Source organism: Verrucomicrobiota bacterium JB022, from assembly GCA_030673845.1.
Classification (GTDB): domain Bacteria; phylum Verrucomicrobiota; class Verrucomicrobiia; order Opitutales; family Oceanipulchritudinaceae; genus WOUP01.
The window spans coordinates 1-57,671 of sequence record JAUTCQ010000024.1; the positions used below are offsets into that span (position 1 = coordinate 1).

Sequence of the window (57,671 nt, forward strand, 5' to 3'; positions counted from 1 at the left end):
CGCCTCGTGGTGCGCCCGCCAGTCCCAACGATCTTCCGGGATGTCCGTCACCGCATCGTGGCCCGCCCAGAGGTTGTGCCAGAAATGGCCCAAGGCGCGCTGATTTTCGCGGCCTGGCTCCCCATCCTCCAGCGCCAGCAAGCCACTCGCGCCCGGCCCGGGAAAACGCCCCGCCAGCCCGATAATCGCAACCGCACCAGAAGGCGCGGATCCGGCAGGAGCACGCAGCGATTCGATCAAACGGATCAGCTTTTCGCGTTTTTCGGCGGCGGTCATGAATTACCCTGCGGTTCGAGGTGAGAGAGTTGCGCCAGCAGTGCATCGATCGTTCCCTCGTCGAGCTGCTCTACCCGCCCACGCAGTTCACCGTTGGAGCGAAAGAGCGATTCGAGACTGGGAGGAGGAGGCGGTGTTGCTGGAGGGGTCTTGCGGGAGACGGCGAACTGTTGCGGATAATGCTCCGTCAGATAAGCGGCGAGGCTGGCGAGCGTGGGACACTCAAAAAACAGCGTCGACGGTAGGCCGGGGCAGCGCTGCTGCAGCTCGCGGTTGAGGTTGAGGATGACGAGAGAGTCGACCCCATATTCCTCGACCGGCGTCAGATCGTCGAACTCGTGGGCTGGGATCCGCAGCGCGCGCGACAACATCTCGCGCAAGTAGCGTTGCGCCGAATCTACCGCAGGCGAGTCGGCAGGCGCTCTGGGTGTGGGCGGCAAGGCAGCGGGGGCCTTGCGCGGCTGAGGTATCACAATCCAGCCGTTGGACACGCCAAGAACGAGACGGTGGTCGGCCTGCGCCAGTCCGGCTGCATCCAGTTGGGCCGTGCTGAAGCCGTTTTTCTGCAACAGCTTTTGCCACTGCTGATCTGTGATCAGCGGGCCGCCCGACGCCCGGTGCCAAGGATCGCGAAAGGCCCACCAGCCAGGGGTAAAGCCAAAGGTGTAAGTCGCGAAATCGCGCAGGCGTGTCACCTCCTGTCCGACCATCAGGCCACCGCGCTTCAGCAGCAAGTGCAGGTGGCAGAGCGTCGCCTCGATGGCAGGAGTGGCATGAAGGACGTTGCTGGCCACGACGAGATCGAAGCTGCCGGCATCAAAGCCTTGGGCGACGGGAGAGCGCGTAATATCGCAGATTCGGTAAGCGATACCGCGTCCACCAAAGACCTGGCACCCGTGGTCGAGAAACGCCTCCGATACGTCGGTATAGGTGTAGTCGATCCGGCCGCGCAAGGGCTCCAGCGCCCGCAGAATGGCTTGGGTCGTGCCGCCCGTGCCCGCACCAATCTCAAGGATCCGTACCTGCCCGGAGCATTGGCGGGCAAAGGCCAGCACCGTCTGCGCCACCGCCTCCTGATAGTGGTCGGAGAGCAGATTGCCGCGATACACCGCCTCGACCAGCTCCATCGAGCCGCCAGGGAAGAGCACGTCTACGGCACGTTTTTCGCCGCGCAAGATCGGCAGGGCCTCGCGCAGGCAGGCTTCGAGCAGCCGGCCTTGAGCTTCAAGGGCTTGCGGCCGGTTGACCGGAGCAAAACCGGCAGGTTCGAAGCCGTCCTTGGTCACACGAAGCAAGCCAACCCGGACGAGGCTTTGCACGAGCTCACGGAAATGTGAGCGCGAGGCAGGCACCACCTTCAGGCGGTCGGCTAAAGTCTCGACTCCCACGGGGCCATGCGCCCATGCACCGGAGGCCTTGAGCATATCAAAAAGTTGCTGACGCCCCCAGGCTTCCCAAGCCGCAAAGGCCTCGTCGTAGCGCGCCAGTTCAATTTCGTCCGGCAGAGTCAGGATGCGCTGGTTCAAAACCGCCGATAAAGGCACCGCCACCTCTGCCGATGCACGGCGAACTTCATTTGATACGGGGCATCCCAACTCTGTCAGTATACTCAAATCGGCCTTCAAATACACCGTTTGCGTGCCATGGCCGGCGAGGACACAGCGGAGCGTTTCACGCCCTTCGGCTGGGCTGATCGGCAGGATGCCGGCGGTTGCGAGGCGTTTTTGGTAGCCCGGCCCGGCCACGGAGCCCACGTCGCCCCACAGCCCCCAGTTGACAATCCGCACCGGCAAGCCCGTCTCGGCAGCAAGGGCTTCCGTCAGGGCGTCCTGAAAACGACTGCCAGCAGCGTAGTTGGCCTGGCCAGCGGTGCCGGCAAAGCTCTGGGCGGAGGAATGCACGAGGAACCAGTCCAGTGCCAGCCCGCGCACCGCTTGGGCCAAAGCCGCCGTCCCAGCCAGTTTTGCCTGCAGCGAAGTGAGCAGGCGCGCTTCATCCATGCGTGCCAACGTCTCGTCGGCGAGCACAAAGGCGGCCTGCACTACGCCGTGCAGCGCCCCAAATTCTCGCTGGCAGCGCTCCACGGCCTGAGCGCAGTCGACAGCGCAGGCCACATCACCACTGATATAGATCGCCCGCGCGCCAAGGGCCTCAAGTTCAGCCAGTTGGGCGCGTATAGTAGCATCTTCCGGGCGCCGCCCCAGCAAAACCAGACGTGCGGCGGCCTCTTGTGCCAGCAGGCGAGCGGTTTCGAACCCTACCCCACCCGTGCCGCCGGCAATCAGATAAACGCCTTGGCGACGCAGAGGCCGGGCGGGTGGAACCAGCGGCTGAGCGCTCAACTGGCGCGTCCAGATGCCTGTGCTACGTGTCAGCACCTCCGCCGGCATATCGAGCGCCAGCAGCGGCTGCACCACTCTCGCCGGTTCGTCGAAATTGGCATCGACCGCACGGATCCGCCACTGCGGATATTCGCGGGCAGTCGAACGGATGAACCCCAACAGTGCCGCAGTCGCCGGTCGGGGAGTTTCGCTGGGGAAGAGTGGCTGCGCACGGTCCACGACGAGACGGAGATCGAGCGGACGCTCCGCCCAGCCCGTCGCGAGCAGGCGTTTGATCAAGCGGAAAAGCGCAAGGGTCATCGCCTGCGCTTCGGCCGCACACGCCAGATCGGAGGCAGCCGACTCCCCGCTCGCGACGATCATGAGGCGGGCGGTGTCGGTCGGCAGACTTAGTTGCTCCAGGGAGATGGGCGTCGTCTGCGGGAACAGTTGACGCGCAAAGGCTTCGCCTGCGCCCAGATAGGCTACCGTAGCAGGGCCGATCGACCCTATGGGTTGCGGAAGCCGTTCCAGTGCTTGCCACGTGGGCTTGAAGCCGCACTGCGGCAGTTCGGGGCCAGTAGGCTTGGGCGGGCGCAAGGTCAGCTCGTCGATTTGCAGGCAACAGCCACCTTCGGGGGTATAGAGGGCCAGCGCATAACGGTCTACGCCCAGACGGCGAACATGGGTCGACACTCGCGCTGGCATCGCAGTCAACAATCGGAAGCCACGCGCGGCGAACGGCATCCTTACCGCGCCCGAACCCTCCAGCAGTGCCACGAGCTGGAATGCGCCATCGAGCAGTTCCGGGCGGAAATCACCGGAGGAAGTCGAGGAAGTTTGCAGCTGTCCAAGCACCTCGCCCTGCCCCTTCGTTGCCCCCTGGACAACCTGCAGGCTGGGCCCGAAAACGAGGCCACTCACGGCAAAGTCGCGATAGAGGCTCGCGACCACCAGGGTTTGCAAGCAACGAGACTGGATGGCGCTCAACGCCTCGGGCGACGGATGGGCCGTGTTCTCTGCGCGTCGTAGTTCAAAGAGGGTCTCGTCGTCGCGTCGCAGGGCAAGGACGTCGCCGATTTCCACGCGTTCGAGCGGGACTGGTCCTTTGACCGCCAGCGGGCGCAGCCAGGCTACTTCGGCCCAGGCGGTGGGGCCCTTCACCACCAAGCCCAAAAAGCCGACGCCGGGGAGGATCGGAGTGCCGTCGATTACGTGGTCGCGCACGAGCGGATCGCTGGCGTGAACGATCAGCGGCTCATCCTTGACGGGGACGATCCAGCAGCGTTCGCGGGCAAAGGCGTAGCCCGGCAGACTGACGATGCGGCCCAGCTTCGGCCAAGTGATGGGCGCGCCGTGCACCCACGCCCGAGCCTGCCCTTCAACCGTGTTCGCGGCGGCAGCTGAGCCAGGTTGCACTTGGCCACGGTGGCAGTTCGACGATTGGCCCGCTAGCCACGCATGCAGTTGCTGGCGCAAGGCATCAGGATTGGCGGCCACTACCGCAAGGCGTTCGCGGAAATGCTGGCGCCCGTGCTGGAGCGTATGCACGAGGTCGGCAAACGGCACCTCGTTTATGTCCAGAAAACGGGCCACCTCGCGCACGAAATCGCGCAGGCTCGCCTCAGTGCGGGCGGAGAACAGGCAGGCTTGCGAGCTTTGCACCGAGGCGCTCCGGGAAGCTTTGGGAGCCTCTTCCAGCACAAGGTGGCAATTCGTGCCACTAAAGCCGAAAGAGCTGATTGCCGCCCGGCGTAGCTCGCTACCTTGTGCCCATGGCGTGAGCACCGCTGGCACGTAGAAAGGCGTCTCGGCAAGGGGCGCGTGCGGGTTGTCGCGCTCGTAGTGTAATGAGGGCGGGATCTTCCCATGGTGCAGACAGAGCAGCGCCTTGATGAGGCCGCAGACTCCGGCGGCGGCGCTGGTATGGCCGAGGTTACTCTTGATCGAGCCGAGGGCGCAGAAGCGACGGTCGTGGGTCGCAGGCGAAAAGGCTTCGGTCAATGCCGCCACCTCGATCGGATCGCCGAGAGCGGTGCCGGTGCCGTGGGCCTCGATCAGGCCGATGGAACGCGGCGATATGCCCGCGCGTGTATAGACTTCGCGGAGCAACTCGGCCTGGGACGCTGCGCTGGGGGCTGTGATGCCGTTGGTCTTGCCGTCCTGATTCATGCCGCTCGCACGGATCACGCCGTGGATGCGGTCGCCGTCGGCCAGCGCGTCCTGCAAGCGCTTGAGCACCACCACGCCCACCGCCTCACCCGGTACGATGCCATCTGCCCGGGCATCAAACGGGCGACAGCGTCCACCAGGGGCCAGCATGCCAGCTGCGCTCATGGAAAGGAACGGAACCTCGTCGAGGTAGAGCGTGACGCCGCCGGCCAAAGCCATGCGACTTTCGCCAGTCAACAAGCTGCGGCAGGCGAGGTGGATTGCGACCAGCGATGACGAGCAGGCGGTATCGACCGTGAGCGCCGCCCCTTTCAGGTTAAGGAAATAGGCGATGCGGGCGGCGAGGATAGACTGTGCGACCCCCAACATGCTTTGGTTGCGTCGGTCGTCACCGGCGCGTTCGATCAGGCGCTGATAGTCGTTATTGAGCACCCCTGCAAAAACGCCGCAACGCTCATGAGCCAGGCGCTCTCCTGGCAGGCCCGCATCTTCCAACGCGTGCCACGCAGTCTGCAGAAAAAGTCTCTGCTGCGGGTCCATCACCTCTGCCTCGGCAGGCGAGATGTGGAAGAAAAGCGGGTCGAAATGCTCCACGCCTTCAAGGAAGCCGCCCCATTTACCGATTGTTTTCCCGGGCTGTGGCTGCGGTGAAAAGAAGCGTTGGGCATCCCAGCGACTCGCGGGCACCTCCGTCACGGAGTCGACCCCTGCGCACAGGTTTTCCCACAGGCATGCGACATTGTGAGCACCGGGGAAGCGCCCGGCCATGCCGATCACTGCCACCGCGTCATCCGAGGCTTCCGCCATCGGCGCGGCACGCTCCGCCACGACGGTGGCTGGTTTGACCTGCAGAGGGCCGGCTGGTGCGGGCTTTTGGGAGGCGAATGCGGTCGGGTGCTGTTTGAGCAGATGAGCCGCAAGATCGCGCAGGCTGGAGTGGTCGTAAACGACGCGCATCGGCAGCTTGAGGCCCAGCGCGCGGTTGACCTCTTCGACAAACAGCAGCCCCATCAGCGAATCTACCCCGTAATCTACAAAGCGGGCGTCGGCGTCGATCCGGGCAGGGTCCATCTCGAATGCCTTGGCCGCCAGCGCATGCAGCTGTTCCAACGCGGATCCGGTGTCAACGACCTGCGCCGGGGTGTCATGCACGAACTCGGGATGCTGGGCGATCCACTGCGAATAGGTCAGCGAGCGGGCAAACGCAGCTTGGTTGCGCGCGAAAAGTTCGTTTTCGGTCCCATAGGCGCGGCGCACGGTCAGCAGCGAATAGCGCATCAGACCGCGGTCGAGCAGCAGGCCAAAGCGGTGCCAGCCTCGATGCTCCACTTCCGCGCCGCACATCTCCGGCTGCAGGCGGCTCAGCTCGTCGAGGTTATCCTCAAAGGCCGGGTCGTGCATGAAGTTGCCCAGCTCTTTGCCGGCCTCGACGCAGCAGGCCAGCTCCAGCCCATGACGGGCTAGAATGCGGCTGTATTGCTCCTGCGTATTGGTATATTGGCCGAGGTGCGCGGCGTCGACTTCGGCGGCAGTGTTGCTGATCACGTCGGCCAGTACCATCCAGCCGCCTTCGCTCAGGTGTCGGGCGGCGTTGCCGAAGACTCCGTCCTTATTTGCGATATGGACCGTTACTTCGAAGGCGATGATCAGATCGTAAACCGCTGGCAGTTCGTCTTTCGAGCTGTCGCGGCAGAAGACCTGGAAGCGCTCACCGAGTCCCGCCTTGGCGATCCGCTGGTTCGCCAACTGGGCCTGGCGTGAGGACAAGGTGTAGCCATTGCCAATCGTTTGCGGATGGTGACGACCGATCTGGATGAGGTCGGTCGCGAAGCCGCAACCGAGATCCATCACGCCACCCACTTGGCTAAAATCGACATGGCGGAAGAGCACGCGCCGCATCTCCTTTTGCTTCTCGTGCATCATGGCCACGGCCTCCGGGCAAGTCTCGGGCTGGAAGGAAGCCTTGAGCCAGGCAAAGCCAGGGCGACGCTCCGCAAACGGCGCAAACGTCAGGTAAATCTCCTTGTCGCTGATCGTGCGCTCGGCATCGGTCGCGACAATGTTGTAATAGCTGCCGACGTCACCCTCCTTAGGCTCTACGACCTCAGCCAAAGCGGCTTCGGCGGCGGGCGTTTCATCGGTCCAGCAGCGGATGCGCTCAAAAACGGGTGGGGCCAAGGGCGCGCGAACCTGCTCGGTCGGGCGAGGGTCGATGAAGCGCTCCAGCACCACGGCGGCTTCGCTGCCACCCGCACCAAAGCTGGCGAGCAGCGCGTGGGCGCGGTTCGTCGGCCACGGTTGGACCGCCGAAGCTATTTCGAACGGTCCGTTCGCCAAGTCGAGAGCCGGGTTTGCATCCCGAGCCAAGGCAGTCGGGAAAATTACATTTTCAGCAAACTGAGCGAGGATTTTTGCGACTTGCGCCAGCCCGGAAGCAGCCTCGGCATGGCCAATCCGCGGCTTGAGCGAGCCCAATGTAACGGGCTGATTCACTTCGCCGAAGACCTTGCGCAGCGCCGTCCATTCCGCCTCGTCAGCCAATTCGGAACCGATGGCCTGTGCTTCGATATAGCCAATCGCGTCCGCCTCAAGTCGGGCTTCGGCCAATACTTCGCGTAGCAAGGCGGCCTGCCCCTCCGGTGAGGGCAAAACGAAGGCGTTGCCTCCCCTGCCCTTGTGCGCCGTCGCGGTCGCCCGCACGACGCCCAGCACGCGGTCGCCATCGCGCAGCGCAGCCGAAAGTGGTTTGAGCAGCAGTGCGCCGACGGCCTCCCCTGGCATGAAGCCGGTGCCACCGCGCCCGAAAATACCGTCCGCCGCCGTCGTTGCGATCATGCGGTGCTGGCACATGAGGGCGTATTTGGCGGGGTGCAGGTAAAGATTGGCCGCACCGACCAGTGCCGCAGGGCATTCGCCGCGCTGCAGGCTGCGACAGGCAAGGTCGAGGGCGACGAGGGTCGAAGAGCACGCCGTATCGACGTTCAGGCTCGGCCCCCGCCAGTCCCAGAACCACGAAATACGGTTGGCGAGGCGGTAGGTCGAGGGGTCGGTATGCCCGCCACGCAGTGAATAGGTGTTCGTCGTCTGGCCGGTAAAGACGCCGACCTTTTGGCCGCGCCAATCGTCCGGGCTGTAACCGGCATGGGCGATGGCTTCGGCTGCTTTTTCCAGCAGCAGACGCTCCTCGGGCGGCATGCGGCGCGCCTCGGCGGGCGTCAGCTTGAAGAAATACGGGTCGAACAGCTCGACGCCGTCCACGAAACCACCCTGGCGGCAGTAGACGCTTTCACCCTGTGCGGCAGCGTCCCAACGCAACATGGGAACGTCGCTGATCGCGTGCGTTCCGGCACGAAGATTCGCGGCAAAGGCTTCGAGGTTGACCGCGCCGGGGAACATGCCCGCCATGCCGATGATGGCGACACGGTCGTCTTGGGTGGGCTCTGGCGGCGTGACTGCCGCGGGTGCCGATCCTGGCGGCATCGAAGCGTTGGGCGTCAACAGGGCGAGCAGCTCGCGCGGCGTGGCGGCTTCGAGGAAGGCGCTCTTCGTCAGGCCCTCGAACTGGCCCGTCAATCGGTCTTGCAGCTCGACGAGCATGATCGAATCGAGGCCGAACTCTTCGAACGAGGCATCCAGATCGACCGCCTCTGCTTCCAGATAGGCGACCTCGGCCAAGGCGGCGCAGAGCGCTGCTTCGGCATTGGCAGCGGGGGCGATGGCTGGCTTGGTCTCCACGACCGGCAAAGGCGCGGGCATGGAGGGCGTAGGCGTTGAGCCACTCACCCAGCAGCGAACCTTTTCTAGCGGGTGCCCGGGTAAGGAGATTCGGCGGAAGCTGCCGCGCACAAAGAGGCTATCCCACGCAACCGATCCGCCAGCAGCGAAATGAGCGGCTACCGCACGCGCAGCAACCTCGGCGGAGGCCGTCGTCCGCGCGGCTTTCAACTCGGCCAGGTAGCGTGTGACCTGAGCCTTCGAAAGCGCATCACCTGCGGCAATGCCAGTGCTTTGGCGTAGTTGGGCAACGAGATCAGCCAAATCGCACGCGACGAAAGCGCGGCGATGAGCGAATGGCTGGCGACCGAGCGCAAGCGTGCCCGCTACATCGGCCAACGAAGCAGTCGTCGTTTGCAAGGCTTCGGCCAGCGAGCGGCAAAGCGCCTCCAACGCGGCGGGCGTCTTGGCCGAAACGACAACTGGGTAAACCGCCGACCGGGAAGCTGTCGAGCGCAGCGCAGGTGCCTCGGCCAGCACGACGTGGGCATTCGTGCCACTAAAGCCAAACGAGCTGACCCCGGCCAAGCGCGGCTGGTCTGCGCGCGCCGGCCACGCCCGCAGCTCACGGCTCATAAAGAAGGGGCTGTCGGCAAAGTCGATGTGCGGATTTTCGCGCGCGCAATGCAACGAAGGTGGCAGCTGGCTGTGCTCTAGGGCGAGCAGCACCTTGAGCACGCCCGCGACCCCGGCGGCGGCGCTGGTGTGCCCGATGTTGGTTTTGATCGAGCCGAGCGCGCAAAACTGGCGGTCGCGGGTATCGGCAGCAAAGGCTTGGTTGAGGCCTTCGACCTCGATCGGATCGCCCAGTTCGGTGCCGGTGCCATGCGCCTCGATATAGGAGAGCTGGCGTGCGTCGATCCCGGCTCGTTCGTAGGCCAGCCGTTCGACGGCGGCTTGGGAGCGCGCGCTGGGAGCCGTGATGCCGTTGGTGCGGCCGTCCTGATTGATCGCACTGCCTTTGACGACGCCGTAAATCGTATCCCCAGCGCGACGGGCGTCGGCCAGCGGCTTGAGCACGAGCACGCCTACACCCTCCCCGGGCACAAAGCCAGCGGCATCGGCTCCAAAGGCGCGGCACTCCGGCCCAGCGGCGATCATGCCCGCATTGCTGCAGAGGATGTAGAAATGCTCAGTGGTGCGCACAAACACGCCCCCGGCCAGCGCCATTTCGCAATCGCCCGTGCGCAGGCTCTGACAAGCCTGATGGAGCGCGACGAGCGAGGAAGAGCAGGCTGTGTCGATAGAGACTGCCGGACCCTTCAGGTCGAGGAAATAGGCGATACGCGAGGCCAGGATGCTGTCGTCGTTACCCCAGAAGCTTTGGGCCTCACGCGGAATGCCATGCTGGCGCAGCAACCGCTCGTAATCACCGCCGCAGGTGCCTGCAAACACGCCACAGACAGGCCGCTCGATACCCGCATAGCCCGCATGCTCCAGTGCCTTCCAGCTATGCTCGAGGAAGAGACGCTGCTGGGGGTCGGACAGGCTGGCCTCCTTCATCGAGAGGTTGAAGAACTTCGGGTCGAACTGGTCGATACCGTCGAGGAAGCCGCCCCACTTGCTGTGTGTCTTGTCGAGGCGATGCGGGTCGGGATCGTAGTGCGAGAGATCCCAGCGGCCCGCCGGGACTTCGGTGATCGACGATTTGCCCGCCGCGAGGTTGGCCCAGAATTCCGTCGCATCGGCCGCGCCCGGGAATTGAGCCGAGTAACCGACGATGGCCACCTCGAAGCGCTCGGGCTCCTGCACCGTCACCGACTGCGATGTCACGCGCACAACCGCTTTGCCGATACTCTGGCGCGACTCCAACCAGCGGTAGGCCGAGCGCAGCTCGCTCCAGGCAAAGCTCTTGCCCACCGTCGCCCGCACTTTGCCTCGCTCCAGTGCCGCAACCATCTCGTCGAGGTAGCGCGCGAGCAACTCCGGTTGGCGGGCGATCAGGGTCGCGATATTGATGCTGTGGAACTCCTGGTTTTCGAGCCAGCGTGAGAGGTCAAGGCCCTTCGCCCCTTTCAGCCCCGCGAGCGCGATTTCCAGATAGCGACCGCCCGGGCGCAGGAGGTTGAGCCCCTGCTGGATCGCCCCGCCGCTCAGCGTGTTCAACACCACGTCGACGCCCTCGCCGCCAGTCAATTCGCGTATGCGGGCGGCGAAGTCTTCCGTGCGGTAATTGATGACGTATGGTACGCCTAAACGACGGAGATATTCGAGCTTCTCCGCGCTGCCAGCGGTGGCGAAAATCTCTGCGCCTGCGGCCTGGGCCAATTGCACTGCCAGCAGCCCAACCCCGCCTGCGGCGGTCTGGATCAGCACGCGCTCGCCTGCGCCCAAACGGGCAGCTGAAAAAGCATGATGCGCAGTGAGGAACGCGACCGGCAAGGCAACGGCTTCTTCGGCGGAAATGCCATCAGGCAAAAGGCGCAGCAGGCGAGCCTCCGTCACCACATGGGTTGCGTGGCCGCCGAGGTGGCTGGAAGTGAGTCCAAACACGCGGTCGCCGGGTGAAAAATCGCTGACTGCCGAGCCCACGGCCTCCACCTCGCCCGCGACTTCAAAGCCGGGCGTGAAGGGATAGGCGGGCATGGCGGGGTAAAGACCTTTCGTGGCCAGCAAGTCGCCGAAGTTGAGCGCGCAGGCCGTTACGCGCACCCGCACTTCGTGGTCTGCCGGCGGGTGCAGTTCTAGCGGTTCGAGCGCGAGGCCGTCGACACCACCGGGGCCATGGATTCGCCAAGCCGCCGGACGAGCGCCTGTCAGCAGTATCGGATCGTCGAAAATGGGCGTGGACCGACTCGCGACCACCGGGGTAGCCGGCGCCGCCAATGGCACGGCGACCGCCTGGGGCACGGGGGTTGGCGCTTGCGGTGCACGCGGCGATTTCTCGGCCACGTGGGTTGTCAGTGCGGCCAGGTTGGGATAGTCGAAGAGGACCGTCGTCTTGAGCTTGAGACCGAAGGTATCGTTGAGGCGGTAGACCAGTGACACGCCGCTGATGGAATCCACCCCGTATTCCGAGAATGCCGTTTGCGCGTCGACGGTAGCGGCTTCGGGCCCGAGGAGTTCGGCCAAGGCGGCCCGGATTTCGGCTTCGATCTGGTTCATGGCGTTCTCTTCGGAAAGTTCGGAGGTAGCGGCGACGGTCGGCGACGGCGCAGCAGTCAGAGTGGTCGAGGCGTCGCGCAGGCCATCGGCACGTGCCGCAAAAACGGTCTGCCCATAAGCTTCGCCACCCAAGGAATGGGCCTCGAAACCTCGGGCGGCCAAGAGACGCTGCCAGAGTTGGGAAGAGGCGATGGGCGCATCGGGCAGGCGCCTATCTTCAAAGCGCCACCAGCCGCCGAGCAGCCCAAAGGTGAGTGTGTCGTAGGCATGAGCCTGCGTCAGCTCGTTGAGCAAGAGCCAACCGCCGGAGCGCAACAGGGCGTGCACGTGCTCGAGCGTTTCGTCGAGGCGGCGTGTGGCGTGCAGGACATTGGTCGCCACCACAAGGTCGTAGCGCGCAAGGTGCTCTGGAGGGATCGGCTCCTCAATGTTCAGGCGGCAGCAACGCAACCCAGCGTAATGGCCGAACGTGCGGCGGCCATACTCCAGGAAGGCGGGCGAAAGGTCGGTATAGACATATTCGGCCTCGATGCCCAAGCGCTCCAGCAGCGGAAGGAGCGTATCCGTAGTGCCTCCTGAGCCGGCTCCGACTTCCAGGATACGCAGTGAAGGACGGCCTTTCGGGACGAGCGCAGTCAGGGCAGTCGCGAGGCGATCGTTGCACCAGCGAGCGCGTGGATGCTCGCGATAGATCGCCTCCACGAGATCGAGCTTGCCCTCGGGGAATATGACATCCGTCGCGCGCTCTTCGCCGCGCAGAATGGCCGGCAGGGCCTCGACGCAGCGCTCCAGCAGTCGGGCAGCCGGGCGTAAGGCGGGGTAATCGGCCAGCAGGGCTTTGAGATCACCACCGGCCAGCGTGTCGCCCACCGTCAGACGTGAAAGGGCGGCATGCAGGCGGCGTTGCTCCGGAGCTACCGCGACGAGATCGACATTCCGGATATCAGCTTGTGCGCGAGCCACTCCCCATGTTTCCAGGCGCGAGAAAGCTTGCAGGTAATCCGTCAGTGCACGATCTGCGGAGGCGAGCGGGAAAGCTGCGGAGGCGGGCAAAGTCGCGATGTCGCCCAGCTGGACCAGCTTCCGGTCGGGCAGCACACCAATGGCGGCCCGTGCAGCCTCGTTACCAGCGTAGACAGCCACCGCAGGGAGCCGGGAAGCCAGTACTCGCTCCAGGGCGACCATACCGGCATGGTTGGTGATCGGCTCGACTCCTTGGGCGGTGAGTCGGCGGCGGTAATCGGTGGTCGCCACCGCGCCAGCTTCGCCCCAATAGCCCCAGTGGATCGTCTGCACCGGATAGGCCATCTGCTCGCGGAGGCTGGCGGCAACGGCGTCTTGGGCGCGGCTCGCAGCCACGTAGTTACCCTGCCCCGCACCGCTGGTAAACGACTGCACGGTGGAGAAAAAGGCGAGGAAATCGAGGCCTTGCGCCGGCAGAATCTGGGCCAGTACGCGCGCACCTTGCAGCTTGGGCCGCAGCACGCGGTCGAGTGCTTCAAAAGACAGGTTGCGCATGGCCCCATCTGCCAGCACGAGCGGCGCGTGGAAGACGCCATGCATGGCACCCCAGTCGGCAACTATTTGCCCGTGAATGGCCGTCATCGCTTCGAGGTCGTCGGCTGCCGCCTGGCGATAACGGACTTCGCCTCCGGTGGCGCGAGCCAACTCCCGCCACTCGGCTTGGAGATCGCCCGGCAATTCCTGCTCCGCGCGACGCCCGGTCACCACCACTTGCGCCCGATGGTGCTCCAGCAGGTGGCGGGTGAGAACGCGCCCCAGCCCACCGGCTCCGCCGACAATCCAGTAGATGCCTCGTTCGCGATAAGCAGAGTCCGTAGCAGCCGGCAACTCGGCTTCAATCAGGCGCGCACGCATGCCGCCCTCGGGGGCCAGCAGGCCCGACCTCGTATCGGCCTCTAAGATTTGGGCGGCCAAACCAGCGGCATCTCCATCGGTTGCCAATACCCAGGTGCCGCCGTGCAGGAAGGGATTTTCCGCGACGGCTGCGTCCAGCAACGCACCCCAAATTGCCGAGACAACCGGAGCGGATTCACTGGCCAGCAGGCAGACGTGCGCGGGTTCTTCGCGGGCGATCAACGTCTGTAGGTCGTGCCCCCACCGCTCGGTCAAGGCGTCTGATTCTACGGCTGGCGCAAAGGCAAAGATGTCGCATTCGGGGTGAAGATCTGCCGTCAGCGAGGCAGTTTCGCTCACCGCAATATTCCGCGCTCGCAAGGCCTGGCGCACCGCTTCGGCCATTGCCGGCTGAGCCTCCGGGTATAGCAGGACGGCTTCTGCAGCGAGGCGACGCGGAGCCGTCTCTATCGGATGCGGGCGCGGGACAAAAAAGCGTGGAACAGGGGTCGGTTTTTGCGGGCGCACCGCAACGCCTTCCAACCGTGCGCGGACGTTGCCTTCGCGGTCGGCAATGCGGATCGTGAAGTGCGGCGTCGTGCCTTCGGTCGTCTCGCGTTGCACGTGCACATAGGCTTCGCGCAAAGGTTCACCCGACCACTGGAAGTGCTCGATCGAGAACGGAACCAAGGCACCGCCCTCGGCCGCATGCACGCCTGCAATCGCCTGCAGCGCGCCGTCGAAAATGGCGGGTGGCAAGGTAGCTTCAGCAGCAAACGCGGCGGGCGGCGAAATGAGTTGGGCGAGGCATTCGTCTCGACTGCGCCAGACGCGTCTTACGCTGCGTAAACCAGGCCCATAGTGCATGCCGGCCGAGGAGAGCTGGGCATAGAAGGCCTCGGCTTCGAGCTGCTCGCTCGCACGCACCAGCAGGGGCTCCAAATCGAGGCGCTCCGGCGTGAAAGCAGTGTCGCTGGCCATTGCCCGAACCCCGGTTTCGCGCTCCGCCTCAACCGTAAAACCATCGTCGTGCAGGGCAACGGAGATATCCAGCCCGGTGGCACCGGCAATGAGCGGACGCAGGAAGGCAATCCGACGAAGCGAGTGCACCGGATGCTCGGTCTCGCGCAGGGCTTCGACCGCCAAACCGAGAGAGGCCATACCTGGCAGCAACCGTTGCCCGCCGATCTCGTGGTCGCGCAGAAAGGGGTGATCGCCATGCAAGTGCAGCTGAAAAACATTACCCTGGCGGCTCGCCCCGGCCAGCAGACCGACCGGGCGCGTGGGCGGTGTCGCCTTGGCCTCGGGCAGCCAGAAGCGAGTGGCGTCAAACACATACCCGGGCAGCGCGATCCTTCGCCATGTGCCCTGCTCGTCGGGCCAGTTGCTGAAGCGGCCTTCGGTCCAATCACGCGCGAGCGATTCCAATGTCTCGTGGGTAGGAATCTTCGGCCAATTGGCGGTGCTCTTCGAGGGCTTTGCCACCGTGCCGCGCAGGAGGCCCTGTTGCGTGCGCAGGCGGCGGCTAAAATCGGCAACATCAACGGCGACGAGGGCCGCGCGACACGCGAAAACGTCGCGACCTTGGCGCAAAGTGGCCGCAGCATCCGCGAAAGCGAAACGCTCTTCCAGTGCTTCGAGGTGGTCTGCAAACGCTGCAAGCTGGGCTTCGAGAGCCGTTTCGGTGCGGGCCGACCAGACGAACAGCTCCGGGCCCGCGACAGGCGTTGGCATTGGCTCTGCATCGTAAGATTCCAGCACGACATGCGCGTTGACGCCACCGGCCCCGAAGGAGCTGACACCTGCGCGGCGAGGTTGCTCCAGCCGCGGCCAAGGGGTCGCCTGACGCGGCAGGTAAAACGGGCTGCCCGCGAGCTGGAGGTGCGGGTTTTCGTGCTCCAGATGCAGGTTGGGCGGGATCACTCCGTGCTGCAGGGCCAGGATCGTCTTGATCACACCCGCAATCCCGGCGGCGGCTTCCAAGTGCCCCATGTTGGTCTTGAGTGCGCCCAGCGCACAGTAACCGGCGGGCAGCGGGCCTTGCGCGGACTGGGCAAAGGCCTTTTTCAGGCCGTTGACCTCGATCGGATCGCCCAGCGCCGTCCCGGTGCCGTGGGTTTCGACGTAGCCAATGGTGGCCGGATCTACTTGGGCTCGGCGGTAGGCATCCACAAGCAAATCGCGTTGCGCCTGCGCGTTGGGAGTGGTGAGCGAGGCCGTGTTTCCGCCATGATTGACGGCAGTACCCCGGATCACCGCCAGCACAGGGTCGCCATCGCGCAGCGCCTGGGCCAAGGGCTTGAGCAGCAACACCCCCGCGCCTTCGCCCCGCACAAAACCATCCGCGTGCGCATCGAAAGTCTTGCAGCGGCCATCGGAGGCCAGCATCTGTGCGCTGCCAAAGCTGACGTTGAGGCGCGGGCTCGCAATGACACTTACGCCGCCCGCCAGCGCCATCTCACATTCGCCACGTAGCAAGTTATTAACCGCGCGGTGGATCGCGACCAACGAACTGGAGCAAAGGGTGTCGACCGGTTCGCTCGGGCCCCGCAGGTCGAGCCGGTGCGAGATCCGGTTGGCCAGGAAGGCGTGGCCATTGCCCGTGTCGTAAAGGAACTCCATCCGCTCGCCCAGACGCGTCCGCAACTCGTCGGTGTAGTCGGTATTGGTTACGCCAAGATAGAGGCCGGTGCGGCTGCCCCGCAGGCTCGAAGGGCGGTAACCCGCGTTTTCGATCGCATGCCAGACGCATTCCAGCGCCAGACGCTGTTGCGGATCCATCAACTGGGCTTCACGGGCCGAGATCCCGAAGAAGGCGGCGTCGAAACGGGCGGCATCTGGTAGAAATGCGCCCCAGTGCGAGGCCGCACGGCCCGGCTCGCGCACTGGATCACCATGAATCGAACGCCAGTCCCAACGGTCCGATGGGATATCCGTGATCAGATCGTCGCCATGGAGAAGGTGCTGCCAGAACGCTTCCAGAGAATCGGATTGCGGCAGTCGTGCGGCCATCCCGATCACCGCCACGGCCTGCTCCGGCCACGCGGCGGTAGGAGGCCGCGTTTCCGGCGCGGCATGGTTTGACTGGACCGCAGCGGTTTCCGGAGCGGAGACCGGCGCAAAATGGGCCGCGAGAGCCGCACGATGATCTTGCCAAAGAGCCTCGCCGACGGCTTGCAGCGTTGCGTATTCGAAGAAGAGCACGGGGGTCACTTCCAGCCCAAAACGCTCGTTGAGCCAGTTGGCAAATTCGACGTTGGTGATCGAGTCGAAGCCCAATTCACCCAGGTTGTCTTCCAGCGCGACCTCCGCTTCGTCGATACGTAAAACCTCGGCGGCCTGGCTCTTCAACGCAGCAAAAAAGGCCATTGGCACCGTGGGGGGAGTCGATGGCGTTGGCGTTTCGAGTGCGACGGTTTTCGCCGTAGCTGCCTTGGCTTCAGGCAGGTGCGGATCGGGCCCTTCGAGCACGAGCGCAACGGGCTGCGTGCTGGCCATGAGGGTCTTGAAGGCGCGCAAGCCACCGGTCGTCGTAAGGGGTGCGATGCCCATGGTGGTCGCGAGCAGCTTTTGCTGCGCGGGGGGCAGAGACATGCCGCCTTCGGCCCACAACGGCCATTGCAGCGACCGGGTTTTTCCGGCGCGGCGGCCAGCCTCGACCTGCTCGTTGCGCGCGATGGAGAAAGCATCGAGGAATCCGTTGGCAAAGGCGTAATCGCACTGCCCGGCGGCCCCACGCGCGGAAGATACCGAAGAGAACAGGACGAACGCCTCCAATGGGTCTTTGCGCGTCTGGCGGTCGAGAGCGAGGGCGCCTTGCACCTTCGGACGCAACACCGCAAGGGTCGCTTCCGGCGCCTTGTCGTGCAGCAGGGCATCGTCGATGCGACCGGCCGCGTGTATCACGCCATGGAGGGGCCCGAATTCGGCCCGCGCGGCAGCTAAAGCGGTCGCCAAGGCAGCATCGTCGGCAACATCGGCCACCCTGTAGGCGGCGGCAGCGTGCTCGTCCACAAGAGCTTGCGTGGCGGCCGAAGCGGTGGAACGGCCGAGCAGGCTCACCCGCGCGCTATGGGCCAGCGCCTCGCGGGCAAAGATATGCGCTAGCTTGCCGTTACCGCCGGTGATGAGCCAGTGCTGCCCGGCACGGAAGCTGGGCGACGGGTCGGCGCTTGGCGTGAACGCTTCGAGCCCTGCGATGAAGCGTTCCCCTTTACGATAGGCGACTTCCACCGATTCCTTATCCGCAAGCTCGGCAGGGAGTAATCCGGCGAGGGCGGAGGATTTGAAATCCCCTGTGCGGCAGAGTGAGGCCTGCAAGCCTGGGTGCTCCTGACGCAGCGAGCGGGCGAACGCAGCCAAGGCATGAGAGGCGGGCACGGAGGCGTCTGGCGCAAGGGTCAGGAGGCGGATCGGCCGGACTTTGGCGGCTTCCCAACAGGCTTGAGCCGCAGCAAAAAGCGCGGCATAGCCGACATCCAACTGCTCATCGATACCGGTGCCGATGGGCGTTTCCAACGGCAGCAGGCTGACCAGTGCGGCAGGCTGTGCTCGCAGCGCGGCAAAGAGTTGTCGCCACTGTTCGCACGAAGTCGGGTCGAGGGTAAACGCGTTGGGCGCCCTCTGCGCAAAGGCCGCCGCTGGCCGGAGGTGGATGCCATCAGGCAGCACTGGAGCCGGCTCGCCACTGAGGACTAAAACAGGCCCGTCAAGCTCCCCTGCCCTCGCCGCCAGAGCCCGCCAGACGGGCCCGAAATACACTTGCCGCAACGATGCGGAAGCGGTGGCGGAGCGGATGGGGCGCACGAGATAGTCGCGCAGCTCGACCAGGACGCGCCCCGCTTCGTCACAGACAGTGATCTGGAGGCGACGCAGGCCGTTGCTGTCGCTGGCGGGCGGGCACTGCACATGAGCCCACGCACGCGGGGCAAACAGGCGAGCATGCAAGCGCAGCTCACCCAGCGAATACGGCAGGTAAGAGTCTTCACGACGGTGCCCCAGCGGGCCGAGCGCGGCCTGCAGCGCCCCTTCAAGTAACGCCGGGTGCAGGACATAGGCATCGCCATCGTCTGCGCGAGAAGCCGGCAGGTGCAGCTCGGCGAGGGCTTCCGTTTCGCTGTAATAGAGCGCCTCGATGGGGCGGAAAGTCGGCCCATAGCCGAAGCCGCGAGCTGTGAATGTCGCTTCGACCTTGGCGCGGGTCAGGCCGTGTTTGCAGCGGGTGCGGATCGCCGCTAGATCGAGCGCGGGAACGGTCTCTACGGCACCAAAAATGGCACGGCCTTGGGCGTGGCGGAGACCATTGGCGGTTTCAACGGTAAATGCGCCTGCGCGCTCACCAGCAGGGCGTTGAAACCGGATCTGCACCGTTTGTGCCTGCCCAGGCTGGATCTCTATTGGTTGCATCCATACGACATTGCGCAAGCCGGTGGGTATACTATCAGGCTCAGCCAACGACGCGGCTTGGCGCACCATCTCCAAGCCGACCACGCCCGGCAATACCGCGACCTCGTGCACCAGGTGCTCGGCGAGGAAAAACTCGTCGGCCCTCAACGTGCGGTGGAAGGTGATCACATCGCGCTCCTCGGTGCGGGAGTCGATCAGCGCGGCAAGGGAGGATCCTGCTTTGTTGCGGATGAGGCGTGGCAACGGGAATGCGCTGGGGGCAAAGGCATAACCCGGCAAACGCACTCGACGAGGCGGCTGCACGTAGAGCTGCGCCCAGTCGACCTTGGAACCGGAGGCCCAGGCGCGTGCCAGGGCCGACCCAGCGCGGTTTTCCAAGGCGGTTTTTAGTTTCTGGTCGGCGATCGTGGCCGCTGCGCCCGAGACGAAGCACTTGCCATTCCCCCGCCCTGCCAGCTGGGCACGCAGCGCGGCGATCAGTTCGCTCTTGTCGGCGGCGACCAGCGCGAGCCGGGAGGCCATCGCTTCGCGACCGCATTGCAAGGTCCAGGCCACACGGTCGAGCGGGACTTCGTTACGTTCGAGCCAGGCCACAAAGGTCGCCAGCCACTCGCTCAGGCGCTCTTCCTTCTGCGCTGAAAAGACAAAGACAAATGGCCCCGAAACACTATGCGTGGCATGCTCGACTGGCGGCTCCTCCAGAATGACGTGCGCGTTATTTCCTCCAAAACCGAACGAACTCAGCCCTGCCCGACGGGGTTCGGAACCGCGAGGCCAAGGCTGAGCATCTTGTAGCAGGGCAAACGGGCCCTCTCCCAAAGGCAGCATCGGGTTGGGTTCGCCTGCGTGGAGGGTCGCGGGCAGGCGCTCGTGCTGGAAAGAGAGCAGGATCTTGGTGAGCCCGGCGATGCCAGCGGCGGCTTCCAGGTGTCCGATGTTGGACTTGACGGAACCGAGCCAGCAGAACGGCTCCGCTGGCAGCATTTCACCGCGTGTTTTGGCCGTTTCGGCAAAGGCGGTATGAAGGGCGTTTAGCTCGACCGGGTCGCCCAGCGAAGTGCCCGTGCCGTGGGCTTCGAGATAGCTGATGGTGCGCGGTGAAAGCTCCGCTGCCTGGAGCGCACGGCGGACGAGGGAGGCCTGTGCGGCGGCGTTGGGAGCTGTCAACGAATGCATGCGCCCGCCATGGTTCTCGGCCGTCGCGCGAATCACGCCGTGGATCAGGTCGCCGTCGCGCAACGCCGCCGCAAGAGGCTTCAGCAAGACCAGCCCGGCACCTTCTCCGCGCGCATAACCGTCTGCGCCTTGGCCAAAGGCTTTGCAACGGCCATCAGGCGCGAGCATGCCATTTTTGCTCAGCGCCATCGAGGTGAGGGGGCTCAGGATCAGGTTGACGCCCCCTGCGAGCGCGACCGGGCATTGCCCCTGCCGGATCGCCTCAACTGCACGGTGAATGGACACGAGCGAGCTGGAGCAAGCCGTATCCACCACCACGCTGGGCCCATGCAGATCGTAAAAATACGAGAGGCGGTTGGGCAGCATGGTGTGCGCCTGGCCCGAAAGCGTATGGCCTTCCACTTCGCGGCCCGCGAGGCGCTGCAGGTCGACAAAGTCCATTCCCGTGGTGCCGATGAAGACGCCCGCCTCGCTGCCAGCGAAGTGAGAAGGGGCGTAACCGGCGTCTTCGAAAACGTGCCAGGCCAGCTGCAGGAGCAGACGCTGCTGTGGGTCCATTGCTTCGGCCTCGCGCCGCGATATGCCGAAGAAGCGATAGTCGAAGTGGTCTACGTCTTCGATGAAGTTGCCCCAGCGCGCGGCCGGTTGATCGGGATAATCCCGCCAGTCCCAACGCTCGGGCGGAACCTCCCGGCGGGTCTCGCCCCGCTCCAGCAGCAGCTGCCAGAAGGCCTCCAGATTACCGCCCGGGAGTTGGGCGGCGAGGCCGATAATGGCCACCGCATCGCCTTCGGGCGCTTCAGGTTGGGGCTGGGAGAAAACAACGGGAACCTCCAGCGGGCGCAAATGGTGCGCGAGGGCGTCCAAGGTGCCAAACTGGTAGAACAGTGAGGCGTTGGTCCGCAGCCCAAGCTCTTTATTCAGCAGCTGACTGAACTGCGTGAAGCGCAACGAATTGAAGCCGTATTGGCCGAGCGGCTCCTGCGGGTCGAGCGTATGGGCCGGTTGCTCAAGCACCCGCGCGGCCAGTTGACGCAGCGAGTCCAGAAATCCATCGGTGGGCGCAGCGGTGCTGGCTTGGGCCGCGGGGGCTTCCGCTGCGCCATAGCGGGCCAACAGCGTGTTCAGCGGCAGGTCGGTCAACGACTTACGGTCGACCTTGCGGTTGAGCGTCTCCGGGTAGGCCTGGAGGCGATGGATGCGGTTGGGCACCATGTAGTCGGGCAGCCATTGGGCGAGCGATTCGCGCCAGGCAGTTACGTCGCGCTCGGTTGACAAGGGGGCGACGACAAATGCCGCCAGGTGGGCATCGCCTTCGAAGCGAAGGACCACGACTGCACGTTCGACCCGGGGCAGCTTTTCCAGGGTAGCTTCGATCTCGCCCAGTTCGATGCGGTAGCCCCGCAGCTTGATTTGCGAATCAATGCGACCGCGAAACTCGATGCGCCCATCGGCGAGGCGGCGCACGGCATCCCCGGTGCGATAGATGCGCTCGCCTGGGCGGAAGGGATCGGGCAGAAAGCGCTCTGCCGTCAACTCAGAGCGGCCCCGGTAGCCTTGCGCCACCCCATCTCCGCCGATGAATAGCTCGCCCTCGACCCCTACCGGTACGGGCTCCAGTGCGGCATCAAGGACATACAGGGTCGTATTGGCGAGCGGATGCCCGACGGTGATCTTTTCGCCGCGCTGCACTCGGCAAAGGCTCGACCAGATGGTGGTTTCGGTGGGGCCGTAGACATTCCAGAGTTCGCCGCACCGGTCGAGTAGCGCATCGGCCAGTTGCGAGCCCAGCGCCTCACCGCCGCAGAGAATCTTCAAAGCCGAGTCGCCCTCCCAATCCGCCGCCAGCAGCATTTCCCACGTGGCGGGCGTCGCCTGCATCACCGTCGTATGGCCTTCGCCCAGTATCTCCGTCAGGCGGATGCCATCGCGGGCGGTTTCGCTGGAGACGATTTCGAGTGAACCGCCGGTGACGAGCGGGAGGAACATCTCGAGCCCGCAGATATCGAAGCTGACAGTGGTGACGGCGAGGATGCGATCTTGCGCGGTAAAGCCGGGCTCGCGTGCCATGCTGCACAGGAAGTTGGTCAGCGCGCGGTGCCCGATTTCGACGCCCTTGGGTTTGCCGGTCGAACCGGAGGTGTAGATGACATAGGCCAGCGCCGTGGGGGCACCCTGCTCCACCAGTTCGCCTGCTGGCTCGCCTGCCGTCTGGTCGACCAGCACTTCCGCGACGCCCGGCAGCTGGAGACGCCCTTGCAGCCTTGCCTCGGTCACAATGAGGCGCAGGCCGCTGCTCTCTGCCGTGTAGGTCAGGCGCTCCACCGGGTGGGTGGGGTCGAGCGGGACGTAGGCCGCACCGGTGCGGAGGATCGCCAGCAACACGACCGGCAAGCGTTCGCTGCGCTCGACCAGACATGCCGCAAGGTCGCCGGGGCCGAGACCTCGCGCCTGTAGACGCTGGGCCAGATGGCGCGATTGGGCCTCCAACTCGCCATAAGTCAGCGTGCGGCCCTCGAAATGCACGGCCGGAGCATCGGGGTGCTGGTAGGCTTGGTCGAGAAAGAGCTGGTGGGCACAACGCTCACGCGGGTAATCGGCGGCGGTATCGTTCCAACGGTACAGCAAATCGTGGCGCTCTGTGGCGGCAACCATGGCGAGCTGCGACACGCTGCAGGCAGTCGATTCGGCAAGGCTGGTGACGAGGGTGGCCAGTTGGCTCGCCATCGCGGCAATCGTGCCGACGGAAAAGAGCGAGGGGCGGAACTTCCAGTATAGCGCGTAGCTGCCCTCCGTCTCGACCACATCCAGCACGAGGTCGAACTCCCCTGTCTGGCGCAATTCGCGGACCGGAACCAGCCCGAGCGTCTGCAGCGCTCCGGTGGGGAGCGGCGGCTGGACATAAAAGGCCGCCTGAAAGAGCGAGGACTGCCGAAGCACGCGCAGCACCTCGCCAAATGGCAGGTGCTCGTGCTCCAGAGCCGCATCGGCCACCTGTTGCACGCGTTGCAGCCAGGCCTTGCCCATTTCCTGTGCATCCGGCGACAAGCGCAGCGCCGCGAGGTTGAAAAGCGCGCCAAGCGTACGGTCGAAGCAGGCTTCCGGTCGACCGGCCAAGGGCAGGCCGAGGCACAAATCATTCTGCTGGCTGTGGCGGCTCAAGACCAGCGCGTAGGCCGCCAGCAAGACGGTATAGGGCCGCACGCCTGCGTCCCGAGCCAACTGACGCAGCCGCTCGGAAAAAGCCGCATCCAACTCCTGCGCATGGATTTGCCCTTCGAAGACCGGCGCGGGGGGGCGCGGAAAATCGGTCGGCAAATCGAGCACCGGATTCGCATCACGGAGCTGCCGACTCCAGTAATCGCGGGCGGCCTCGGAGTCTTCGGTATCGAGCGATTGCTGTTGCCAGGTCGCGAAATCGGCCAAGGTGCCTTCCACGGGCGGCAAGGATTCGCCGCGTATGGCCCGGGCGAGGTCTTCGAGAAAGATGCCAAGTGAGACGCCGTCGAAAATCAGGTGGTGGAAGACGCAGAGCAACATGCCCGCCTCTGCAAAGTATACCACCCGCCACGGCAGCTCCTGCGCGAGGTCGAAAGGTCGACGTGCGGCAGCTTCGAGGGCGTCGGCGGTGGCCTCGCCGGGTACCTGTTGCCAAGGTAGCTCGGGGAGCGGGAAGGCGATGCGCTGGACGACTTCCCTACCCGCCTCGAACCTTGCGCGCAACGCAGGATGGGCCGCGACCACTTGGGCCAGTGCCGCCCGTAGTTTCACTTCATCGCGCAAGGGCGAATCGGGTGTCAGGCGAAAGGCGAAAGGCAGGTTGTAGGCGACCGCCGCCGGGTTCAGCTCATGAAGTTGCCAGAGAATGCGCTGACCGGCATTGAGCGGCACCAGCGTATCCAGCTTGGGGGCGGCCCCCTGTCCCGTGATCTCGGCATGTAGCGCGCGCAGGGTGCGGCAGCGAAAAAACACGGCTGCGCTCAGCTTCAAGCCAAGGCGCTTGTTCAGGCGCACACTGAGGCGGGTAAAGTGGATCGAATCGCATCCGGCGGCCTCCAAATCGGTATCCTCGTCGATGGTGAGCGCAGGCAGGACTTCCCGCGCCACCACGAGAAGCTTCGCCCGCAGGCCGTCTCCGGTTGCTTCCTTCGCGATGGCCAAGGTTGCTTCGAGGTCGGCCAACGTCAGCTCGCGAGGTTCCTGACCCAGCGCGTCGAGCGCGTCGCGTTGGGCGGCGGTGAGAATGGGGAAAGGCTGGCCCGCAAGGCGCGTGGCGTCAAAGGGCTGCCCGTGGGCATCGGCCAAGCCGTCGAAGCGTAACGTGCCACCATGCGCGACGATCTCGACAAAACCGGGACCGGCCGTGCGGATTTCGCCCGCTTTACCCCCTGCCCCGGGCACGAGTCGGTATCGGGTAAAGGTCAGCAGGCGGCCGTCGGCCGTGAGGAGACTGGCGGGGCCTAAAGGCGAGGGAGGCTTGCCGTGGTCGAGTGCACGGCAATGCCTGAGCAGTGTAGGCAGGTCTTGGGAAAGGTCGATAATGCCAAGCTGAGGGAAGCGGTGCCAGCGGCCAAAATATGTGCGCTCACCCTGCTGTGCCTGCCACGCGGACTCCCCTGTTTCGAGTGCTTGCATAACCTCTTGAAAGCCTTCCAGCGCGTGCTCGAAGCACTTGCGGTTGAGGCTGCGCAGGGTCTCGTCGGGAGCGACCGGGAAGAGCCTCTGCACGAGGATTTCGCCCGCGTCGACCTCCGGGAGCATGCGGTGCCAAGTGATGCCGTGGATCTTCTCATCGTGCAGAATGGCCCAGGCCGGAGCGTTGAGACCGGCATAGCGCGGCAGCGGGCCGTCGTGAAAGTTGATCGCCATCTTTGCGGGCAAGGCCAACACCTCTGGCGGCAAGACCCGCAAGTTGGCGATGCTGAAGAGCACATCTGCGGCGCCAGCGGCTTGCAAGCACTCGGCCAGGCCCAGGCCGGGGGCTACGACTGGAATGGCTCGCTCTCCTGCCCAGCCGCACAGGGCTTCGTCGACGGTGCTGATCGCGCTGATCCCGTGCCCGCGTTCCAACCACGCTTCCGCACATGCGAGCGCATGGGCGTTTTCGCCTAACAAATAAGACGACAGTTTCACAGCGGGCAGGAAGAGGTGAGTTTTAGGACACAGACGGACGATCAAACAAAGACGGAAGCGATCAAAAGCGAGAACAGGTCGTTAGCCAAGCTGATTTGTGTCAAAAAAAGTGCTTCTTGGCAACCACTACAAACTTGAAAATAGAAGGTATCTCGTGCCTTAATCTCATACGGTTTCTTTTGTTGCAGGTCCAAACCTTCTCCTTGCTTGTCTCATGTCTCAACCTGCCGGCCCCTCACTGACGTCCGAAGAGGCAATTCATGCCTATTTCTCCACACCCTTCGATTTGTTAGATCGGTGTGCCCTTCTTTACCCCGACTGCTTTACCTTACGCCTCGGCACTTTCGGGACCGAACATCTGGGCGCCAACGGCGATTGGGTGTTTGTCTACGAGCCCACGCTTTTGGGCGAACTCTACCGCGCCAATACGGATGCGATCCGGGCCGGAGAGGCCAACCGTGTGCTGTTCGGGGAGGTTCTGCGCCCTCATTGCATCCTCGCCCTCGACGGTGAGGCCCACCAGCAGAGACGGCGGATCGTGATGGCAGGGCTCGGCAAGTCGCAGGTGGCCAGCGCAACGCAGCACGTGCGGGGCTTCGCGCAACAGCGCCTGGCGCGCCTGCCGCACGGCGAGCCGATTTCCCTGCTGCCGGTAATGCAGGAAATCGCGTTGGAAGCCAACCTCGCGGCCCTTTTCGGTTCCCCGAATGAGGCCTTGCGCCAGCGATACAGCGGCGCGATCGAAACTCAACAAGCGACGGCTACCGCCGAGTCCAGCAACCGGATGCTGGCTCATCTCAGCGCCCTGTTAAGGGAGGAAATCGCCCGACGGAGGCGGATGCCCATACGCCTCGACGAGCAGGCAAGCCTTTGCGAGCACTTGATGCACGCTACGGACCCTAGCGGCACGCCATTGAGCGACGACGACTTGCTTGACGAGCTGCTGCTGATCCTGATCGCCGGCTTTCATACCACAGCGGTCAGTCTGGCCTGGGCGGTCGCGTGGATCCTCTCCCACCCGGAGGTGCACGCCCGGCTGCGGCTGGAACTGGCTGCGGCTGGCTCCGAGGCGGAGACTTTGCCTTACCTGGCCGCAGTGGTGCAAGAGTCTCTGCGGCTCAGCCCCATCATGGTGACCGCAGGCGTGCGACTGGTGAAGGAGGACTTTGATTTAGGGCCTTACACGCTGGCCGCCGGCACAATGGTAGCCAACTGCCCCTACCTCCTGCATCGCCGCGAAGACCTCTTTCCCCAAGCCCGAACGTTTTTGCCAGACCGTTTTTTGGGTGGCAGCAGCAAAGCTTCAGGCTTTACGCCGTTTGGTGGAGGCAATCGTAAATGCGTCGGCACACTTTTCGCGATCCGCGAAATGGAGACGGTCCTGGCGACATTGTTTCGTCAGGTAAACATGGAACTCGCCAGCCCTGCCCTTGCCCCTATCCTGGAAGGCGTCTTCTATGCCCCTCAGGGTGGCCCTCAGGTTTACCTCAGCTCCTTCCAAGCATGATCACCGCTCGCATCGCTCATCTCTTCCCCGGTCAAGGTTCCCAGCAAAAGGGCATGGGGGCCGACTTGTTCGATGCCTTTCCCCGCGAGGTGGCCATTGCCGACGAGGTGCTCGGCTACTCGATCCGCGAGCTGTGCCTGGAGGACCCGCGCCGCGAACTGGGGCAGACGCAGTTTACGCAGCCTGCGCTCTTTGTCGTATCGGCGCTCAACTACCTGGCGCGTCGGGGCAAAGGCGAACCGGCCCCGGAAGTCGTAGCCGGGCATAGCCTGGGCGAATACACCGCCCTCTTTGCTGCAGATGTTTTCGACTTTCGCACGGGGGTCGAGCTGACCCAGCGGCGGGGGCGCCTGATGGCCGCTGCGAGCGGCGGCGGGATGGCCGCCATCGTGGGCCTCGATGCCGAACGAGTGCAGGCGATCTTGAGCGAGGAGGGGCTGGATGCGCTCGACCTCGCCAACCTGAATTCGCCTGACCAGGCGGTAATCTCAGGGCCGCGCGAAGCCATTGCCACGGCAGAAGCACCGTTTAGCCGGGCAGGGGCGCGCTACATCCCTCTGCGCGTCAGTGCTCCCTTTCACTCGCGTTACATGGAGCCGGCACGGTTGGAGTTTGCGGACTTCCTCGCCACAAAGGAATTGCGTGAGCCTCGGATCCCGGTAATCGCCAATCGCACCGCCCGCCCCTACGAGTCGGGCCAACTGGCGGAGACCTTGGCCGGGCAGATCACCGATCGCGTGCGCTGGACCGAGACGGTGCAGGTGCTGATGGGCTTGGGCGTGGAACAATTTGAAGAGGTCGGTCCGGGAAACGTGCTGACGGGGCTGGTCGGCAAGATCCGCCGCCACGCGCCGCCCATCGTATTGACGTCGCCTAAACCTGTCATCCGCCCCACCCCTTCCTCCGCTCTCGCGAGGGTAAACGGCCTGCAGCCCGAGCAACTGGGCAGTGCGGAATTTCGCAGCGCCTACGGCTGTCGCCTCGCCTACGTGGCGGGTGCAATGTATAAGGGAATTGCGTCGGTGGCGCTGGTTTCGCGGATGGCCCGGGCCGGCTTGCTCAGCTTCTTTGGGGCGGGCGGGGTCGACTTTTCGACGCTCGAACAGACCATCCAGACCTTGCAGCGCGACTTGGGCCCGAATCGCCCGTGGGGCGTCAACCTGATTTGCCACCCCGACCACCCGGCGCTGGAAGAGCAGACGGTCGACCTGCTTTTGCGGCATGGCGTGCGACGCGTAGAGGCGGCGGCGTTTTTCCAGATCACGCCTGCCCTTGCCCGCTACCGCCTGCAGGGAATCACACGCGGCGCAGACGGCAAGGTGGTCGTGCCCAACCGGGTGCTGGCCAAGGTTTCGCGACCGGAGGTGGCGGAAGCCTTTACCAGCCCCGTGCCGGAAAAGCTGCTGGAGCGCCTGCGAGCAAGCGGTGTCATTACGGCGGAGCAGGCGGAATTGGCCCGCCGCATCCCCGTGGCAGACGACTTGTGCGCCGAGGCAGACTCGGGAGGCCATACCGACATGGGATCGCCCTATGCGCTGCTTCCGGCCATCCAGGCGGTCCGCGACGCGGCAATGGCGCGCCACCGCTACCCGCAGGCGATCCGCGTAGGTGCAGCGGGCGGCATCGGCACTCCTCAGGCAGCCGCAGCGGCTTTTGTGCTGGGCGCCGATTTTGTACTGACCGGGTCGATCAATCAATGCACCCCGGAAGCCGGCACCAGCGACGCGGTAAAAGACCTGTTGCAGACCCTTAACGTGCAGGACACGGCGTATGCCCCGGCAGGCGACATGTTTGAGCTGGGCGCGAAGGTGCAGGTGGTGAAGAAGAGCCTGTTTTTCCCGGCGCGCGCCAACAAGCTGCACGACCTTTACCGCCATTACGACTCACTGGACGATCTGCCGCCCAAACTGCGCGAACAGATCCAGGAGCGCTTTTTCCGTCGCAGCTTCGACGAGGTGTGGGAGGAGACGCGTGCCTATTACGCCCGCAGTCGACCGGATGCGCTGACCCGGGCGGAGGCCAACCCGAAGCAAAAGATGGCGTTGATCTTCCGCTGGTATTTCATCCACAGCATGCGCCTCGCTCTGTGCGGCGACACCAGCCAACGGGTAGACTACCAGATCCACTGCGGCCCGGCGTTGGGGGCGTTTAACCAGTGGGCAAAAGGAACCGAGCTGGAGCACTGGAGGCAGCGCCATGTCGATGTGATTGGCCAGCGCCTGATGGAGGCTACCGCCGAGCTGCTGACTCAGCGCATGGCCTCATGGAGCCAGCCGCCCGCAACGCATTCCACCCCGCCGGAGTATCGCTAGGGGTTTAGGCTTATTTCGTTGACGTTGCAGTTGGTGATTGTGCGACTAAGCTGGCCGCTTCCTGCCATGCTTTCCGAGATCCTGACCAAGGCCCACGCGATGGACGATGCCACTTGGCGTCGCCATGCAAACCCCTGGAGCGTCTGGACGCGCTTTGCGATCCTGCCTGCACTCAGCCTGGCCATCTGGAGCCGCGTCTGGATCGGCGCCTGGTGCTGGGTGCCGATTGTGGTGCTGGTCCTATGGGTGTGGATCAATCCCCGGGCCTTTCCGCCGCCGCGCAGCACTCGCAGCTGGGCCTCCCGGGCTGTCCTGGGCGAACGTATCTGGACGGAATCGCCCCGCAATTCACTCGCGCCCCGGCATCGAATCGCCCCCTACGTGCTCTCGGTCGTCGCGAGCCTCGGTATGCCATACGTGGCGTGGGGGTTGTTTGCCCTCCACGAATGGAGCCTCATGCTAGGATTGGTCCTCGTAATCCTGGGCAAGCTCTGGTTCCTCGACCGGATGGTATGGCTCTATGAGGATTCGCAGCGCAACTCCTCGAATCGCTAACGCTGCTCGAAGCGTTTCTGCAGCGTAAGGCGGTGGATCTTGGCGTTGTGACGCACGTCCACCGGGAAGGGCTTGAAGAAGAAAACCTTGTGGATCATGCGCGTCTTCTCGTGGCTTGCGGCCCAGGCGAGCAGATCCGTCTCCAGCCGCTCTTGCAAAACGGGAGTCAGCTTGTCGTAAGGCTCGATCACGATGGCCGGGACCTGCAGAGGCCGCGCACCCAGGCCGATCAGGGCACTGCGGAAGACAAGCGGATGCTGGTTGAAGATGGCCTCGATGGGGTCCGTGTACAGCGTGCCGTGCTCGGTCTCCACCCGCTCAGCCATGCGCCCGCAGAACCACAGTCGCCCGTCGACGTCGCGGTAGCCGAGATCGCCCATGCGGTGCCAGATGCGCTGGCCATCCCGGATCTTCGCTGCGGCCGTCTTTTCGGGCAGGCGGTCGTAGCTCTCGGTTACGCTCGGGCCAGTCACGACTATTTCACCGATCTGCCCGGGACGCAGCACGCGCACGGTGGACCAGTCCGCCAGCGGTCCTTCGTGCAAATCAATAATGCGTGCCTCAACTTCCGGGAGCGGTCTGCCCACGCAAGTGCCCGCGCCGGTTGCCGTTTGCGTTGCCGTTTCTTCCAGCACCTCCGTGCCGCTGATGGATGCGACCGGCAGGCACTCAGTGGCTCCATAGGGGGTGTGAATTTCGCCATTGGGCAGGAAGCGCTTCAGCCGCTGGATCAGGCCGGGAGGGACAGGCGCACCCGCCATCAGAATACGGCGCAGGCTGGGCAGCGTATCACCGGTCTGCTCCAGATGCCGCACCACCTTGGTCCAGAGGGCAGGCGAACCGAACGAATTGGTGACCTGATCCTGTTGAATAGCCCGCACGATCACGGCCGGGTCGACCGTCGCGGGGCGGCTAGGATTCATCAGCGGCACGATCGTCGTCATGCCAAACGCTGGATTAAAAAGAGCAAAGACGGGCAGCATGGGCAGGTCGACCTCGCCGGGCTGGATCGCGTATTGCCGCCCGATCAACCGCACCTGCGCGTCGAACATGGCATGCGTGTAGCAGACCCCCTTGGCGGGGCCGGTCGAGCCGCTGGTGAAGAGGATCGCGGCCAGCTCATCGGGTCGGGCCTCGACCGGGTGGTAATCGGCTTGTCGTCCGGCTTGCTGTTGCACGTGCTTTTGAAAACTGCCGCCGACCGTCAAGCCGCGCTTCACGCTCTTGAAACTGCCGCGAAAGACCTGCCTTACGGCCTGCGCGAGCGGGATGCCGACGATTGCCTCGGGCTGGGTGTGGCGCACGCAGCGCAGGAAGTGTTTGAGCCCAAGGCCCGGGTCGATCACTACCGGGACCGCGCCGACCTTGAAGAGTGCGAAAGTGAGCTGGATCAGGTCCAGCCCCGGCTTGACCATCAACAGCGTGCGGGTGCCGCGCCGGATGCCACGCTGCTCAAGTAAATGGGCGACCGCGTTGCTCTCGCGCTCAAGCTCGGCGAAGCTGCGCTCCCGGTACCGGATGGTGCCGTCGCTCCCCTGCCCCAGTGGCACTTTTACCGCGCAATGCTCAGGCACCTGAGCAGCCATGCGGGGAAGAAAGCGAGCGACATTGGCAGAGGGAGCGGTCATGGAGAGAATCTTAGCAGAGGAGAATGAAGAAAAGGAAGCAGAAGCTGCACGAGGGTTGAGCTTGGACAGCGTTGACGGCTCCACTGCGTTCTGCCGCCTACTTTTTTCTCTCACGCCAGGCGGCGTCTTCCAACTCCCACTCGGCGAGCTTTTGCTGGATAAAGGCAATGACCGTTTCGTTGGCTTCCTTGCCGGTGCCTGTGACTTGCAGAGGCTCGCCGAAGGCCACGTGCACGGGCTTGCTGGCGTCGAAGGGCCCGAAGTCTTTGAGCTTGGTGCCGTTGCCCCAGGCGTCGGTCTTGACCGCAACCGGGATCACGGTGGCGCCAGCGCGCTTGGCCAGCTTGACCCCGATGCTATTGAATTCTGCGGGGTTGAAGTCGACCGTACGGGTCCGCTGCGGGAAGACGATCAGCGAACGCCCTCGTTTCAGGCGCTCCTCACCGCCTTCAAGCACGATCTTGAGGTCGTCCCGCGCATTTTCGCGGCCCACCACGATAGGGTCTCGTGAACGCATGACGGGGCCGAAGAGCGGGTAAGTCACCAGGCTCTTCTTCACCACGAAAGTCACCGGCTTGTGTGGGCCGATCAGGGAGCCGAGCATAAACGTCTCCGCCGTGCTCATATGGTTGCCGATAAACACAAGCGGACCCGGAAGATCCCGGAAGTGCTCGACACCTTCGATGTGGAGCGGTGCGCCACACTTCTCGAACTGACGGCAGACATACCAGGAGGCCTCGATCCAGCGCTCATCGCCATATTCCCCATGGCAGGCCAAATCCTTGGACCACTGCACGATGCGGAAGACACCCGCGTAGAAGGCGAGCGTGGGAAAGGGACGCGCCCACCAGCGGGGCTTGAGGTCGGCCGGCGAATGGTAGTCGCCAGTCGGGAAATCGCGGGTCGGAACGAGGGACATGCGCGGGCTACGACTGAGGAGCTTTGCGGTAGAGTTCGGGGTTCAACGAAGGATCGTTGTACATCTTGAACTGGTAGTAAACGCGGAAGCTGCGCTGCTTTTCGCGCACCTCGCGCACCAGCTCGCGCAAGGCCTGCCCCAGGTCGGCCTGCTGGCGGCGGATCACGGCGAGGCGGTGCGTGCACTTCTCGATGTGCTCGGGCGAAGCGTCAGATCGCTGCGTCTGCTCCTCCATATGGAATTCCTTGAGGGCCAGGATGGAAAGGCGGTCGCACATCATGCCGGGCGTTTCGGAGTTGAAGGGCACGCCCTCGGTCACCGGCTGGAGCACGTCGACAAAATGCTGGTCGATCTTCTCCATGAAGTCGTTGCGCTGCTGGTTGTAGCCATCGATGGCCCGCTTGGCCTTGTAGACGGCTTCGGCCCCGAGGTCGTCGCGACGAGCCACATCTTCCTCGTGCCAGAGCAGGAAGTTACGCAGGTGGTTTTGTTCCACCAGCGCGAGCAGCCCCTCCTGCAGGCTGGCCTGCGGTTTTTCTTCGTGCCATCGCACGGTCCGTTCCCGCTGCAGCTCCACGAGCGCATCCACGACTTTCGCTTGCATCCTCCCATGCGAAACGGCTTTCGGCGTAAAAGCCAGTCAAAAACGCTGGGTAAGGTGGCGTATGAACAGAGTCTTGACGCCATCAGTTCCATCCGGTGTGTATCAAGATTGTCCTAGTTGTCGAATGAAGATTTCCCAGAATCCCGCATATCCGGCTGCCGAAGCAACTCTCCCTTTGATTGTTGCTGCCGATCGGAACTACGTTACAGGTCTCGTCGTAACGGTCGTTTCAGCCATCCGCAACCTCGATCCAGGCTGGAAGTTGGACATTCGTGTGCTCGATTCGGGCATCGGCTCCGACTATCAGCAACAGCTTCAGAAAAGCCTCGCTCCCATTTTAGGCGACCGACATGCGTTAAGCTTCCATCCGATCTGCGGAGACTTGCTGTCAAGCTTCCCTATCACCAACACCTATTTGAGCCCTGCGGCTTACGCTCGGTTTCAGATCTCGGAACTGTTTCCTGATTTAAAGAAGGCGATCTACAGCGATACGGATATCATCATCAACAAAGATCTGGCCTCGGTTTTCAAGCAGGAGCTATCGACCTCGATTGCGGCTTGTGCCGATGTCCGCGGCACGCTTGGGAATACGAAAGACGCGCTCCTATACAACGATCTCGGTTTCAACGCTAAAGCTCCGTATTTTAATTCGGGCTTTCTCATACTCGACCTGGAGCGTATCAGGAGCCTGAAGACATCCGAACGGATCGCTCAGCTCTGCAGCCGTGCCGCATTTAACCCGCAGCAGGAAGACCAAACGATCCTGAACGTCGTTCATTACCAAGACTGGACAAAACTGGACCCGAGCTGGAACCGGCTTATCATTCTTTCCGAAAACCGTCCACGTATACCTTATCGGGAAGCGGTGAATTACCATGCTATCTTAAAGTTCAAGCCATGGTTTTACCACCGCAACGGTAGCTATGGCATCATTCAGCAGTTTTATCGCTATCTCGACATGACCGACTGGGAAAAACGCCATGTGGACGAAAAACGTTACAACGTGAATTTCACCCGGGGGGCCTACATGCGCCGCGCCATTCGGATGTGGGCGACCGAATACGTTTACCAGGCCTATGGGGCGATTTCTGGTAAACGCATTTTGCGCAGAGCTTAGTGGCGGTTCGAGCCATGAAGATACTGCATTTCATCGTCTCGCGCCATTTCGCGGGCTCGGAACAACTAGCGTTGACGCTGGCGCTCCAGCAGCAGGCATGGGGGCATGAGACGTGGATGGCGGGACGCGGCGGGGGTGAGCTGTCGGGAATCGTTGCGCAGTCGGGTCTACGCAATGCCCAAGTGAAGATTTCGCGTTTCTGGCCGCAATGGAATCTTCGACGGTTCGTGCGCGAGGTGGGTGTTGATATCGTCCACCTGCATTTAACTGGGGCGGTGAAGCTGGCCCCTTTTTTCTGCCAACTGGGAGTGCCGACGGTTGCCCACCTGCACATCCATAAAGACCATCCGGCTTATCATAAAGCCGTGCAGAGCGGGCATCTGATCAGCATTTCTCAGGCGACACATCGTTATTACCTTGAGGCAGGGCTGCCAGCAGAGCGCGTCCACCTCATCCCGAACGGCAGTGGTGCACATCTTGGCCCTTGGCGGCAACAGCCCAAAGAGGCACTACAGGTGGAGCTGAGGCAAGAGCTTGGGCTGCCCTTAGTTGGTCCGCTCTGGCTACATGCCGGGCGGCTAAGTGCAGCCAAGGGACAGGATTTGTCTATTGAAGCTTTGGCTAAGCTGGCTTCGCGCTGGCCTGATACTCGTCTTTTAATCGCGGGTGCGACAAATGCCTATCAGCAAGAGCTGGAAGCCTTGGCGCAAAGGTGGAAGGTCTCCGATCAAGTGCGCTTCCTTGGGTTTCGGCCCGATATACAGCGTCTGATGCGCGCGGCCGACCTGCTGTTGGTGCCATCGCGTCAGGAGCCGTTTGGATTGGTGGTAATTGAGGGTATGTTGCTCGGCACCCCTGTCGTAACTACTGGCGTAGGAGGCATTGCGGATATCTTGCGCGAACCCGGGATGGCTTCCGTCGTCTGCAGTGGAGATGCCGAAGATATGGCCGACACCATTGCCGCTCTTCAAGCGGACTGCGCTCGCCGCCAAACGATTGCTACCCAAGCCGAAAAGGTGGCGCTGGAGTATTTTTCCAGCGAAGCGATGACCCGGCAGGTCATGCAAGTATACGAGCAGACGCTACTAGAACATCATGCCTCTAAGCCGTAAGCCACCCCTACCGCTGCCGCTCCAGCTCAGCGAGTAGACAGGCGCGGGCGGCGTCGAGGTGGTCGACGCGTTGCCAGCAGAGGGCTTCGACTTCCTGCATGATTGCCGCCATATCGGGGATAAGGATCACGCGCATGCCAGCGGCGTGGGCCGCACGGACGCCGTTGGGGCTGTCTTCGACCGCGATGCAGGCTTCGGGCGGCAGCTTGAGCAATTCCGCCGCCTTGAGGTACGGCTCGGGATGCGGCTTGCCGTGCGCCACCTCATCGCCGCACACGAGCCCTTGGAAGTAGTCGAGCAGGCCGTTGGAGCCCAGCTTGTGCTCGGCCTCGAAGCGGTTGGTGGAGGTGCAGATCGCCAATGGGATGTCGAGGCTGGAAAGCCAGCGCAACATGCCTTCGGCCCCGGGCTTGAGCGGCACCGGTTCGTCGTGCAGCAGGCGGTGGTAAGTCTGGCGGGCTTCTTCGAAGTACGCTTCGGGGTCGAAGCCTTCTGGCGTCACCTCGTGCAGGCGCTGGCGGATGAGGGTCGCGTTTTGCCCAATGATGCTGTCGACAAAGTCCTCCGGCAGCGGGTAGTTGAGGGCTTTGGCGGCAAGGTGCCAGCTACGGAGGCTCGTCGGCTCGGTATCTACCAGGGTGCCGTCGAGGTCAAAGACGATGGCTTGCGGCTTCATCGCCTTTCACCATGCAGCGAACGGGCGGCGGTGCACGCCAAATCTACGGTGCGGATACCGCGATGAAGGTATCGAGGTTGTCCGCCAGATAAGACCAGGAGATAAAGCCGAAGCCGTTCACGCCCCAGTGGCGGCCCCAGCTATTGCGAAAAATGAAGACGGTGTCTTCCAGCTTGCCTGTTTCATTCTGGTAGCCGACGAGGGCGACGGCGTGGTGGCCTGGGCCGGGCGGCTGCGTGTCGATCAGCACGGCACGGCTCAGCCCGGCAGAGGCGGGCCATTTCGCTGACATCACAACGGGTTGGCCTTCCTGCAGGGCCTTCATCGCTGCGAGCATGGCGGCCTTGGGGTCTTCGGAGTTGCCCAGAAGCTTGTAATGCAGCTTTTGGCGCTGCCGGGCGTCGCGGAGCGCAGCGGCGTCGGGCTTGACGAGATCGGCCGAGCTGGCACCGACGGTAGTCGGCATACGCTCATAAGTGCAGATGCCATGCTGGCGGATCGTGCCGTAGATCTCGGAAAAGTTGAACCCGGCGTCGCGCGCGCCCAGCTCCTGCACCGCCTTGAAGGGGTCTTCATTACGGTCGAGATAGGCGTGGTAGAGCACGTAATCTTCCGATAACTGCAACTGCTGACCGGTTTTCTGGTAGTGCTGGAATTCCAGACAGGTAACGACGGCAAAGATCAAACAGGAGGGGCGCATGCCTTGATTTTCGAGCCCGTAGATCAGCTCGGCATACTTGGCGCGGTGGTCGACCTCTTTTGGCATCCCACGCGGGAATGCCTCCGCCCAGCCTTGCGAGACAGAGATCAGGGCTAAAATGGAGAGGGCGACCAAGCGGAGCGGCATGCCTCTTCTATCTTCGGTCAAACCGTCGCTTGCAATCGCTTTCAGCCGCAGAAATGAATTTTTAACCTCACCTCTTTCTGCAGATGCGGGAATCGCGTTGCATTGGAGCACAGGCGTGCAAGGTTGGTGGCATGGCAAAGCTCAGCGAAGTCCTCGCCTTTTGTGATCAACGCACCCGCCGACTCGAGATCCGCGATTTCCCGGGCGCTGAAAACGGTCTGCAGATCGAAAACAACGGCACTGTTACCAAGATCGGTGCCGCCGTCGACGGCGGGCTGGTTCCGATCCAGCGTGCCGCCGAACAGGGGGTCGATTTCCTGATCGTGCACCACGGGATGTTCTGGAGCGGGATCAAGAGCATCTCGGGCAAGCATTACCGCAAGATCAAGACGGCGTTCGACGCCAACCTCGCGCTCTACGGGAGCCATCTGCCTCTCGACGCGCACCCGGAAATCGGCAACAACGCCCTGCTGGCCAAAGATTTGGGGCTGGAGCCCGACGAGCGCTTCCTGCCGCACGAGGGTGAGCCGATCGGGCTGCTGGCGCGCTGCCCATATGACCGCAACGAGCTGGCGCGCCGGTTGCAGCAGCTCTTTCCGGGGCCGTTCAAGCAGATCCTCTACGGTAGTGAAAACCCGGGGCGCGTGGCGATCCTGACCGGAAGCGGACGCAGTGCCCTGCCCTACCTCAAGCAGCACGGCGTCGATACCTTGGTGACGGGTGAGCTGCGGCAGGAGCACTTCACCCTCGCACAGGAGGAGGGCTTCAACCTGTTGATCGGCGGCCACTACCACACCGAGACCTATGGCGTGCGCGCTCTCGCGGCCGAAGTGGCGGCCAAATTTGGGCTCGAATGGACCTTCATTGAGACGGAGTGCCCGCTCTGAGTTGACTTGCCAGCGGAGCCTCCAGCCGCTTAAGGTGCTCGCCATGAAGACCATCGCCATTGTCAACGGACCCAACCTGCACCGCCTCGGCCAACGCGAGCCGGGCGTCTACGGCGCAGGCACCCTGACCGATCTCGAGCGTCAACTGCGCTCCGAGGCCGAGGGGCTGGGCGTGGCGGTGCGCTTCTTCCAGAGCAATCACGAAGGCGCGCTGGTCGACCACTTGTGGGAACTGGCCGACGCGGGCGTAGCGGGCGTTGTCCTCAACCCTGCGGCCTACACTCACACTAGCGTGGCCCTGCGCGATGCGATCAAGGGCAGTGGCCTCAGGGTGATCGAGGTGCATATCTCCAACGTGCACCAGCGCGAGGAGTTTCGCCACCACTCCTACATCTCGGCGGTTGCAGCAGGCGTGATCTGCGGCCTGGGCCTGCAGGGTTACTCGCTCGCGCTACGCGCATTGGCGTAATAGATCCCCCAGGGGGGCGTTTAAGGCTCGCCCAATAAAAAAGACTGATGAGAGCGTGGAGGGGAAGCCCTCCGGCTCGATCAGCCTTGGTAGAGTCAATATGCTCGCGCGATCTAGCTCTCGATATCAGCCTGCGTTATGTCTTCCAGATCTCCCGGCAGGTCCGGCAAGTCGATGTCTTCGAATTCGTCATCGGTGCCGCTGGATGGACTCTGGACCTCCGTATCGTCTCCTCCTTCATTCCCGCCATCATCCGGGAGCAACGGATCCGAGAAGCTGGTATCAGGGTTGGTCTCGACCACAATATTACGGGACTGCTGCGCCTGGAATTGGATCTCCTGCCCGATGCTGTTCGGCGTATAGGTGAGCGTTACATTCAGCGGCCCGGGGTTATTGCCCTGCTGAGTAGGAGTAAAGAACCCCGATTGGCCGCCGGAAATGTTAACCGTCTGATTATTGCCCCCTTGGGTGATGGTCCCATAGGGCCCGACATTATAAGTCACTCCGCCAGTAAATACATGGATGGATAGAGATCCGATCCTGTTCTGGAGGGCATTTACTCGCGCCTCGAGAAGACGAGCAATATTCGAATCGAAGTTGGCCAGGATGGATGGCGTGAAGGACGTATTTCGCACCAAATTGCCCGGCTGGAGCTGCACCGGGTTGATGATCGGAGTTATGTAAATCGTCTGAAAAAGAGTACCCCGGACGCCTGCGGTGCCAAGTGGGGTGTGGATTTGGTAGGTGGAGTCCCCGCGGAGCTTTTTGACGTCGGAGATGACGCTACCGTTGTACAGCTTGATCTGAACATCGCTAGGGGTCGTCTCTTGGGCGGCTTTCAATGATGCCGCCTCGTCGACGGTCTCTTGACGATTACGAACGATCTCGATCGTCGTCTCAGGCCGCAGGGTGGCGACCGTGCCGGTCGAGAAGAGGATGACGCCGGTGCTGTCTTCACCGGTCTGGAGGACTTCGCCCTCGTAAAGTTGACGCGACCCATCCAGCTGACGCTCCTCGCCCTCGGGGTTGAGCAATATGTAATCGCCCGAGACTTTGAGAAGGCGAGCGATGGCCGGCTGATCGGCGGCCGCAAAAAGCCCGGAAACAAGCCAGGCGAACAGGAAAACAGGCAGGATTGAACGGTTAAATCTCATCGGCTGGGGACTTAATAGATTACCTGCAATTACAAACGATAGCAGCCGTCGCAGCAAGGCGAAAGCCTTGGTTTGCGCGTAAATCCATTGTAAGATTGCTCCGAATGTCGCATGTTGCGTAGTTTATCTCATGCAAGAGTCCGTCCGTCTTCAGAAATACCTTGCCGAACAAGGGGTTGCCTCCCGTCGCAATGCCGACCGCATGATCCTGGAAGGTCGAGTGGAAGTGGACGGCGAGGTGGCCGAACCAGGCACGAAGGTGATCCCCGGCAAGTCGGTGGTGAAACTCGATGGCCGCCGCGTGCTCGCCAAGCAACGCACCCACGTCACCTTGGCGCTGCACAAGCCCAAGGGCTACCTCTGCAGTCACCACGACCCTCACCACCAGCGCACGGTATTTGAACTGCTGCCTCTGCCCCTGCAAAAGGAGCGCCTGCTGATCGCCGGTCGCCTGGACTTGGAGAGCGAGGGCTTGTTGATCCTGACCAACGATGGCGACCTGGCCCAGCGCCTGACCCACCCAACCAATCGGGTGATCAAGCGCTACCGGGTGGAGCTCGACCGGACCTTCTCCGATGAGGACCGCGGTAAGCTGCTCAACGGCATCAGCTGGGAAGGGGAACGCCTCAAGGTAGAGCGGGTGATCACCAACACGGCGAAGGGCCCTGAAAGCGGCAAGCGGCTGGAGGTGCACCTCGATCACGGTAAAAAACGTGAAATTCGCCGTCTTTTTTATGCACTGGGCTACGATGTGCGCTATCTTCAACGGTTTCAGATCGGCCAGTACTCCCTCAAGGGCCTCAGCGCCGGTGCTTTCCAAGTGCTCGGTCGCAACGAAATTCGCCGTTTGTTGAGCTGAACGCCTCAGGGGAATAACCTACTTATTGAATCGCGATGATGGCAAAACGGCTCGCGCTCGCTGCAACCGTATTCCTTGGTATCGCCGGCTCGCTCCCCGGCGTCACCCTCTATATCGAACCCCGTACAGACAGCCCGGAGGTGATCGACGTCAGCCTGCCCAGCCGGCAGGTGCGCTTGACCGACGACTCTCCGCTCGACGTGCCGCGCGGTTGGGTGGGCGCCGTTTATGAAGGCCCCTGGTACGGATATATCAGCGCTACGACTCTAAATACGACGACAGGCATGCCCCGGCCCGGGACTCGAGTGCAACTGGAGCCCAACTCCCAGCTGCCCCCCATCGCTACGGTGCTGGAGGGCGATCAGGTTGAGGTGATCGACGGCAACCAGTGGTGGACACGCATCAAGCTGAGCAAGCCCGTTTACGTCTACTACCCCGCGCAGGAAGAGGCAGAGGCCCAGAAGGAAGGGCGCAAACTGGCGTTCTTCAGCCTCCCCTGGGGGAAAAAGGAAGAGCAGGCGCCCGCCCGTGAAGCCCGCCCGGAGCCGAAGAAAGTCACGATCATGGTCGATGGCGTGCAAAAGGAAGTCGCTCCCGGCCAGTCCATCGGCTACAACCCACGCGGGGTGGCGGAAGAGATTGCCGAAATGCGTGGTACTTCCAACGGCAGCGGCGCCCCGCGCAGCCCGGATGGCAGCGGCCCCAGCTTCAACCTCAACCCCAACCAGCCGGACGAGCCGCTGCTGGTCTATAATTCGCCCCTCAACGAGGAGCCCGCGCCGCAACCCGCTCCAGTGACGCCCCGCGCCACGCCTGCCCCGGTCGCATCCCCTACGCCCGCCAGCCCATCGCGTCAACAGGTGCAACCGGCGCGCGACGACTTTTTTGTGCTGCCTGCTTCGACCGTCGAGGAAGCGTCGGCCACCACACCAGCCCGCCCGCCCCGCGCTCAAGTGGTCGAGGTGACGGAGCCGGTGATGGACGAAAACAACACGACCCCGCCCCCGGCTTCGATCACTGCGCTGGATGCGCCTCCGCCCTCCGCCCCGCGTAGCACGACCCGGAGCAGCACCTTCCAGCCGCAGCAGCCACAACCGGCCACGGCTTCCCGCCCGGCGCCCGCAGCCCCCGCTCCGCAGCCCGTTACGCCGGTGGCTCAGCCCTCTCGCCAACCTCAGGCGGCTCCGGCCCCCGTCGCACAACCGGAGCCCCGCCCGGCGGCAGGCGAAGTCCAGCGCGTGCGCGAAATCCAGCCGCGAATTTTTGCCTCGCCTGCCCCGCAATCGGGCCCCATCGCGCGCAACCAAAAAGTGCGGGTCGCCCCGCCGGTGCCGGATCCCTACCCCGTCAACCGCGAAGAGCCCCGGCTCCAGCCGGCCACGGGCGAAATCCACGACACCTTCCATGGCAAGCTCGTCCCCAGCTCGCGCAAATGGTATGCCTTGCGCTACCCGAAGTATGCCTTCGAGCTGCAGAGCGAATCCGGAAAGCGCATCGCCTTTGTCGACATCTCGGGCGTGCTCATCCAGGGCACCGTTAATGAGTATACCAACCAGCCGGTGGAAGTCTATGGCCTGTGGGATACAACAGATGAGGAAGGTATTGTGATCCGGGCTCGCAACATGCGCTTGATGGCTCCATAGAAGTCTCAACTAAAGTTATCTTTCGTTTATTCGATTCTACTGAATAGTTCATGGCCCAACTGATCGACGGAAACGCCATCGCGGCACAAATTGTGGAAGAATTGACGGTAGAGGTCTCCGCCTTGCCTGCTGATAGCCGCCCCTGTGTGGTTTTTATCCGGGTGGGTGAAGACCCCGCCTCGGTCTTCTATGTCCGCAAAAAGGAAAAGACAGCTGCCCAGATCGGCATGACCAGCCGCGTGCAGGTCTACGAGCCCACGATCTCGGAAAAAGACCTGCTGGCCGAGATCGACCAGCTGAACGCCGATCCGGACGTCCATGGCATTCTGGTCCAAGCTCCCCTGCCCGCCCACATGGACGAGCGCACGGTCTTCAACCGCGTGAGCCCCGACAAGGACGTAGATGGCTTCAGCGTCGCGAACCTCGGGCGCCTCGTGCAGGAAGACCCGAACGCCTTCGTCGCCTGCACCCCTGCGGGCGTCGTGGAATTGCTGGCCCGCACCAATATCGAAACCCAGGGCAAGCACGTCGTTGTGCTCGGCCGCAGCCTGATCGTGGGCAAGCCCGCCGCCCTGTTGATGATGCGCAAGGGCCCGCTGGCGAACGCCACCGTGACCGTCTGCCATTCGCGCACCAACGACCTCCCGAGCATCACCCGCCAGGCGGACATTTTGATCGCCGCTATCGGCAAGGCGGAGTTTGTGACCGGCAACATGGTGAAGCCCGGCGCTACGGTGATCGATGTGGGGATCAACCGGGTCGAAGATGCGACCCAGAAGAAGGGCTACCGCATCGCTGGGGACGTGAATTTTGCCGAAGTGGAGCCCAAGGTGGCCGCCATCACTCCCGTGCCCGGCGGTGTCGGGCCGATGACGGTTGCCATGTTGATGCGCAACACTTACAAAGCGTTCCAACTCTCGAAGCGCGCCTGAAATACCTGAGCGATGAAGCCCCCGCTTGTCCTGGTCGTCGATGACCAACCGATCAACGTTCGCCTCCTTGAGCGCAAGCTCGATCGGGTGGGCATGCGGGTGCACTCTGCCTTCAGCGGCGTCGAGGCTCTGGAACAAGTCCGGCAGGAGCGGCCCGACGTGATCCTGCTCGACATCATGATGCCGATGATGGACGGCATCGAAGTGTGCCGACGGGTGAAAGAAGACCCGCAGACGCGCGATATCCCGGTTATCTTCATCACTGCCAAGACCTCCAAGGAGGGCAAACTCGAAGGCCTCAACGTAGGTGCGGCGGACTATATCACCAAACCGATCGACCTCGACGAGACGGTGGCGCGGATCAGCACACAGCTGCGCATCCAGGAGAATTACCGCCAGAATCTCGAGTTGAGCAATCGCTTGGCCGAATCGCGCCGGCACGCCGCCGTCGCGCATGTGACGGAGGGCATTGCCCACAACCTCAACAACCTGTTGGGCGTCGTGGTCGGCTACCTCGACCTGATGCGTGCGTCGCTCGACCACCGCGAACGTCTAGTGCGCACCAGCGACAAGCTGGACCAGGCCGTCAAACGCATGGTGGGGATCGTGCGCGAGCTGACGACGATCGCGGAGTTTGACCGGGTGCGAAAATCCGCCATTCCGGTCCCTGCCGTGCTCCACAACGCGATCCAGCGTTTCAAGGCCGAGTATCAGGTGCCGGAAGCCGTGGTGGTGGTCAACAACCCGGTGGGCGATCTCTCGATCGACACCAACCAGGAGATGCTCGAAGACATTATCGGGCGGCTGTTGATCAACGCCTACGAGAGCTACGCCGATGGCACCCCGCCTACCGAACGCGGCCTCTGGCTGGAGACGAGCACCGAAAAGGGTGAATTTTGCGAATACCTGCGCGTGGTGGTGAGCGACCATGGCATGGGCGTCAAGGAAAGCATGGCCGATACCGTGTTTGAGCCCTTCGTCTCGCGGCACCCAGCAGTGGGCCGCGGCATGGGCCTGACCATTGTCCGCCACGCGACCAACAGCCTTGGTGGCACGGTGAAGTTGGAAAAGCACCATGATGGGCAGGCTGGCACGCAAGCCGTCTTGCTGCACCCGATTCGCGATCCGCTGACCGATGAGTTCGATGTGCTGGCCAGCCAGCCCGACGATGCAAACGAGGCTTAACGCGCGATTTACGGCAGATTTGTTGCGTCCGTAGTTGCGGTCGTAGCCCAAAAGGCATTACCCCTTTGCGCATGGCGAAGATCGCTTTCATTGGGGCCGGACGCATGGCAAGTGCCATCGTAGCCGGGTTGTTGCGTCACCGCGTGGCCGCGCCGGAGCAGATCATCTGCACCAGCGCAGCCGACAATACCGGGCCGGAGTTGGCGGAAAAGACCGGCATCGGCTACACCGAGAGCCTCGACGAATTGTTTGGCGATGCCGATACCGTAGTTCTCGCCTGCAAGCCCCAGCAGCTGGGCCAGCTGCCAGACAATGTGGCTGAGCTGGGCCGTAAGCGCCTGATCATCTCGATCCTGGCCGGCACCCCCATTGCCAAGCTGCAAAGCGTCTTCCCCACCGCTCGCAACATCGTGCGTGCCATGCCCAACACCCCCGGCCAGATCGGCGCGGGCATTACCGCCTACGCGGCCAGCAGCGAGCTCGACCATGAAGACGACCAGATGGTAAAGAGCATCCTCGATGCGCTCGGCGAAACCGTGACGGTGACGGAAGACCAGATCGACGCGGTTACGGGCGTCAGCGGCAGCGGCCCGGCGTACGTTTTTGAATTTGTAGCCGCCCTGCGCGATGCGGGCGTGGCGGCAGGTCTCGACGCCGAGCTGAGCTACCGTCTGGCGCTGCAGACCGTGCGCGGGGCCGGCGAACTCCTCAATGTGGTGCCGGAGACCCCGGAAACGCATCGCAATTGGGTATCGTCACCCGGCGGCACGACCCTCGCGGGCCTCGCCGTGATGGAACAGGCTGGCTTTCGCGAGCTGATGAAGCGCACCGTGCTGGCCGCCAAGCATCGGGCGGAAGAACTGGCCCAGGGCTAGAGCGATTACAACCGTTACGACTTGCGGAGCAAAGGGACCGCCCCCAAGCTCCGCCTCTGACTTATGGCCGCTCACAGCCTCTCGGAAGACTTTCGCAAGCTGCTCGCGGGCAGCGAAAACCAGGAACTCAAGCTCGGTATGCTCGTAGACCGGGTGGGTGAAAAGGGCTTCGGCATGTTGCTCGTGCTGCTGGCCCTGCCCAGCGCCCTGCCCATCCCCGCGCCCGGCTACAGCACCCCGTTTGGCATCATGCTGGCCCTGTTGGCCGTGCAGATGATCGGGGGTCGCCACGTGCCAATCTTCCCGGAGCGCTTCCGCAAGATGAAGATCAACCGGAAGCTGGCGGACAACATGCTGAAATTTGCCGCCTCGTTCTTCCAGCGGATCGAGTTCATGATCAAGCCGCGCATGAAGTGGATCGGCGGTAAAGTGGGCAAGAGCCTCATGGGCTGGCTCGTCCTGATCATGGCCTGTCTCATGATCCTTCCCATCCCGTATACCAACACCTTCCCGGCGATGGTGATCTTCCTCCTCGGCATCGGGCTGATGGAAGAAGATGGTCTGTTTTCCCTCTTCGCCTGCGTGATCGGCTTCTTTGCCCTTTGCCTCTACGGCTTCATCATCTACGTGGTCATCGCCTACGGCCCGCACGTTGTCACCCAAGGCGTGGAAGCGGCCAAGGAATGGATCAAGGGCATGATGGGCATCGCGCCCGAACCTGACCCTGCCGCACCCCCCATCGAAGCGCCCAGCACGCTGTTGCGCGGCTGGCTGTTTCGCCGGTGGTAGAACTCAGAGCGGCTACCACTTCTGCTTTGCCAGCCACTCCCGCATCTTACGGAGGGCTTGCGAGCGGTGGGAGATCTCGTTTTTGACCTCCTCGGGCAGCACACCGAAGCTCGTATCGTAGCCCACCGGGCGGAAGAGCGGGTCGTAGCCGAAGCCGTGGTCGCCGTGGCGCTCAAAGAGGATGTGCCCCTCCACCTTGCCTTCGAAGATGTGGCTCTTGCCCTCGGAGTCGATCAAGGCAAGGGCACAGACAAAGCGGCCCGTCCGCTTCTCCAGGGGCGTCTCGCCCAATTCGGCCAGCAGCTTGTCGTTGTTGGCCTCGTCGGCGCCGTGGGTGCCGGCATAGCGGGCGGAGTGGATGCCGGGCTGGCCGTCGAGTGCGTCGACCACGATGCCGCTGTCGTCAGCCAACGCCCACTGCCCCGGTTGGAGCAGAGGCAGTAACGCGCGCGCCTTCAGCTCGGCATTGGCGGCAAAGGTGTCGCCATTTTCATCCACTTCCGGCATGCCGCCGACCGCGTGTGCGCCGTAGATGTTCACGTCGAGCTGCGACTCGCGCATCATGGTGTCGATCTCCTCCAATTTGTGGCGGTTCCCCGTGGCGACAAAAATATCCATAGGTGCAGTCTAGTTCATGAATGGCAGTTAAAAAGAGCAAAAAAGCCGTTCTGATCCAAAAGATGGCGAAGCTCTCTTTCTTACTCAGGCGGAGCCACCATCGTATCCAGCAAGGCCTTGGCAGCGCGCAGATCGGCAATGAAACCCTGCATGGCGTGCTCTCGGTCCGCTTCCGGCAAGCGTAGCAAGTAAGACGGATGCACGGTAGCGAAGAATACCGCCCCGAGGTCCTTGATCTGCGACCGTTCATGCATGCCCCGCATCGTCAAGATCTTGAAATCCGGGCGGATGAGCGACTGAGCCGGAGTGTTGCCCAAGGTTACGATCACTTTGGGCTGCACGTTCAGGATCTCACCCCAGAGCCAAGGGCGACAGGCCTCGATCTCGCTCGTGCTGGCCTTGTCGTGCAGGCGGCGCTTCACATCGTGCCCCGCCTTCCACTTGAAGTGCTTGACTGCATTGGTTACGTAAAGCTCCTCGCGGTCGATCCCAGCGCTGGCCAAGGCGGCATTCAGCAACTGCCCGGCAGGGCCTACAAATGCGCGGCCAGACAGGTCTTCCTGATCGCCGGGCTGCTCGCCCACCAACATGATGCCGGCCCTCTCGTTGCCCTCTCCGAAGACGGTTTGCGTGCTGCGCTCCCAAAGCGTACAGGCCTGGCAGCGTTCGGCCTCACGCCTCAGTTCTGAAAGAGTCGGCGTGCTGGCGGCGACTTGACCGGTGTCGGTCACCGGGCTTGCCTCGTTCAGTGCATGGAGCTGATGGAGGTAAGCATTGCGTGGCGCCGGGCGGGGAGCTTCGGGCTGCCGGGCAAGCATCTGGTGGGTGCGTTGGCCGGACTCGCGGGTCAGCGTTTCGATCAGCGCCGCCTCGGGCAGGTTTTGCCAATACTTACGAGGCATTTCGGCCTGCATGGCCTTCAGCCGGAGGCGCGCGGGGTTGAAGGTGCTCCGGTAATAGCTACGCCAAAGCTCGTCCTGAGCATCCTCCGCCGGCACCGCAGAACGATCCGCCCCCTTGCCGACGGTCAAGATCTCGCCATCCCAATGGATCGACTCTTCGGGAGTAAAGATCGACCAGTTCATCGCGGCGAAACGCTTGACAAAAAAATCTGCCGAGAAGGCGGCGATGCGATGTTCCGGCTCGAACCAAGCTACAAACTGTTCTTGACCATCTACTTCGCCTACCTTTCGAAAGCGCACGAACGCATGCATCTTGTGGCAATCGCGCCGCACGTTTTTGGCGCAAGCCGTCAGTCGGTGTACATCGTCGTCGGTCGTTTTCTCCAGCAAGTGTCGGTCTCCACCCAGCGTCAACCGCCAGAGCACGCGGTAGAGCAGCGGCCAGACCGCCGGACGATGGCAGGCCGCTGTCTGCGCCAACTCGACAAACGCCTTGGGCACCGGAATCCGCCCGGCCCCCGCAAGGGCGGTCTGCGGCTCCGCGTCTGCAAACAAAGACGCCTGCGCCTCCCCTTGCTCCCGCCAGTCGACGTGTTCCGGCAATACTCCGGCCTGCAGCAGGCGCAGAGCCTGTTGACGCCACGCCGGGTAAGTCGGCTCAATCGTCACCACTTCCATTTGGCGCTCAGAGCTCCCCCGTCGTAGCGGTCACTCGGGCCTCGAACAATGCCAGCTCGGTTTGCTGGGGGCGAGGTGCCAGTTCCCGGCGCAGGTCTCGTTGATCCAGCCCGGCGCGACCCGGGTGGTGGTCGGCGGTGATGATGAAAGGCAGGCACTTTTTGAGGCTCACCCTCAGCTTCAGCAGGTCTGCCAGCCGGATGGCGGACAAGCGGCGCAGCATCAGCAGTCGGTTGACGTTGCGCACCCCCAGGCCGGGCACCCGCAGCAGCAGCTCGCGCGAAGCCCGGTTGAGGTCGAGCGGGAACAGGTGACGGTTGCGCAGCGCCCATGCGAGCTTTGGGTCGACGCCCAGATCCAGATTCGCCTGATGGCCTTGGGCCTCGGTTAGTTCGTCAGCCCGGTAGCCATAGAAGCGCATCAGCCAATCAGCCTGATACAGGCGATGCTCTCGCACCAGCGGCGGGGACTGGGCCGGGAGCAGCGTGGAGGTGGACGGAATCGGGCTGAAAGCAGAAAAATAGACGCGCCGGAGCCGGTAATTGGTGTAGAGCAGGCTAGAACGCTGCAGGATGTCGTGATCGCTCGACTCATCCGCCCCAACGATCAGTTGCGTGCTTTGGCCGGTGGCAAAGGGCGGGGGCTGGGCGGCGTGCGCACGCTGGGCCGCCGCCTGTTTTTCCTCCGTCGCCGCCTCGATACGCTGGCGGATCCCAGCCATGGCCTGCTGAGTGCGCTGCAGGTTTTTCTCCGGGGCCAGCCGCCGCAGGCTCGCTTCGGAAGGCAGCTCCACGTTGATGCTGATCCGGTCGGCGTAGCGCCCGGCCTGGGCAATCAACTCCGCCGAGGCTTCGGGGATCGTCTTGAGGTGGATATAGCCGCGAAAGCCATGCTCCTCTCGCAGCTTGCGCGCCACCGCCACCACCTGCTCCATCGTATAGTCGGCGCTGCGGATGATCCCGCTGCTAAGGAAGAGGCCCTCGATGTAGTTGCGTTTATAAAAGTCGAGGGTCAGCCGCACCACCTCGTTGACCGACATGCGGGCACGCTCCACGCTGGACGAGCGACGATTGATGCAGAAGTGACAGTCGTAGATACAGACGTTGGTCAGCAGGATCTTGAGCAGCGAGATGCAGCGCCCATCGGGGGCATAGGAATGGCAGATCCCTACCCTGGTCGCCGAGCCGATGCCCTTGCCATCACGTGAATCCCGAGGCTTCGCACCCGAACTGGCGCAAGAAGCGTCGTATTTGGCGGCATCGGCCAGGATCTCCAGTTTGCGCACAAATTCCACCCGAGAAATAGTGCACAAATGAACATCTAAAGCAAATTGGAAATCCTATACCTTATGCCTTCACCCATCCTCGGTAGAGCGTATCGGGTCCAAAATGCTCGACCTGCAGGGCCTTAAGCTCCAGCGCGTCGGCCATGCGATTGACCGGGAGGCCATGGAAAGGTGTCGGCGCCTGGGGATCGAGCACGAGCTTGGGCGCCTGGTAGACAAAAAGGTAATCGACCTGGCGGTGCAGCCAGAGGTCGCGCGTGAGGTTGGAACCAGCCTCAAGGTAAAGCCCCGTCAGCCCCTTGACCAGCAACGCCTGCCGGAAGTGCCTCCAGAAGGCCGGCCCTTCGCCATGCACGAGCCAAAAGGTGCGGCTGCCCCCCGTGAGTGCGCGGACTTCATCGGTCAGGTGTTCGCTGGAGTCGAAGTGGCCCGCCCAGCGTTCGAGCCGTTCGCGATGGGCGCTCGGGATGACGGTGACGGTGAGGTCGGCGTAAGGGTCGCTGAAGAGCTGGAGGTCTCGACTGCTCTGGCCTAGGCTGCGCAGCGAGCGATCGAAAACGAAACGCGGGCGGGCTTCGGTGCCTTCGCGCAGACGGGCGGTGAGTTGCGGATCGTCGTGCAGCAGCGTCCCTGCCCCGGTGCCGATGGCCGGGAAGTAGTGCCGCCAGCGGTGGACGTCTTCCCGCGCCGCCGGGCCCGTGATCCATTTGGAATCACCCGTACGCGTCGCCGTATGGCCGTCGAGCGTCACCGCCACCTTCAGGGCCAGCAGCGGCTCCCCGGTGGCGATCCAGTGGTTGAAGACGAGGTTGAGGTCGTCGCATGCCTCGGCCAGCACGCCTTCGACCACTTCCACTCCCGCCTCGCGCAAGAGCGGATAGGCTCGCCCGGCGTGTTGGGGATTAGGATCGACCGAGCCTACCACCACGCGCCGGATGCCGCTGGCAAGGATCGTGCCCGTGCAAGGCGGCGTGCGGCCATGCGTGCAACAGGGCTCCAGCGTCACCACGAGCGTCGTCGAGTCGTCGAGCGGCGCGCCGAGGGCCTGCCAGGCGGCAATCGCCTGCTTCTCCGCGTGCATGCCGGGCGGAGGCTGCGTGCGCCCGCGCGCCACGACTTGCCCCTGATGCACCACGAGCGCACCCACCGCCGGGTTGGGGTGCGTGTGGCCGCGAGCCAGCCGGGCCTCCGCGATGGCCTCCCGCATAAACGGCGACCAGTCCATCGGCTAGGCGCGCACGTAGGGGTTGAGGCGGCTTTCCTCGTCCACCGTCGTCGCAGGACCGTGACCGGGCAGCAGTTGCGTCTCGGGCGGCAGGGTGAAAATCTGCTCCTTGATCGAGCGCATCAGCGTGGCCTCATCCCCGCCGGGCAGGTCGTAGCGCCCCACCCCGCGTTTGAAGATCGCATCGCCCACCACCGCGATTGCCAGCTCTGGGAAGTAGATCAGGATGTTGCCGGGGCAATGGCCGGGCACGTGACGGATCTCCGCCTTTTGCCCCAGTATCTCCAGCGGGCCGGGCTCCAGCCAGCGGTCGACCTGGGCCGGTCGCAGCTCGATCCCGGGGATCGAAAACGCGGCCTGCACCTGCGCATCGGTGATGATCGCCTCGTCGTCCCGGTGCGCCCACACGGGAATGCCCGCGTAGTTGAAGTAGTGCGCGTCGAGCATGTGGTCCCAATGCCCGTGAGTGAGGATCAGCGCGTCGATCGAATAGCCCTCTTCCCGCAGCCGCTGCTCGCAGGCCTGCCAGGCCTGCTGCGGCGCATCGAACACGACCGCGTGCTGCGTCGTCTCGTCTTTCAGGATGTAGCAATGCGTGCCGATCGGCGGCAACTCATGTCGCTCCAGTTGCATGAAGGGCAGCGTGGGGAGTAAGCGAGCGGTTGGCAAGGAGGGAGGGGCGTTCCGACGGTCTTGCCAATCCCGCCTGATTCTCTAAATTGAGATTCATGGAAGCCTCTCAGCGTATCACCATTCGCCCCGGGCGGCGCAGCGGCAAACCGTGTATCCGCGACACCCGCATCACGGTGTATGACGTCATGTCCTATTTTGCAGCCGGAATGACCGAGGAGGAAATCCTGCAGGACTTCCCGGATCTGGAGCACGAAGATATTCTGGCGTGCTTTGCCTACGCGGCTGACCGCGAAAGAAGGACATTCGTTATTTCCGCCGCGTGAAGCTGCTTTTTGACGAAAACCTTTCCTCCCGATTGCCTGAAAAGCTGGTAGATCTCTTTCCAGCTTCAAAGCATGTTCGAGACTTCGACCTGCGGGGCGCGGACGATATCAACATCTGGTACCGGGCGAGGTCCCAAGGCTATGCGATAGTATCCAAGGATGATGACTTTAGGGAAGCCGCCCTTATGCATGGCCCGCCCAGCAAGGTAGTCATCCTCGGCCTCGGCAACTGCTCCACCAAAGCGGTTGAAGAGTTGCTCCGGCATCGGGTGAAGGACATTGCTGCGTTTATCGCGGACCCTGAAGCGTCCCTCCTCGAGCTTCCATAGCCTCCCCCTTTTCCCTTGCCTCGTGGGTGCATGATCCGCACGCTGAGCGGTTTCTGCACGTGCCCATGGAAAATACGCTGAAATTTACGGTTCTGCCCGGCGACTATATCGGCCCCGAAGTGATGACGGTGGCCCTCGAAGTGCTCGAGAAGGTGACTTCGGCCGCTGGCCTGAAGCTCGACTACACCACGCACGATGTCGGCGGCGCCGGGATCGACAATCACGGCAAGGCCCTGCCCGAGAGTACGCTGAAGGCCTGCGAACAGGCCGACGCCATCCTGTTTGGCTCCGTCGGTGGGCCTAAGTGGGAAAAGCTGCCCCCGGCCGAGCAGCCGGAGCGCGCGGCCCTGCTGCCCCTGCGCAAGCACTTTACGCTCTTCGCCAACGTGCGCCCCGGCCTGCTCTACCCGGAGCTGCTCGACGCCTCGCCGCTCAAGTCCGAGCGCATCCCCGACGGCATCGACATCGTCTGCATCCGCGAGCTGACGGGCGGCATCTACTTTGGCCAGCCCAAGACCACCCGCGACCTCGAAGACGGCGACGTGGAAGCGATCGACACGATGGTCTACCGCAAGAGCGAGATCCTGCGCATTGCCGAAGTGGCCGCCCAGGCCGCTCTGACCCGCGGCAAGCGCGTGGTGAGCGTCGACAAGGCCAACGTGCTGACGACAAGCGTGCTGTGGCGCAAGACGGTGACCGAGTTCTTCGCCGAGAAGTATCCGGAAATCCAGCTCAGCCACATGTATGTCGACAATGCCGCGATGCAGCTCGCGCGCAGCCCCAACCAGTTTGACGTGCTCTTCACCGAAAACATGTTTGGCGACATCTTGAGCGACGAGATGGCGATCATCTGCGGCAGCCTCGGCATGCTCTGCTCGGCCAGCCTCGGTGCCGGCCAAAACAGCCTCGGCAACCCCTTCGGCCTCTACGAGCCCGCTGGTGGCACGGCCCCCGACATTGCGGGTCAGGGCATCGCCAACCCCTGCGCGCAGATCCTCTCCGCCGCACTCATGCTGCGCTACTCCTTCGGCCGCGACGACCTCGCCAAGCAGATCGAGCAAGCCGTCAAGGCCACCGTCCAGGCCGGCATCCGCACAGGCGACATCGCCTACGGCACCAAGGCCGTCAACACCCGCCAGATGGCCGACGCCATCGTCGAGCGCCTGTAAGCCAGCGGCATCACGTTTTCCATCCAGCCGACGCGCGAAAAGTGCGTCGGCTTTTTATTGCTTGGCCTGCTTCGCCGCCTGAATCGCCTTGCCGAAGATCCTCGACTGCTCGATTGGACCGTAAAAGCGACTGTCCAAGGCAAATCGTGAGTTGTCACCCAAGACAAAGACGGTCCCCGCCGGGATCGTGTAATCCTCGTCATTGCCGTAGGTGTGCAATTGGGGATCGCTCGGCTCTCGGTAAAAGGGCCATTCATCGTCCACGCGCATTCCGTTGAGGAAAAGCTGCCCGCCCTCCATCCGCAGGGTTTCGCCGGGGAAAGCCACGGCGCGCATCATGAGTATGTAACCTTCATCCGCCGGTGACTCGAACAGAATGATGTCCCAGCGCGAGATGTTCTGGAGGCTCTCTTCGCTGAAGCTCACCTGCACCATTTCGTTTTGTTTTATGGTCGGCTCCATTGACTGGCCGAGCATCTTCATAGAGCGCTTTTCTGAGTCGCAGCCAGCAAGCGCGCCGAGGCTCAACAGGGCGACCAGCAGAAGCTTCTTCATTGCTCCGCCTTTTTCGCCGCCTGAATTGCGGGCCAGGTCTCGCGCGTCACCGGGACGACCCCGGCCCGGGCGGCACGCTCCTTCACCTTGGCGACCATGCGCTCCATCGCCGGTCGTGCCAGTTCGGCAAGGCAAACATCTCTGGGCGGCCCTTTAGGTGGTGGATTATCCATCGGGAATTGCTACGCTAGGAGAAAATGCGGCTGTAATCAATCTGCAAGCGCCCTCATACCGCCTTCACCATCATCCAGATTGCCATGGCCATCATCAAGAGATTTTCGGTCAGGGAGAGGAAGCCGAGGGGGACGCTGCTGTCGCCGCCGACGCAGGCGCAATGGAGGTCACGCTTTTCAACATAGACGGCTTTGATGACCGAGATTGCGCCCACCACGCTGATAAACAAGGCAAGCGGTGCGGCGACCCAAGTAAGCAGACCGGCGATCATGAGCACCCCTGCCCCGCCTTCGACGAAGGCATAGAAATAGGCGTAGGGCACGTAGCGTTGTGCGAGGATGTCGTATTGCACAAAGCCGGTCGCGTAAGACTGCAAGTCCTGTAGCTTCTGGATACTCAGCGCGCACATGCTGAAGGCGATGAACAGCTCAGCCACGCGTATCACGTTCAGTGCACCCAGCATGGCCCAACAGGCCGTCAGCGCCATAAGGAACGTGACGGCAAAGATGGCGATGACGGGCTGGTAGGTCTCCCCTTCCTTTGGGTCGGGCCCCTTGCCCAAGTGCTCGCGCAGCTCGTCATAGCCGCCGAGGTGCTGACCCTCGATATAGATTTGCGGCGTCTCGTCCACCCCGTGCTCCTCCTTGAAAGCCTTGTTGGCTTCCATGCTCTCGAGGTGGTGGTCGTTGACGCTATAGCCGTTCCTTTTGAGCAAATCGAAGGCTTTGAGGCCCCACGGGCATAGGTGGTCGGGCGTGACCATGCGGTAAATGTCGGCTTTCTTCTTCATCGTTGCACTTCTCCTGTTCTGACGCGCTGCGTGACCCGCGCCGCCCATGCAGGTCGCAATTTTGGCTCTATTTGCCGGAGGTTATCTGAGCGATCATGGCATGTTCTTCGTTCTTACCGTCCAGTTCGCACTACGGCGGACCGGACTGTCCTCGTTTAGCAGCATATCCGATGCCGCGTCCTCACCTTTCAATTGCCAGTCGAGCCACGCCAGCGCCACGCCGGTGAACTCGCCTCCGTGCGGCCGGTGGTAGGTACCGCCATGGCCCACATCGAGGCTGGCCAGCACGATCGGCACCTGATCGACCCGCTCGAAGTCATCCACTGCGTTTTCGTAGGCGATGTCGGAGGGCCCGCCGATGATGTAGAGCACCGGGGCGTGGAAGTCTTCGAGCACGTCCTTGGAGAGCGCGGGCATGCCGGGCAAGGGGGATGGGTTCGGAAGCACGCCGCTGTTGCAGATGACGCTGGTGCGGATACGTGGATCGCCCGAAATCTCGATTGCCTGCAGCCCACCGCAAGACATCCCCATCGCGGCGACCTGCGACGTATCAACCTTGCCGTGATACTGGCTGTCGCGCGCGCCGTTCTGCTGAGTGATCCAGTCGAGCGCATCGAGCAACTGCTGCGAGGAGGTGGGCCCGCGGGAGGTCTCGTCGCGCACGTCGATCTTGTCCAGCCGACCGATGGCGAGGATCAGGTAACCGTGCGATGCGATCTCGTTGAGGAAGTTCTTATGCTCCTGCGTGGTGTTGGCACACGCGCCGTTGCCCCACAGCAGAATTGGGAGCTTTTGCTCGCCGCCGAAAGGCTCGAGATTCTCGGGACGAAAGATCGTCATCCCGGGTAGTCCCGGGTCCTCGGTCACGACAGCCGAGTGAGGGCCCGTGCCGCCTTCCTCGATGTAGACCGCCGCGTCACCGGACGTCTGCTTCGACTTGGGCTCGGCGGGATCAAACAGAGCGTAGGCCTTCGCCAAAAATTTGGGGTAAAGATCCTCCGCCTCAAACATGTTGGTGTAATACAGGACGATCAGGTCCTTCTCGGGGTCGACGATATAGGCGGTCTTGAGCATCCCGCCCCAGGCAAAGGCGGAATCCGAAACCGCGGGCACGGGCTTTTTCTCGGGGTGCAACTCGAAGCCGAGGCCGAACTGGAAGCCCTTTTCTGCCCCGCTGTTCTCCGGCAGGCGGTTGATCGTCGTCATCAGCTCGACCGTCTCCGGCTTCAAAATACGGTGCCCGTTGAATTCGCCTTTATTGAGCAGCATCTGGCAAAACTTGGCGTAGTCTTCGATCGGCCCGTTCAAGCCGATGGCGCCCTCGGCATAGGTTTGCTCTTCGCTGAAGGTGCCTTCGCTATAAATATTCGTGCCGGGCAAGAGCTTTCCATCCACGGCGCGGTAGGCTTTCACAAAGCGCTCGCGATCCTCTTCGCCATAATACCAGTCGGTCTCGTCCATGCCGAGCGGGTCGAGGATCTTTTCCTTCACATATTCGCGCAGCGGCTGACCGGAAATGCGCTCGACCATGTAGGCAAGCATGTTAGTGCTCACGTGGTAATTCCACTGCGTGCCGGGGTCGAAGCCGAGCGGATACTTCACCAGCGAAAGCATTTCTTCTTCGAGGTATTTGGCCTCGTAATTTCCGCCGCCGCTATGCTGTCCGGCGGGAACCTTTTCCGGCGAAAAGCCGCCGAAGCCAGCCGGGGCCTCGCCCGCCTTGCGCTCCGCCATGCGGATCTCCCGGACGAGTCCGGCGCCGAGGCCGGAGGTGTGGCTCATGAGGTGGACAAACGTCACGGGCGTCTTGGCCGGGCGCGTCTCGTAGGTGCCGTCTGCATGCACCTCCGTCACCACCTGGTCGGGGAACTCCGGCAAATACTTGGAGACCGGGTCGTCGATCGACACCAGCCCCTGCTCCACCAGGGTCATGAAGGCCACCGTCGTGACGGCCTTCGTTTGCGAAAACAGCACGTAGTAGTCGTCCGTGGTCGCCGGGATTTCGTTCTCCACATCCTTCCAGCCAAAAGCCTTCTGGTAGACGACATCGCCACCGCGCGCGACAAAACCGACCACGCTGCTCAGCTTTTTCTCGTCCACGAACGACTCCAGCAGCGCGTCGATCTCCTCGATCTCGGCAGGGGTGACGCCCACCGCTTCCAGGTCGGGCTGATGGTTGAATTCCTGAGGCCCGGCAGCATAGGCGCTGCCGAACAAAAAGCCAACGGCACAAGCCGCCGCAAGGCGCATGCTCGAAATCTTCATGCAAACGTGGGGTAAGGAGTGTTGGGGTGGTCGAGCAGACTGACCACAGGGCAAGGTTGGTGCAGATTAGTCTGCTCGCGAACAGCCTATCCTCCTACATGCGCCCTTTGCAAGGCCGACGCGCCAATGGTGAGGGGGGGGGAACTATTGTCGTAAGAAGACGCCTTGTAGGACCATGTTCTCCAAATCCGTCGCATAACTGTCCATAGCTTTAATAACAAAATCAACACATTCTTGAGAAAAGTCCTCTTCGGGCTCGAAAAACTCTCCATGTGCAATCTGACATCTGTAGCGAACGAGGTCATTCATAAACGGTCCCCATGTTGCCCATCGAGAAGCGAAATCTATACCAACACTGATACAAATATCCGCAAACACTTCTGCATTAAGATTAGATTCTGTATCTATAAGCTGGCTAGCATCAGCACTACAATTAAAATCACGACAATCAACCAAGCGAGATACGACTGCGAGATGGGGATTAATTCTTCGGGTCGCGCCTTGAGCAACAAGAAGTTCCTGGCGGCATACGAGCGCTTGGAGATTCGCTGCAAGAGAGGAAAAAGGTCGAGATTTTGAAAAAATGCACTTCAGGTATGCGATAGAAGCATTTTTCACAAAGCCTTCCCAGTGCGCATATGAAAATACTATTGCATTTCTTCTCTCACGTATTTTTGGATCTCGCGAAGAGATTTTTGCTAAAGCATTCGCAATAGAAGTTAGCTCGACACGCCTCCATGCGCGCTCGCCAGCGAGATAATCAATCAACTCACTCGCTCCGCGAATCTTCATTTTTGAATCCATTTACGACCAAACTCAATGGTTTCCGGTATGCGAGTTGAGGCACGGACCCCGGAACCCACAAAGGGCTGATTCTTCAACTCATCCCAAAGCGCTTTATGCTTATCTTTGAAGCGAGCACCATCTGGTAAACTTCTCCCTTGCAACAACTCGTAGCCCAAGCTCACTGCCACAACTTCAAATAACGATCTCAAAAGAGGACCCACGTACTTCCTCCTAGATGCATCATAGCGCCTGAAGGCGTTATCCCCCAGATGTTCAGCTAAAAACTCAAAGCTCTCATTAAACGCAAGTTGAACTGCTGTTCGTTTAAAGTGCGAGTCGTTTGCATGCCTAACCACTTCTTCATTTAAATAAGAGCCGAGCTCTGATATGCTCTGTAGCTCCGCTGGATCCCTCAGAAGAAACACCATGAAACGTGTGACGAGTTCGAGATCAAAAGCTTCCTCTTGAGCGCGATCCGTCAGGGTCAGCGTGCTCTGAAAATGCACATTCTCTCCTAAACTCTTAAACCATTCAAAAAATGCGGGGTCCGCCATCACAAGAAGGCAGTTGCGAACCTCTTGCTCCGTTGCCTGAGCACCCCCAGTGTTTAATCGCTGAAAGACTTCAAACTTAACATCCACCTCACTGG

At 62.7% G+C, this 57,671-nt stretch carries 35 protein-coding genes (1 of these 35 running past the window's edge); 16 read left to right on the forward strand and 19 right to left on the reverse strand.

Annotated elements, in window-relative coordinates; all coding sequences use genetic code 11:
- The coding region (locus tag Q7P63_17775) for a beta-ketoacyl synthase N-terminal-like domain-containing protein (protein MDP0501946.1) at window positions 1-276 on the reverse strand (276 nt) is incomplete at its 3' end.
- Window positions 273-25,220 carry an amino acid adenylation domain-containing protein gene (locus Q7P63_17780; GenBank protein MDP0501947.1) on the reverse strand — a complete coding sequence of 8,316 codons (24,948 nt, stop codon included), beginning with the start codon at window positions 25,218-25,220 and terminating at the stop codon, window positions 273-275. The genes Q7P63_17775 and Q7P63_17780, both read right to left, overlap by 4 nt.
- Before the next feature lie 214 nt (window positions 25,221-25,434).
- Between Q7P63_17780 and Q7P63_17785 the strand changes: the two genes are divergently transcribed.
- The 3 genes from Q7P63_17785 to Q7P63_17795 all read left to right on the forward strand — a co-directional run bounded on the left by Q7P63_17785 (window position 25,435) and on the right by Q7P63_17795 (window position 29,594).
- Window positions 25,435-26,727: a cytochrome P450 gene (locus Q7P63_17785; GenBank protein MDP0501948.1), complete on the forward strand. Its 1,293-nt coding sequence runs from the start codon at window positions 25,435-25,437 to the stop codon at window positions 26,725-26,727.
- Window positions 26,724-29,039 (forward strand): ACP S-malonyltransferase, encoded by a 2,316-nt coding sequence (gene fabD, locus Q7P63_17790; GenBank protein ID MDP0501949.1) that lies wholly within the window; start codon window positions 26,724-26,726, stop codon window positions 29,037-29,039. The genes Q7P63_17785 and fabD overlap by 4 nt, the downstream gene beginning before the upstream one ends.
- 66 nt (window positions 29,040-29,105) lie before the next feature.
- Complete coding sequence (locus tag Q7P63_17795) at window positions 29,106-29,594, forward strand: hypothetical protein (GenBank protein ID MDP0501950.1); 489 nt, start codon at window positions 29,106-29,108, stop codon at window positions 29,592-29,594.
- Here Q7P63_17795 and Q7P63_17800 read toward each other — a convergent pair.
- The 3 genes from Q7P63_17800 to Q7P63_17810 all read right to left on the reverse strand — a co-directional run bounded on the left by Q7P63_17800 (window position 29,591) and on the right by Q7P63_17810 (window position 32,745).
- The gene (locus Q7P63_17800) at window positions 29,591-31,222 is read right to left on the reverse strand and encodes a fatty acid CoA ligase family protein (GenBank protein ID MDP0501951.1); all 1,632 of its coding nucleotides are present in this window, start codon (window positions 31,220-31,222) and stop codon (window positions 29,591-29,593) included. The genes Q7P63_17795 and Q7P63_17800 overlap by 4 nt on opposite strands.
- 97 nt (window positions 31,223-31,319) lie before the next feature.
- Complete coding sequence (locus Q7P63_17805; GenBank protein ID MDP0501952.1) at window positions 31,320-32,141, reverse strand: lysophospholipid acyltransferase family protein; 822 nt, start codon at window positions 32,139-32,141, stop codon at window positions 31,320-31,322.
- Window positions 32,142-32,148: 7 nt separating this feature from the next.
- Window positions 32,149-32,745 carry a DUF4254 domain-containing protein gene (locus tag Q7P63_17810; GenBank protein ID MDP0501953.1) on the reverse strand — a complete coding sequence of 199 codons (597 nt, stop codon included), beginning with the start codon at window positions 32,743-32,745 and terminating at the stop codon, window positions 32,149-32,151.
- Window positions 32,746-32,869: 124 nt separating this feature from the next.
- Between Q7P63_17810 and Q7P63_17815 the strand changes: the two genes are divergently transcribed.
- Window positions 32,870-33,862: a glycosyltransferase family 8 protein gene (locus Q7P63_17815; GenBank protein MDP0501954.1), complete on the forward strand. Its 993-nt coding sequence runs from the start codon at window positions 32,870-32,872 to the stop codon at window positions 33,860-33,862.
- A gap of 14 nt (window positions 33,863-33,876) precedes the next feature.
- Window positions 33,877-34,974 (forward strand): glycosyltransferase family 4 protein, encoded by a 1,098-nt coding sequence (locus tag Q7P63_17820; protein MDP0501955.1) that lies wholly within the window; start codon window positions 33,877-33,879, stop codon window positions 34,972-34,974.
- 7 nt (window positions 34,975-34,981) lie between these two features.
- On the opposite strand, the gene Q7P63_17825 is transcribed toward Q7P63_17820, so the two are convergent.
- Both Q7P63_17825 and Q7P63_17830 read right to left on the reverse strand, forming a co-directional pair.
- Window positions 34,982-35,650, reverse strand: a complete 669-nt coding sequence (locus Q7P63_17825; protein MDP0501956.1) for an HAD family phosphatase — start codon at window positions 35,648-35,650, stop codon at window positions 34,982-34,984.
- A 43-nt stretch (window positions 35,651-35,693) separates the two neighbouring features.
- Complete coding sequence (locus tag Q7P63_17830; protein MDP0501957.1) at window positions 35,694-36,497, reverse strand: C1 family peptidase; 804 nt, start codon at window positions 36,495-36,497, stop codon at window positions 35,694-35,696.
- Window positions 36,498-36,628: 131 nt separating this feature from the next.
- Here Q7P63_17830 and Q7P63_17835 point away from each other — a divergent pair, with 131 nt between their 5' ends.
- Both Q7P63_17835 and aroQ read left to right on the forward strand, forming a co-directional pair.
- Window positions 36,629-37,384, forward strand: a complete 756-nt coding sequence (locus tag Q7P63_17835; GenBank protein ID MDP0501958.1) for a Nif3-like dinuclear metal center hexameric protein — start codon at window positions 36,629-36,631, stop codon at window positions 37,382-37,384.
- Between the two features lie 43 nt (window positions 37,385-37,427).
- On the forward strand, window positions 37,428-37,853 hold the full coding sequence (gene aroQ / locus Q7P63_17840; protein MDP0501959.1) for a type II 3-dehydroquinate dehydratase: 426 nt from the start codon (window positions 37,428-37,430) through the stop codon (window positions 37,851-37,853).
- A gap of 113 nt (window positions 37,854-37,966) precedes the next feature.
- Here aroQ and Q7P63_17845 read toward each other — a convergent pair whose 3' ends face one another.
- On the reverse strand, window positions 37,967-39,007 hold the full coding sequence (locus Q7P63_17845; GenBank protein MDP0501960.1) for a FecR domain-containing protein: 1,041 nt from the start codon (window positions 39,005-39,007) through the stop codon (window positions 37,967-37,969).
- Between the two features lie 130 nt (window positions 39,008-39,137).
- Here Q7P63_17845 and Q7P63_17850 point away from each other — a divergent pair, with 130 nt between their 5' ends.
- The 6 genes from Q7P63_17850 to Q7P63_17875 all read left to right on the forward strand — a co-directional run bounded on the left by Q7P63_17850 (window position 39,138) and on the right by Q7P63_17875 (window position 45,290).
- Complete coding sequence (locus tag Q7P63_17850) at window positions 39,138-39,866, forward strand: pseudouridine synthase (protein ID MDP0501961.1); 729 nt, start codon at window positions 39,138-39,140, stop codon at window positions 39,864-39,866.
- A gap of 35 nt (window positions 39,867-39,901) precedes the next feature.
- Window positions 39,902-41,509: a hypothetical protein gene (locus tag Q7P63_17855; GenBank protein ID MDP0501962.1), complete on the forward strand. Its 1,608-nt coding sequence runs from the start codon at window positions 39,902-39,904 to the stop codon at window positions 41,507-41,509.
- 50 nt (window positions 41,510-41,559) lie between these two features.
- Window positions 41,560-42,441, forward strand: a complete 882-nt coding sequence (gene folD / locus Q7P63_17860; protein ID MDP0501963.1) for a bifunctional methylenetetrahydrofolate dehydrogenase/methenyltetrahydrofolate cyclohydrolase FolD — start codon at window positions 41,560-41,562, stop codon at window positions 42,439-42,441.
- A gap of 12 nt (window positions 42,442-42,453) precedes the next feature.
- The gene (locus Q7P63_17865; protein ID MDP0501964.1) at window positions 42,454-43,626 is read left to right on the forward strand and encodes a response regulator; all 1,173 of its coding nucleotides are present in this window, start codon (window positions 42,454-42,456) and stop codon (window positions 43,624-43,626) included.
- Between the two features lie 71 nt (window positions 43,627-43,697).
- The gene (proC, locus tag Q7P63_17870) at window positions 43,698-44,501 is read left to right on the forward strand and encodes a pyrroline-5-carboxylate reductase (protein MDP0501965.1); all 804 of its coding nucleotides are present in this window, start codon (window positions 43,698-43,700) and stop codon (window positions 44,499-44,501) included.
- 63 nt (window positions 44,502-44,564) lie between these two features.
- Window positions 44,565-45,290 carry an exopolysaccharide biosynthesis protein gene (locus tag Q7P63_17875; protein ID MDP0501966.1) on the forward strand — a complete coding sequence of 242 codons (726 nt, stop codon included), beginning with the start codon at window positions 44,565-44,567 and terminating at the stop codon, window positions 45,288-45,290.
- A gap of 12 nt (window positions 45,291-45,302) precedes the next feature.
- Here Q7P63_17875 and rdgB read toward each other — a convergent pair whose 3' ends face one another.
- The 5 genes from rdgB to Q7P63_17900 form a co-directional block, all read right to left on the reverse strand.
- Window positions 45,303-45,908, reverse strand: coding sequence for an RdgB/HAM1 family non-canonical purine NTP pyrophosphatase (gene rdgB / locus Q7P63_17880; GenBank protein MDP0501967.1), 606 nt, complete (start codon window positions 45,906-45,908; stop codon window positions 45,303-45,305).
- Window positions 45,909-45,988: 80 nt separating this feature from the next.
- The gene (locus Q7P63_17885) at window positions 45,989-47,488 is read right to left on the reverse strand and encodes a UdgX family uracil-DNA binding protein (protein MDP0501968.1); all 1,500 of its coding nucleotides are present in this window, start codon (window positions 47,486-47,488) and stop codon (window positions 45,989-45,991) included.
- Window positions 47,489-47,495: 7 nt separating this feature from the next.
- Window positions 47,496-48,782: a putative DNA modification/repair radical SAM protein gene (locus Q7P63_17890; GenBank protein ID MDP0501969.1), complete on the reverse strand. Its 1,287-nt coding sequence runs from the start codon at window positions 48,780-48,782 to the stop codon at window positions 47,496-47,498.
- Window positions 48,783-48,834: 52 nt separating this feature from the next.
- On the reverse strand, window positions 48,835-49,998 hold the full coding sequence (gene ribD, locus Q7P63_17895) for a bifunctional diaminohydroxyphosphoribosylaminopyrimidine deaminase/5-amino-6-(5-phosphoribosylamino)uracil reductase RibD (protein MDP0501970.1): 1,164 nt from the start codon (window positions 49,996-49,998) through the stop codon (window positions 48,835-48,837).
- A 3-nt stretch (window positions 49,999-50,001) separates the two neighbouring features.
- Entirely contained in the window at window positions 50,002-50,631 is a 630-nt protein-coding gene (locus Q7P63_17900; protein ID MDP0501971.1) for an MBL fold metallo-hydrolase, read from the reverse strand.
- Between the two features lie 95 nt (window positions 50,632-50,726).
- Here Q7P63_17900 and Q7P63_17905 point away from each other — a divergent pair, with 95 nt between their 5' ends.
- The 3 genes from Q7P63_17905 (at window position 50,727) to leuB (ending at window position 52,452) form a co-directional block, all read left to right on the forward strand.
- On the forward strand, window positions 50,727-50,954 hold the full coding sequence (locus tag Q7P63_17905) for a DUF433 domain-containing protein (GenBank protein MDP0501972.1): 228 nt from the start codon (window positions 50,727-50,729) through the stop codon (window positions 50,952-50,954).
- A complete protein-coding gene (locus Q7P63_17910) occupies window positions 50,951-51,283 on the forward strand; it encodes a DUF5615 family PIN-like protein (GenBank protein ID MDP0501973.1) in 333 nt (110 codons plus the stop codon). The genes Q7P63_17905 and Q7P63_17910 overlap by 4 nt, the downstream gene beginning before the upstream one ends.
- Before the next feature lie 65 nt (window positions 51,284-51,348).
- Window positions 51,349-52,452 (forward strand): 3-isopropylmalate dehydrogenase, encoded by a 1,104-nt coding sequence (gene leuB, locus Q7P63_17915; GenBank protein ID MDP0501974.1) that lies wholly within the window; start codon window positions 51,349-51,351, stop codon window positions 52,450-52,452.
- 54 nt (window positions 52,453-52,506) lie between these two features.
- On the opposite strand, the gene lepB is transcribed toward leuB, so the two are convergent.
- The 6 genes from lepB to Q7P63_17945 form a co-directional block, all read right to left on the reverse strand.
- Window positions 52,507-53,007, reverse strand: a complete 501-nt coding sequence (gene lepB / locus Q7P63_17920; GenBank protein ID MDP0501975.1) for a signal peptidase I — start codon at window positions 53,005-53,007, stop codon at window positions 52,507-52,509.
- Complete coding sequence (locus tag Q7P63_17925; GenBank protein MDP0501976.1) at window positions 53,004-53,180, reverse strand: hypothetical protein; 177 nt, start codon at window positions 53,178-53,180, stop codon at window positions 53,004-53,006. Before Q7P63_17925 ends, lepB begins: the two co-directional genes overlap by 4 nt.
- A 53-nt stretch (window positions 53,181-53,233) precedes the next feature.
- Complete coding sequence (locus Q7P63_17930; protein MDP0501977.1) at window positions 53,234-53,971, reverse strand: glutaredoxin; 738 nt, start codon at window positions 53,969-53,971, stop codon at window positions 53,234-53,236.
- 93 nt (window positions 53,972-54,064) lie between these two features.
- Complete coding sequence (locus Q7P63_17935; GenBank protein ID MDP0501978.1) at window positions 54,065-56,236, reverse strand: serine hydrolase; 2,172 nt, start codon at window positions 56,234-56,236, stop codon at window positions 54,065-54,067.
- A gap of 144 nt (window positions 56,237-56,380) precedes the next feature.
- Window positions 56,381-57,028, reverse strand: a complete 648-nt coding sequence (locus tag Q7P63_17940; GenBank protein ID MDP0501979.1) for an MAE_28990/MAE_18760 family HEPN-like nuclease — start codon at window positions 57,026-57,028, stop codon at window positions 56,381-56,383.
- On the reverse strand, window positions 57,025-57,671 hold the 3' portion of the coding sequence (locus Q7P63_17945) for a DUF262 domain-containing protein (protein MDP0501980.1). 400 nt of this gene lie beyond the right edge of the window; the window shows 647 of its 1,047 coding nt (coding positions 401-1,047); its start codon lies beyond the right edge, outside the window — the gene reads right to left on this strand; its stop codon occupies window positions 57,025-57,027. The genes Q7P63_17940 and Q7P63_17945 overlap by 4 nt, the downstream gene beginning before the upstream one ends.

Coding starts and splice junctions, on each gene's coding strand:
- Q7P63_17825 (MDP0501956.1), bottom strand. CDS start 35,650: ATGAAGCCGCAAGCCATCGTCTTTGACCTCGACGGCACCCTGGTAGAT.
- Q7P63_17855 (MDP0501962.1), top strand. CDS start 39,902: ATGATGGCAAAACGGCTCGCGCTCGCTGCAACCGTATTCCTTGGTATC.
- leuB (MDP0501974.1), top strand. CDS start 51,349: ATGGAAAATACGCTGAAATTTACGGTTCTGCCCGGCGACTATATCGGC.
- Q7P63_17900 (MDP0501971.1), bottom strand. CDS start 50,631: ATGCAACTGGAGCGACATGAGTTGCCGCCGATCGGCACGCATTGCTAC.
- Q7P63_17810 (MDP0501953.1), bottom strand. CDS start 32,745: ATGCAAGCGAAAGTCGTGGATGCGCTCGTGGAGCTGCAGCGGGAACGG.
- Q7P63_17885 (MDP0501968.1), bottom strand. CDS start 47,488: ATGGAAGTGGTGACGATTGAGCCGACTTACCCGGCGTGGCGTCAACAG.
- Q7P63_17905 (MDP0501972.1), top strand. CDS start 50,727: ATGGAAGCCTCTCAGCGTATCACCATTCGCCCCGGGCGGCGCAGCGGC.
- Q7P63_17935 (MDP0501978.1), bottom strand. CDS start 56,236: ATGAAGATTTCGAGCATGCGCCTTGCGGCGGCTTGTGCCGTTGGCTTT.
- Q7P63_17845 (MDP0501960.1), bottom strand. CDS start 39,007: ATGAGATTTAACCGTTCAATCCTGCCTGTTTTCCTGTTCGCCTGGCTT.
- aroQ (MDP0501959.1), top strand. CDS start 37,428: ATGAAGACCATCGCCATTGTCAACGGACCCAACCTGCACCGCCTCGGC.
- Q7P63_17940 (MDP0501979.1), bottom strand. CDS start 57,028: ATGAAGATTCGCGGAGCGAGTGAGTTGATTGATTATCTCGCTGGCGAG.
- Q7P63_17925 (MDP0501976.1), bottom strand. CDS start 53,180: ATGGATAATCCACCACCTAAAGGGCCGCCCAGAGATGTTTGCCTTGCC.
- lepB (MDP0501975.1), bottom strand. CDS start 53,007: ATGAAGAAGCTTCTGCTGGTCGCCCTGTTGAGCCTCGGCGCGCTTGCT.
- Q7P63_17785 (MDP0501948.1), top strand. CDS start 25,435: ATGTCTCAACCTGCCGGCCCCTCACTGACGTCCGAAGAGGCAATTCAT.
- Q7P63_17850 (MDP0501961.1), top strand. CDS start 39,138: ATGCAAGAGTCCGTCCGTCTTCAGAAATACCTTGCCGAACAAGGGGTT.
- Q7P63_17800 (MDP0501951.1), bottom strand. CDS start 31,222: ATGACCGCTCCCTCTGCCAATGTCGCTCGCTTTCTTCCCCGCATGGCT.
- Q7P63_17820 (MDP0501955.1), top strand. CDS start 33,877: ATGAAGATACTGCATTTCATCGTCTCGCGCCATTTCGCGGGCTCGGAA.
- Q7P63_17815 (MDP0501954.1), top strand. CDS start 32,870: ATGAAGATTTCCCAGAATCCCGCATATCCGGCTGCCGAAGCAACTCTC.
- Q7P63_17805 (MDP0501952.1), bottom strand. CDS start 32,141: ATGTCCCTCGTTCCGACCCGCGATTTCCCGACTGGCGACTACCATTCG.
- ribD (MDP0501970.1), bottom strand. CDS start 49,998: ATGGACTGGTCGCCGTTTATGCGGGAGGCCATCGCGGAGGCCCGGCTG.
- proC (MDP0501965.1), top strand. CDS start 43,698: ATGGCGAAGATCGCTTTCATTGGGGCCGGACGCATGGCAAGTGCCATC.
- fabD (MDP0501949.1), top strand. CDS start 26,724: ATGATCACCGCTCGCATCGCTCATCTCTTCCCCGGTCAAGGTTCCCAG.
- Q7P63_17865 (MDP0501964.1), top strand. CDS start 42,454: ATGAAGCCCCCGCTTGTCCTGGTCGTCGATGACCAACCGATCAACGTT.
- Q7P63_17930 (MDP0501977.1), bottom strand. CDS start 53,971: ATGAAGAAGAAAGCCGACATTTACCGCATGGTCACGCCCGACCACCTA.
- Q7P63_17830 (MDP0501957.1), bottom strand. CDS start 36,497: ATGCCGCTCCGCTTGGTCGCCCTCTCCATTTTAGCCCTGATCTCTGTC.
- folD (MDP0501963.1), top strand. CDS start 41,560: ATGGCCCAACTGATCGACGGAAACGCCATCGCGGCACAAATTGTGGAA.
- rdgB (MDP0501967.1), bottom strand. CDS start 45,908: ATGGATATTTTTGTCGCCACGGGGAACCGCCACAAATTGGAGGAGATC.
- Q7P63_17795 (MDP0501950.1), top strand. CDS start 29,106: ATGCTTTCCGAGATCCTGACCAAGGCCCACGCGATGGACGATGCCACT.
- Q7P63_17875 (MDP0501966.1), top strand. CDS start 44,565: ATGGCCGCTCACAGCCTCTCGGAAGACTTTCGCAAGCTGCTCGCGGGC.
- Q7P63_17835 (MDP0501958.1), top strand. CDS start 36,629: ATGGCAAAGCTCAGCGAAGTCCTCGCCTTTTGTGATCAACGCACCCGC.